Raw genomic sequence first — 57,671 nt, 5'->3', positions numbered from 1 at the left:
GTGGTATAACTTGGATTATAAACATAATTTCTTTTTTCACAATCTTCTACAAGTTTTTTTACATCTTCCGAAGTTCTTTCCAGCCACTTACGAGGAGTTACTCCAAATTTATTTTGGTAATCAAGATCTGCTCCAAGCATCATTATTTTTTCAATAACCTTCAAATGAATTTGACGTTCTTCACCTTCTGTACGCCATGGAAATCCTTGAATAGCCCAATAAGTTGGAGTTGCACCTTTACTATCAGGTAAATTTACATCGCCTCCAGAATCAAGAAGCGACTCTAATGATTCTATGAGTTTATTTTGTTGTACAGCAATATGCAAAGCGTTATATCCGCTTTTACAATATGTATTTGGATTTGCTCCTTTTTCAACTAAAAAACGAAGCATTTCTACTCTTTGAGTTTCATCTTTGCAACCAAATGTTGTAAGAACTTCAATTAGTAATGTATCATAAGATGTAGAATTGGTGTAATAATTAACGTCAACCTTATTACTATTTATGATTTGTTTTACAGCATCAAATTCACCTTTAGCAATTGAGGTAGAAAGGATTGATGATATTTTTTCTGGAATTAAATTAAAATTATGCATTTAGTTTATTTTACTACGCGTAAATATAAGTTTTTTACTATAAAAAAAAAGCATGATTTTAAATTCAGTTATTATAAAAATCTCACTCAATAATCCACTTTCCCTTTTCTTTCGCAATATCAATTAATTTTTGGCCGTGTTCCGTCATTAAATTTTGCTGTATCATGCGTTCGGCTCTTTCAATATTCGGTTTGCTCCATTTACTGGTTTTTGGATTTCGATGGGAGAAAGTAAGATAGTAACTTTCGGCGTCGCGTTTCTTGCAAAGACTGTCGATCCAGCCTAAGCAAAGTGCTTCTTCTGTGGCTTCGACTAAATTTATGCTTTGAGTTTGACTCTTTTTATGGTACAAAATAAGCCAAACCGATTTTTCGATCTGACTGTTTTTCTCGAGCCAATTTCGCCAATCTTGTCTTGTTGGAGCATAAAAGGCTAATTTTCCATCTTTAGTTTCCATGACTTAAATTTTTATATTATAAAGGTAAAATGACCTTGTGACAACAGTATGTCAGTATTGAAAATAATATTAAAAATCTGAAAATTAAAATGTTGAGGTTTTTATATGCAATAAAGTTTAATGTCTTAGCTGTTTTCTTAAATCTAAATTTAAGCTGTATTGCTCTTCAATAGGAATAGGTTTTCTTTGCACTTTGTTGATATCGCTTCCTTCCTCTGACCATAAGAACGGGTAAAAGTTAAAAACCTGGTCGCCTGATAATACAGCAACTTCTTTTTTCCAGCTTTCCCATCTGCTTCCCGCGTAAAATTTGTCCAAATCATTATTAAAACAGAATTCTAAAAATTGAGAATACGTAATTTCCAAAGGTTCATAGTCTAAGCTGTCTGGTGCAAAATAATAAACGTTTCCAAGATCTGTTCCTAAAGCGCCTCCATTTAATAAATAAAAACCGCCCAAAGCATCGTCTGCAATAAGCAGATAAGCAGGTGCCTCGCCAAATTCTTTAAAAGATTTTCCTTTATTCCAATCTGGCAGGCTTCGGTTGAGTTTGGTGCTTCCCGAGCCTAAGATTCTAATCCAGCCGTTATCAATTAATATACCGCCGGTTTTATAAACAATCGCGCCCATTGGCGAACTCGTTGTAACTTGCGTATTGTATAAGGCATCTTTTGCTTTTTGCGGATCTGCAGGAAGGATTTCTACTTTGTTTTTGGCAGTATTAATCCATTCTTTTACTAATTTCCATCCAGAATCTTTTGGATCTATAAGTTCGTTTACTGGTCGCATTTTTGTTTGTGAAAAGGTTATTGTGGTAAAAAAAATTAAGGCGGATAATTGAAAAAATTTCATTTGGTTTTTGGTTAACAGGGTTTGGTAAGTAATCGAATAAGAACTCCTTTGCGTTTTACAATATTTTTATAATCCCACTGAATTTCTTTTCCTTTTTGCAACCAGCGTTTTAAATCGTCTTTGTTTATTTCGTCTGAGTTTGTGTAGCGCATTTCAGCGACTTTAAAAGAACCTTCGTTTTGCAGTTTTTCTTCCTCAAAAGATTGTCCGCTCCAAAAAAGCAATCGAACAGAGCCTTTTAATTTGCTGTAACCCACAATCGGATTTCCATCTAAAAACCAAACCGGATGCGCATGCCAGATTTTACCTTCGGCTTCGGGCAGGAAATGGTTAATTTCGGTACATAAAATAGTGCATATTTTTTGATCTTCATCGCTTTGAGAATCGTTATATGCCTGAATTTCTGTATTCATATTTTTAAGTTTAATGTGTTAAACTATTTTTTCAGACGATTGAAATAAAATATAACTGCCATGTTCAGATTGTCCTTTTTCTTTTTCTATAAATCCTTTTCTTTTATAAAATGCAATAGCTTTTGTATTGTTTTCCAGACATTTTAAAGTTACGGCAGATTTCGTTACGGCAATCATCGCTTTTAATAATTCTGTACCAATTTTTTTGCCTTGGTATTTTTCGTCCACATACAAATGATGTACAAAGTTTGTAGGCATCCAGATCGAAATAAAACCAACCGGAATATCATTTATGAATGCTTGCCAGCATATATTCTCCTTGTGTATATTTTTCGAAATCGTCTAATTGGTATTCGGACGTGTCAAGCCAGGAAAAAGTTTTTTTCTTTCTTTTAAGAATAATTCTTTTAAAACAGGATAATCTTTATTTTGGACTGCTGTTATCTTCATTAACGATTTTAAGTTTTATTTATTTTGATACTCTCTGAAATCAAAGAACCATCTTTTGAAAAGCCTTGAATTAAAAATAAGTAACCTTGAGGATTTGCTTTAACTTTAAAAAACAGCTCACCATTACTATTGGTTTGTAAGTCTGGTTTCCAGTCGATTTCTGTCCAATTGCTGTATTTGTCTGCATCGAAAGCATAAATGGGCGAATAATATTTTTTTCTTTATCAAATCCGTCCGTGATTACGTATTCATTAAAAAGTTCAACAATATTATTTTTATAGTTTTGGGTTGTAAAAACCTGAAAAATTTTGTTTCCTCTAATAGGTCGTGACGATAATATTTTCGATGTCTTTTATTTGTAAGGAAACGCTAGACAATTCACCAGCTGTAATGCGTTCTCCATCAATATACAAAGCGGCTTCTTTATCAATTCCAGTTTCCAGATAGGTTTCCTGACCTTTCCAGTTTACCAATTTGACATCCTGATCAAAACTTAAAAAATACATTAAATCCTTATTTTTAAAATGTGGTGCAATTTCTAAATCAAAATATTTCCCAATATCAAATACCAAAGGTTTGTATTTTTTTATGAGTTTTTTTCGGTCTGTATATCTTTTATTTTTGGCATTAACAGTTATTTCATCCAGTTTTATAGAGCCGGCTGTATACATATCATTCCATAAATCTTCGTTTAAAACAGCCGTTTGTTTTGTTCTGCTTTCAATGTTTAAATTACGCGACGATACTTTTTGAGGTATATCAAACTGAATTTTTTCTGGTTTTAGGGCTTCGCTGTTATTGTTTACAAAAGAAATTTTAACGGCTTCTCCTTTATAAATAAGCAGGTTATTGAAGCTGAAATCTTTTTTTCCATTTAAAAATATTTTATCGATAATTACATTGTCTGTTGTCAGCAGTGCCAGATGATTGGCAGGAAGAGATGATACATTTCCTTTTAGTTTAAATCCTGCTTCAAAATCATATTTATAAACGGGATTTAAATCGGCAATCATTTCTCTTAAGGTAAATTGAGTCCAGCCTTGCGTCAGCGACAGTAAATCTAAATGTTGGTTTCGTTGCTCATTTTTTGTATTGAAATAATAAGCTGGATTTTCGATATATCCTTTTACATAAGGAGACAGGAGGAAAGCACTTTTGATACTATTCGTTTCCGTATAATTGGATGTGTTTAGAGGCAGTATTGACGTACTCAAATTTGCATTTATACTTTGGCCAAGCTGAGAAATTTTTAGTTTATAATTGATGGAATCATTTTCAACGCTTGTTTTTTCTAATGCAATTGTGGGTTCTGTTTCTTTTTCGATGTAAAATTTTCTTTCTGCAATTGGCTGATTATCTTTAAAAAGCGTAACTGTATTAATGCCGTTGTAAAAGTTTTTTTTGTCGAGTTCCAGATTTAAAGATGCTAAGTTTTGAATTTCGACGTAATCTAGAATATTGTTTTTTTGATGAAATAAGAGTTTATACCGGTTTGTTTTTATTTCTGAAGCAGGATTTGTTTGAATACTTAATTTTAGATTTTCCGACTGATTATTGTCCACATTTAAAAGAATGCCTGTCTTTTGAGCCAGAGGCAGTTGAATTTTTATTAGAGTATCATTAATATTGACAGATGCTGTATAAGTCTGATTTGGCTCATAGACAAAACTACACTTTGTCATTCCTAAAAACTCACTTTTAAAACTGGCAACTTCCTGATTTTTTGTATTTGTAATTTTCCCCGAATAATTAATTCCTTTTCCATTTAATAAGCATTTAATACCAATTGTATTGGATGCATTTTCCAGTAAATAACCTGCTTCAGGAAAAAGCTGGACGTCATATTTATTCGTTAATGCGGTTTGTTTTTCAGAAACATTATTAAGAATATTTATTTCTTGAATGAAGGTATTATCGTCTCCAAAGTTTCGCATATAATTTGTTCTCTGCCTCAAGATAATAAACTCCCGTTTTTAGGGAATCGTTTAGTACAAATTGTCCTTTTCCGGTTCCTTTGTAAATAAAAACGTTTTGGCTCTGAATTAGTTTGCCATTTATATCCAAAAGATTCACATTGACACGTGTTGTTTTTAGCGAAGGCTTATTGGAAATATCACCAACATACGCTTTAAACCAAAGAATATCATCAATAAAATAAGAGGTTTTATTGGTATGCAGAAATACTTTTTCAAAGTACAGCTGATTTTTTTTAAGCGGTTCAATTACACTGTCCAGAAATGATTCTTTTGGTGAAGAACTTATCTGGAAATTTTTTACTGCATTTTCCTGCGAAAAACAAACGCCGTAGACACAGATTGTAATAATAAAAGAGATCAACTTCAACTTCATTTGGAAATGTCTTTTGGAATATTCGATTAATGTTTTAAGGCTTACAATTTATTTCTTAAACAAATTAAAAGTAGTGCTTAAATGATGTACAAAATCTCTTGTATAGTGTCCGCTTTCATCTAAATCTGGATCTAAAATAGTTATTTCGAGTCCGCTTAATTTTTTACTTTGAAATAAATAGGAGGTGAGTTCATTAAATTCAGCATAAGTTAAACCGTCTGGAGTTCTGCTGTCTACACATGGCATTATGAAGTCGTTTAAAACATCGACATCGATATGAAGCCAGAAGCCATCGAGTTTTTTATTTTCAACATCTGAAAGAAATGATTGAATACAGTTTTTTATGCTTTGTTTTCGGAGTTCCTGAAGGCTTATGTAAACGGCAGATGAATTTCGAATTTCATTTTCGTATTCATCGTCATATTCCCGATTGCCCACGCACCAAAGGTTTTCTTCTTTTATGTATGGAGAAAGGTTTAGAATATTGGTTAGTTTTTGATGACCGTTTCCAGTAACGATTGAGGTCGCCATACCGCCGGCACCGCCCGTTTCAGACAAGGAAATATCCATAAAATCAGTATGGCCGTCTAGATAAAATAAACCGTAATTTCCTTTTTGTTTTAAAGCGATCGCCGATCCTAAAAGAATACTGCAGTCGCCGCCAAGTATAAATGGAAATTTATCGGCACTAATTAAATTGTTTATCAAATAAGCCTGTTCTCTCGCGTATGTAACTAATGAATCTGCATTTAAAACTTTAGTTTCGGGATCTTTTACATTCGAATATTTCGGCGGATCCAGTCGTATAATATTGTTCGTTTTTAAAGCCTTATGCAGATTGTTTTTCCAAAACCAGTCTGGTAAACGATTTACGCCTGGTTCTTTGCCTGGTTTGGGTTCTTTTAAACCTAAATTTGATGGAAACTCAACAATGCAGATTTCTTTCATAGCCTTTACTATTTAGTCATAAAGTTATTAAAATAATTACCTTTTGAATGTTTTTTAACAGACCAAAGCAAAAAAATCCGACGTGTTTTCACAATCGGATTTTTTTTCTGAAAACTATTTATAGATTACTTTTTTAGAAAATAATCGGGTTTTTATTGTTCTTCAATTATGGAATTTCCTTTTGAATGATCGCCAGATGTCCACTGCCAGATTTCATGGAGTCGTATTTTTCCGTTCTCTAAAATTTCAGGTTGAGAAGTGCAGGTTCCAGTCATTAATTCACCTTTTTCATTTACTTGATGATAGCGCATTTCGATAATGCCTTCATCATCAACCAAGCCAATTAAATGTCCAGTAACAATTTTTCCTCCTGAATACTGAGAGGTTAAGATGTTTCCCTGCTGTTTGTAATGAAATACGGTTTCGCCAGAAGTTTCTCCATTTTCACTATTGCTGACAGGCTTAAAAAATTTGTTATTGTAATTTATCATTTTTAATACTGTTCGACCTTAATTTTTTCGATTTAAATCGGTAATTAATAAAGGATTGTTTTCTTTTAATTTATTTGCCAATTCTTCGACTGTTCCTGGATTTGCTTTTATGTGTTCAAATTCTGCAGAAGTAATTCCTACGATTTGTAAAAATGAAACTTCACCGTGCGGCGTCTGTTTTTTTGGAACTTCAGGATCATTTACGATAATCAATGCCGTAATGGCTGTATCTGTATTAAGACGAATTGGACCATTTGCAGGCATGTAATGATATTCTTCAAACCAATTCCCGCTGTCGAAAACATACTTGGCAATATTTTGAAGTAATGCCACAGCCCAGCTTGGATTTTCGTTATCTGCTTCAAATGGTTTTAATCTAAAAGTAAGTTCAAAACCCCATTTACTAAATTCACCGTCGACTTTTTCTTCATCGTAATACAATTCAGAAAAACCGTAAGTGACAAAATGATAATGATCTTCCTGATTTTTACTTTCGTAATAACTCACGCCGTCCAGCGGACTATCACCGCCAAGCATGTAACTAAGTGCAGGTGCAAAATGTTTAGGTTCCTGACCGGGATAAAGGCTGTCAAATTCTTTGTCGATTTCTAACCAGCCTACTGCATCATCTTCTGAGAATTGTTTTTTGTATTCCTCTAAATTCATCTCTATCGTTTTGTAGTTAAAGAGTATACAAGATATTATTTTTTATTGCAAAAAATGAATTTATGACATAAAAAACTCCGACTTGTTTTGCAGATCGGACTTTGTTTTTATTCTATTTTTTTCGCCAGCTGGAGCGCGCCTTGTCGCAATCCTTTATAATAATCGCCTTTTTTTAGTTCAGGAACTACATAAAGAGAAACAATATCTTTCATTTCCTGATCGCTCATTTTGGCACGTATTTTATCAACGCCATGAATTTGAATCTGTCGCAATTGCTTGCTGATTACAATTAAAATTGAAGTGTCGATTTTTAACTGCGAAAGCAAATATTTGTCTAGATCTAAAGAATAAGTGGTTAAATCTGTATATGGAATTATGGAAGGAGTTGTTACGATAAGTATTTTACTGTTCGTTTTGGCTTCGCTTGATTTTAAAAAACTACTTAAATCCTTGATCTGATTTGGGGTAAGAATTTTTTCAAAGTCATTTACGTAATCATAAGATTTGGCAAAAATGGCCGACGTTTCTGTTTTTGTTTGTGCAAAAAAAGAATTGGGTAACAAAAGAACAAGGGTAAAAATAAATACTAATTTTTTCATGGCAGATATAAGGTTGAGGCGCCGCAAAACTAGTTCTTTATTATTAAAATTTACTGCTGAAAATGTTATGAAAAATTAATATTTATTGTTCATAGTAAGACAAAAAAAAATCCGATTTAGTACTAAATCGGATTTTAAAGATTCTTATTGTAGAAGAGGCAGTAAATGCTCCCAATTTAGTTCTTTCGCAAAATCGAGTGCAGTTTTTCCGCTCTCGGTTTTACTATTTTTATCTGCTCCCGATTCTAATAAAACTTCTACAGAAGTCTGATTTCCAGCGATTGCTTCACGATGTAAAAAAGTATAACCTAATTCGTCTTGCGCAGTAATTTCTTCTGGATTATTTTTCACGAATTCGATAAGACTTTCTTTCATGTTTATACTCATCGGATGTTCTATGATATTTTCTGGTTTTTCTTTTTGTTCGTTAACAACTAAAATATCATTAAAATCACCAAAGTCTAATGCCCAAGCTTCATCGTGCGAATTTCTTTCTTCTTCACTCATTTCAGAACGCATTGCCTGAATGGTAAAGGCTCCGTATGTTTTACCGCCAATGGCGAATAACCAATCGCTTATTTGATTAACAGGAATTTGAACTTCGTCTCCATTATTTACATTCGTCAATTCATCGGGATCATTTACGAGAACGCCGTATATGTTTTCGCCGTCAAAATTTACATCGTTGATCCACATGTGTTCTACTACGGTTTCATCGTCAATTTCCTGAGTAAAAGCCAGTTTTACACACGCAACATCAAGTCCCGGGACTATTCGGCGGTATTCCCAGGACAATTCTCTCCAGAAATATTTAAAGGTATCTTGTGCTTTTTTATAAGCTTCAATCATTTTTGGATTTTCTCCGTCGGCGTAGAATATTTTTGTTTCTTCCATAAGAATGCATATTTATAATGAATTATAAAAGTAATCTTTTTAGTACTTTCAGTAAAATGATATTAATCATTTTTGGTTTTTTAATTTAAAAATAAAGCTTTTTTAAGACAAAGTATTGTCATTTCGACCGAAGGGAGAAATCTTCGCAAGAAACTCCGCAAAGGAAAGTTATTAGCAAAGATTTTTGCCAATCTTTTTGGAGCAACTTATGAGGATTTCTCCCTTCGGTCGAAATGACAAAATAATAGGGATAAAAAAATCCGACTTGCATTCACAAATCGGATTATATAAAATTTACAAGTTAATTTCTTAAAAGGTATAACCTATTCTTAAATGAAAATAAAGTAAGAATTGTTCTTTTGTGTAATCAAAATTATCGACACTTTGTGCGTTTCCAAAATTAGAATTTGCTTTAATAAATACCATTCTATATCCAATTCCTGCACCAGCTTCGTAAGTAAAATGATCTCCTATCGCTCTTTTCATTCCCCATGTTGGCGTTATGGATAAATCTGCATTTTTAGTGATATTATCATCTAAATTAATTACAAACCAATCTGGATGATAACTTGTTTTTAGCGAAATATAATTACCGCTGTTATTTGAAATATTTCTTCCCCTGGCATTTCTTTTTTCAAATTGAAATAAAATTTAGGTTCTGCAGTTAATACAGGCTGTAAAATAAAACCAGCGTCGTCATAATGGTCTCCAACTGCAAAGTCGTGTTCGATACCAATTTCGCTTCGTAAAGCAATTGCATTAGCAAGTTTTAATTCGTTGTTTAGCCAAAGTCCTGCAAATCCTGTTTGCACTGAAAAGATTGATTTTTCTACACTAGCTTCTTGAGCTGTTGCATTCATAGTTACTCCTAAGATTATAAATAGGATTAATTTTTTCATACTTGTTTTTTGTAATTGGTTAGATTAATTTTCAGCACGAAAATAGTATTAAAATATAAAATTCCTAATTTATAAAACAATTAAATTTTTATTAAAAATAGGAATAAAAAAATCCGACTTGTTTTCACAAATCGGATTAATTTAAAGATTAAAACCTCTTAATCACCTTGATCTTTATACGATTTTAATTTAAAATCTACTTTTTTATTTTTATTTAGTTTGTAACTATAAATTGCTTCCCCATAAATATGTCCATCTGTATAAAAACCAATTATCCATCCAAAACCAATAGTTTTAACGGCCTCAAAATACATCGTTCCACCCAGTATTGCTTTTTCAGGAATAAGATCTTTTCTTTCTGTTAAAGATTCTTCAATAAATTTTCTTGGGTTTTCAATTTTATCAAAGTGGTTATCCAAAGAATAAAATTCTGTATCATAATGTTCAATTCCTCGCTTATAAGCTGCAAGTGTATCTCTATATTTTCCTATGCTATCATTATATTTTTCAGACAATAAACTTTGTTGAATTTTATTATCATGTTTTAATCTTTCAATTTGCAATTCTAATTCTTTCTCTCTTTTATTACAACTTATTAATAAGATTGTCAATAAAATTAAAAATACTTTTTTCATTATTTCATTTAATTATAAAGTACAAAATTATAGTAATTTTATTACAAAATAAAGGTTGGAGTAAAAAAATCCGACTTGCTTTCACAAATCGGATTAATTAAATTGAAGTTATATATAACCGTAAAACGGTTTATTTTTACAAGTGAATTACTTCGCCGTAAGCATCAGCTACAGCTTCCATAACAGCCTCGCTCATTGTTGGGTGAGGGTGGATAGATTTAAGGATTTCGTGACCTGTAGTTTCAAGTTTACGAGCTACAACTGCCTCAGCAATCATATCTGTAACACCAGCACCAATCATGTGGCATCCTAACCATTCTCCGTATTTAGCGTCGAAAATTACTTTTACAAATCCGTCTGGAGTTCCAGCCGCTTTTGCTTTTCCAGAAGCTGAGAATGGGAATTTACCAATTTTTAATTCGTATCCTTTTTCTTTAGCTTGTTTTTCTGTTAAACCTACAGAAGCGATTTCTGGAGTTGCATAAGTACAACCAGGAACGTTTCCGTAATCGATTGGATCAACGTGTAAACCTTTGATTTTTTCAACACAGTTGATTCCTTCTGCAGAAGCTACGTGAGCCAAAGCCTGCCCTGGCGTAACGTCTCCAATTGCGTAGTATCCTGGAATGTTAGTTGCGTTGTAAGCGTTTACTAAGATTTTATCTCTGTCTACAGCAATTCCAACTTCTTCTAAACCAATATTTTCGATATTTGTTTTGATTCCAACTGCCGAAAGTACGATGTCAGCTTCAAGAACTTCTTCTCCTTTTGCCGTTTTAACGAATGCTTTTACACCTGCACCAGTTGTATCGATACGCTCAACAGATGAATTTGTCATTACTTTAATTCCAGCTTTTTTCAAAGAACGCTCAAATTGTTTTGAGATGTCTTCGTCTTCTACAGGAACTACGTTTGGCATAAATTCTACAATAGTAACATCTGTACCCATTGAATTGTAAAAGTGAGCGAACTCAACTCCAATTGCTCCAGAACCAACAATAATCATAGATTTTGGTTGTGTAGGCAATGTCATTGCTTGACGGTATCCAATTACTTTTACACCATCTTGAGGTAAATTTGGTAACTCGCGAGAACGAGCACCAGTAGCGATGATAATGTGGTCAGCGCTGTATTCTGTAACTTTATTGTCTTTATCAGTAACGTCAAGTTTTTTTCCTGGTTTTAGTTTTCCAAAACCTTCGATAACGTCAATTTTGTTTTTTTTCATTAAGAATTGAACTCCTTTGCTCATTCCTTCAGCAACACCACGGTCGCGTTGAATTACTGCTGGGAAATCTTTATCGAATTCAGAAACTTTTAATCCGTAGTCAGAAGCGTGTTTTAAATAGTCAAAAACCTGAGCTGATTTTAATAATGCTTTTGTTGGGATACATCCCCAGTTTAAACATACACCACCAAGGTTTTCTTTTTCAACTACAGCTACTTTGAAGCCTAATTGTGAAGCTCTAATTGCTGTAACATATCCGCCAGGACCACTTCCTAAAACAATAACGTCGTATTTCATTTTTTTGGTTTTTAATATTAACTACCGAAAATGAAGTTTATATTTCCGAAACTCATTTCTCGATTTTTTCTTTTGTTATTTGTGCTTGCGAATTTAAGGATTTATTTTAAATCAACACCTGAAAATTTGTTTTTAGCGCCGCAGATTTTGGTCTTTTCACAGAAACTGAAGGAATTGTGAATTGTAAATTGTGAATTCTGAATTGATTTTTGTGATTTAGTGATTTGTCTTTAGTCCTTAGTGATTAGTTCTTAGTGATTAGTCCTTAGTGATTAGTTCTTAGTGATTAGTTCTTAGTGATTAGTTCTTAGTGATTAGTTCTTAGTAATTAGTTCTTAGTAATTAGTTCTTAGTAATTAGTTCTTAGTAATTAGTCCTTAGTTCTTAGTGATTAGTTTTTAGTGATTAGTTTTTAGTTCTTAGTAATTAGTTCTTGGTAATTAGTTCTTAGTCTTTAGTACATAATGTGAAGTTGTTTTGAGAATAAAAAAATAGGCCACAGATTAAAAGGATTAAAAAGATTTTAAAAATCAGTGTTAATCATTTTAATCTGTGGCTAATATAATTTTAAATTTTACCGGAATTCCTTACGTTGACTTCGACTTCGCTCAGCCTGACAAATTGTTAATTATCAATTGATAATTAAATCTTCACATGGCCCCAGTTTTCACCGCTGGCAATTCTTCTGATCTGCATTTCGCTTACGCCAAATTGTTTGGCGATCATTTTAAGACGTGTTTTTTGTTCTGGACGGGCAAGTATTTTTTTGATTAACATTACTTTCGTTGTTGTTAATTTTCTTCCGTCGGCTTTAAGATTGTGTTCGATTAGATTTTTTTTCGCCTGAATCACTCTCGGACTTTTACGGCTGTGCGCCATCATTTCTTGTTTTGTCGCCCAGCGTAAATTGCGGATATCGTCATTACTTCTGTTGTAGTCCAAATGAAGTACGTAAGTTTGTTCTTCAGAATCTTTTGGGATAAAATATTGGGCAACTAATTTGTATAAGAACAAATATTTGTTGACTATTTTATCGTCTTTTTTTACCTTAAAACGGAAAGTTGGATATCCGTCGCTTAATCCGCCTTTTAAAATTCGACCGTTTTCAATTTCGTCGGTAAAACTAATTAAACGGCCTCTGTTTGAAATGGCATATCTTAATTGTAATGAGGCATTTATTTCTATTTCTTTAAACTGTTCGTCTGGATAAAATCTATTTTGTGGCATATTCTTTTACATTTGATTTCTGTATTCTCTATTCTCAAAGATAAATAATAAACCAAAAATTACTGCTATACAATTGATTGCGAAATGTCAATTTTATGATTTCTATAACGCTTATTTAACGTTTTAAAACGATTATAATAGTTTTTAATCGGATTTTGAAGCACAAATTAGGAATTGTGCAGTTTTTTATTTTACAGTAAGTGTAAATTTTAAGATAACGAATTGTTAATTGCAGGTTGAACCAGTTTTTAAATTGTTTGATTTCCTTTTTAGCTAATAGATTTTTTGCCGAATTTTAAAAAAAAGAGTAAAAATTAGAATTAATTTCTGATTAGTTCTTAACTATATTTGAAAAAGGGTTTGGCTTAATTAAAAGCCAAACCCCATTATTTTAAACTTAGATTATGTTTGAAACGAAGTAATACATGTATCCAAATACGGTCTTAAAATGTATTCAAACATATTATCATCTTCTTTTAAGAAACAATTAATTCATACAAGGATTGCTAAGAACCATATGCATTGTAATTTCTTTTTGAATGTTATAATCACATAATGTTCTTCCATCTTCAAGTTGTTTTCCTGCAAATATTAATCTTATACAACTAGGATTAATTCCTTCTTTATCTTGTATTTTAGATTTAATATTATCGATAGTATCTGAACATTCAACTTCAAGCGTTATAGTTTTTCCAGTCAAAGTTTTTATAAAAATTTGCATAGAGAACGCATTAAGCGAAAAGGCTAAAAATAAAACGGTAATTAGTAATTTTTTTTCATGGTATTTTTTAAAAATGATATTTATTTTTCAAACATACTTATTTATTTGTAAGAATACAACTAAAATTAATGAGTTATGTTAAATTCATTTTACCCTAAGACAATCAATGATTGTATTTTTACCATTTAAGTATTTGTAAGGTTTTAAGGATTAATTAAGTAGGTGATTTTGCAAGTTAATTAGCTACTGAAAATTGCGAATCGTACAGGTTTTTGTAGTAGCCATCAATTTTATGTAATAATTCCTGATGTGTACCTTGTTCAACAATTAGTCCTTTATCCATCACCACAATTTTATCTGCATTTACAATTGTCGCCAAACGATGTGCGATTATAATAGAAGTTCTTCCTTTTGTAATCGTTTCTGTTGCACGCTGAATCAATTCTTCAGAGTATGTATCAATAGAAGAAGTTGCTTCATCCAAAATCAAAATACTCGGATTACTTACATAGGAACGTAAAAATGCAATCAATTGTCTTTGTCCCGAGGATAACATTACACCACGCTCTTTTACATCAAAGTCATAATTATCTGGGAGATTCATAATGAAATCGTGTACTCCAATTTTCTTTGCGGCATCAATTACCTTATCGCGGGTAATTTCTGGATTATGCGACGTAATGTTATTGTAAATTGTATCGGCAAACAAAAATACATCTTGTAAAACCACCGCAATTTGTTTTCGAAGTGAAGCCAAAGTGTAGTTTTCGATATTTTCGCCGTCAATACAAATCGTTCCGCTATTAATTTCGTAAAAGCGATTCAGCAGATTAATAATAGTTGATTTTCCTGCGCCTGTAGAACCTACAATAGCAACAGTTTGTCCTGCCGAAACAGATAAATCAATACCTTTTATCACTTCCTCTTCTGGAATATAACTAAAACGAACTGCTTCAAATTCGATACTTCCGTTAAAAACAGGTGCTTCAATTTTTCCAGTATCCTGAATATGATCCTGCGTATCAATAATATCAAAAACACGATTGGCGACAATCATTCCCAGTCGCATCTCATTAAATTTATCTGCAATTTGTCTTAACGGGTTAAAAAGCATTCCAATAAACATCGTATACGAAAACAAATCTCCAAAAGTGGTAAAATGATCTCCGTTCAAAATTCTAAAACCGCCGTAAACCACAACCAGTCCTAAAGTAATAGACGAAATAATATCGGCAATAGGGAAGAAGATCGAGTTGTATAAAATGGTTTTAATCCACGCCACTCGATGTTTGTTATTAATTTCCTTGAAATTATCAGCTTCGATTTTTTCACGATTAAAAAGCTGTACGATTTTCATTCCCGTTACACGCTCCTGTACAAAAGAGTTCATATTGGCAATCTGTGTTCTTACTTCTTCAAAAGCGACCTGCATTTTGCGTTGGAAAATTCTAGTAATGAAAACCAAAATAGGCATAGCAAGAACCACAATCCAAGTCAGTTTCCAGTTCATGTAAAACATAAAAATAAGCACGACGAACATTTTCATCAAGTCACTTATAATCATAAATAAACCTTGGCTGAAAATACGTGCAATTGATTCAATGTCTGAAACCGCTCGAGTTACTAATTGCCCAACCGGAACCAAATCAAAATACTTCATTCTGAAGCTCAAAATGTGTTTAAATAGTTTCGTTCTGATATCTTTTACAATATCCTGCCCAAGCCAGTTTGCCCAATATACAAAGTAAAACTGCGAGAATACTTCCATTAACAAAACCACCCCCATCAAGATGATGTAAGATAGTAATCCCATTTTATCGTGAGTTTTGATGTATCCGTCGACCGTTTCTTTAAGTAAATAAGGTCGCGACGGCAAGAAAAATAGACAGCGAAACGGCAAATATGATTACGCCGTAATAACGCCATTTATAAGGCTTAGTATATTTTAAAATTCGTTTGAATAATCCAGTATCAAATGCTTTTGCTTTCATTTTTTTTGGTGCTTTAAGCTATAAGCTTTAGGCAGTAGGCTTTTTAATAAAGTGCTAAAAGCTTACTGCTTAAAGCCTAAAGCCTACAGCTTATAAATAATCGTAATAAATATTGGTTAAATATAAACCATGCGCCGGAACTGAAAACCCAGCTTTTTTCCCTGCTTTTGCTGGCAATAATATTTTCAAAATCTGCCAGTGTAATTTTGTGTAAACCAATATTAATTAAAGTTCCCACAATTGCCCGAACCATATTTCTCAAAAACCGATTTGCCGAAATGGTAAAAATTAGTTTTGAATTTTCTTGCTTCCAAAATGCCTCAAAAATCGTGCAGTCAAAAGTATTCACATCTGTATTTACTTTTGAAAAACATTGAAAATCGGTATGTTTCAATAATAACTGCGTCGCTTCATTCATTAAATCGACATCCAATTTCTGATTTACATACCAGCTCAATTCCTGTAAAAACGGATTTTTAATGGTATTGATGTGATATTCGTACGTTCTTTTTTTTGCATCGAATCGGCAGTGCGCATCATCATGAACAGGAATGATATCAAAAATGGCAATATCTTTTGGTAAATAAGAATTCAGTTTATGAACTAAAATAGGAACATCAAAACTCTTTTCTGTATCAAAATGACCAAACATTTCAGTTGCATGAACACCAGTATCTGTTCTTCCAGCGCCCATAATGCTGATGGTATCATTTAGTAAAACCGAAAAAGCTTTATTTAAAGTTTCCTGAACAGAAGAGGCGTTGGGCTGTATCTGCCAGCCATGATAAGGTGTTCCGTTATAAGCAAATTGAATAAAATATCTCACTGTAGAGGTTCAAAGGTTCAGAGGTTCAAAGGTACGAAAAAAGGTTCAGAGAGACAAAGGTTCAAAGGTTCAGAGAGGCAAAGGTTCAAAGGTTTTCCGTGACGTGTATCTGTAGAGACGCACAGCAGTGCGTCTAACGCCAGATTGAAAATTTACAGGTTCTAAGTTTTTCTTTTTAGGTTCAAAGGTTCATAGTGGCAAAGGTACAAAGGTTTTTTCCGTCATGTGTATCTGTAGAGACGCACAGCAGTGCGTCTAACGCCAGATTGGAAATTTAAAGGTTTCTTTTTTTAGGTACAAAGGTTCAAAGAGGCAAAGGTACAAAGGTTTTTTCCGTCACGTGTATCTGTAGAGACACACTGCAGTGCGTCTAACACCAGATTGGAAATTTAAAGGTTCTAAGTTTTTCTTTTTAGTTACAAAGGCTCAAAGAGGCAAAGGGACAAAGGTTTTTCCCGTGATGTGTATCTGTAGAGACGCACTGCACTGCGTCTAACACCAGATTGGAAATTGAAGGTTCTAAGTTTTTCTTTTTAGTTACAAAGGTTCAGAGAGGCAAAGGTTCAAAGGTTTTTTCCGTCAAGTGTATCTGTAGAGACGCACAGCAGTGCGTCTAACCCTAGATTGGAAAGAGTTAATAGAAAACAGCACTAAAGACGTGCTGTCTTGCGTTTCTAAAGAAAAAAACCTTTGTACCTTTGTCTCTCTCAACCTTTGAACCTTTCAAAAAAATGACAAAAATCCTTCTTCTTTCTGATACGCACAGTCATATTGATGATACTATTTTAAAATATGTTAATCAGGCCGATGAGGTTTGGCATGCTGGAGATATTGGAGATTTGACTGTTACGGATACCATAAAAAAACTAAAACCGCTTAGAGCAGTTTACGGGAATATAGATGATGCAAAAGCGAGAATGGAATTTCCGTTGAACAATCGTTTTTCATGCGAAAATGTTTCGGTTTGGATTACGCATATCGGTGGTTATCCTGGAAAATACAATCCGAATATTAAGGAAGAAATGGTCGCGAATCCGCCAAAACTTTTTATCTGCGGACATTCGCATATTTTAAAAGTAATGTTTGATAAGAAAAACAATTTACTTCATATGAATCCAGGTGCGGCAGGCAAAAGCGGTTTTCATAAAGTACGAACAATGCTTCGATTTGTAATTGATGATGATAAAATCAAAGATTTAGAAATTATTGAAATTGGAGCAAAATAACGTTAGTGCGGCAATGGAATCTGGATTTTAATTTTAGTGCCTTCATTTTCTCGTGATACGATGGTTAAAGTTCCTTTGTATTTCTTAATTCGAGCTCTAATTCGGTTTAAGCCAAAACCTTCTGCTTCTTTTAGTTTTTGAGTTCGAAAACCAATTCCGTCATCGTGAATCGTTAAGAGGAGTTGATTGTTTTTTTCAACCAAAGAAAGTCGTGCTTTTTTAGCTTCACTGTGTTTTATAATGTTATTGAAGAGTTCGCTGACAATGAAATAGATTTTCATTTCAAACTTTTCTACATATCTTCTGCTGGTCGAAATAGAACTTGAAAATTCAAATTGAATGGCAGAATTAGAGTTTTTTTCGCATAAATCTTCCAACGCGTAAATCAATCCAAAACGAACTAAAAGAGAAGGAACAAGATCGTGAGACATATCTCTTAAAAGTTCGTGTACTTCTGATAATATGGTTTTGGCTTTTTGTATTTCATCAGATTTTAGTTCATCTTTGCGCTGTAAAAGTATTTAAATGCAGTCCAGCAGATGAAAGAAGCGAATTAATATTATCGTGCAGAAAAGAAGCAATTTTTTTTCTTTCTATTTCCTGTGTGTCAATACTAGAATTAATGATGTCAAGAAGGATTTTTTGTTTGGTGTCTTTTCGTTTTATTTTTTGTTTTAGTTTATTGTTCTGATACAGAAAATAAAATAGAAAGAAGATAATAACAACGAGTAATATTGCTAAGCTTACTATCTTTTTATTTCTTAACTGATCAGTTGTATTAGTTTGATTTGCAATTGATTTTCTTTCAGTTTGAACTGTAGAAGATATATTTTGAGCGTTTGCAAAACGGTATTGATGTGAAACGAAAGTCCCTTTGGCGACCAAAGAGAAAAGAAGCGATATAAAAAAGTTAAGACCAAACATAAAAAGCTGTTTTTTTATGGATTAATCAAATTGTTTTTGAGAGCATATTTTACCAAACCAATTGAACTTTTAATGTTTAGCTTTTTCATGATATTCTTGCGGTGCGTTTCTACAGTATGTGAGCTTATAAAAAGTTTTTCGCTAATTTCTTTACCGCTGTATTCCAAAGCGATTAATATAATTATTTCGAGTTCACGCGGACTTAAAATGGGATTTTCGATAACAGCATTGTGATTCAGTTTTGGATTATCTTTAAACGTGTTGAAAATTTTTTCTCTAACGGCGTCACTAAAATATTCTTGTCCCTGATAAACTGCATTTACAGCTTCAATAATGTTTTCGCCTGCGCAATTTTTGGTGAGATAACCTTTTGCTCCCAGCTTCATTACTTCTTTAATGATTTTTAAATCGTCATAACTGGATAAAATAATGACTTTGCAGGCTGATTGTTTTTCGTTAAATTCTTTTAAAGTTTCAATGCCGTCTTTTTTCGGCATGCTGATGTCTAGAATTAAAATGTCAGCTTCATCCAAAACGACATCATTAAAAACGGTAGTGCCGTCAAGCGAACTTCCGGCGACTTCAAAATTTGGAACTGTCTGTAATAAGTTAGACAGCCCATCAATTAAAACCTGATGATCATCTGCAAGATGGATTTTTATTTTTGGCGCCATTATTTTTAGAAACTAATTTAACTGCAAAAATATGAAAATTATCTTACAATTATTTCGTTTTAAGGCGAAAAAAAACCCGAATCAAATTCGGGTTCTTCTTCGCACATAAATTAAGTTTATAGGTTTACCTCAAACGGTCAACAGATTTTACAAGATCCTCATCCTTCTTGATGGCCTTATTAGCTAAAACTAATAACACGATAGCAACAATTGGTAAAAACATCCCAATACCTTTCTCAGAGACTTCAGTCTCTCCAGATAAATTTAGTGATCGATATACAAATAATCCTAATAAAATTAAATTTAATATTATGTTCAGTCTGTTTAGCACAAACTGATTTTGTCTTTTTTTGAATGAAATAATGCTGATAATACACAACATTGTTGTTAAGCCTAACAAAACGGCGTAAACCGGATCCTGCATAAAAAAGAACGGTTTTCCTGCACTTGTTGTCCATAGCGGAACAAAAAGCATTAAAATGCCAGTTGCAGACAAAAGCCAGAAATAAATATACAGTTTGAATTCTTTGTATCATGATCTAAAAATGTTTTACAAAAATATATTTTCTTTTTTTAAAATACTATTGTATGATAAAATTTTATTCGTATTATTGCATCATAATACCGTAAGCACTTCATACTGCGGTCAATTCAAATTAATTATCTACCTATTCTTTTTACAGTATTTCCTTTAAAATAATTAAATTCATAGAACATTCATGTTTGATATTTCTGCATTAAAAGAAATGAAGCTTGCCGAGCTTCAAGAAATAGCTAAGTCAGCTAAAACAATAAAGATTAATGGTGTCAAAAAAGAGACTTTAATTAGTCAGATTTTAGCACATCAAGAAAGCACTGTTGCGCCTGCGGTAACTCCTCAAACAGAAACAGTTTCTGATTCTAAAGACGAAAAACCAAAGCGAGCGAGAATTGCTCCGGTGAAAACTAAAGCGACAAATACCAAAAATACTCCCGTTTTAGAATTTGAAAAAGTAGAGGAAACTGTTCAAAAAAACGATACTGATGCAACAGCTCAGCCAATTGAAGAAGCTGCGCCGGCGGTACAAGAAGATAAAGCACCAGCAGGAAAAAAAGAGCCTAAAATTGTAAAATTCAGTAAATCGGCATACGAGAAAAAAGTTGCTCTTAAGAAAGATAAAGAAGTGGTATCAGAAACGGAAACTTCAACTGAAGAACCTTCTGAATCAGTTACTTCTGAAGTGACAGCTGAAGCGGCTGAGAAAGCTCCACAAGCGGCTCCAGTTAAAAAGATCAATCCGAATCAAAATAAAAACCAGAATCCGAACCAAAATCCAAATCCTAACCCGAATCAGAATCCAAATCAAAACGGGAATGGCAATGGAAACGGAAATGGCAATCACAACAACCAAAATCCTAATCATAAAAATAAAAAAAGCAATAATTTCAGAGATTCAGACTTTGAGTTTGACGGAATTATTGAAAGTGAAGGTGTTCTTGAAATGATGCCTGATGGTTACGGATTTTTACGTTCTTCTGATTATAATTATTTAGCTTCTCCAGATGATATTTATTTATCAACTTCGCAAATTAGATTGTTCGGTCTTAAAACCGGAGATACAGTAAAAGGAGTGGTTCGCCCTCCAAAAGAAGGAGAGAAGTTTTTTCCTTTAGTTCGTGTATTAAAAATTAATGGACACGATCCGCAAGTGGTTCGCGATAGAGTTTCTTTCGAACACTTAACACCAGTTTTCCCTTCAGAAAAATTCAAACTGGCTGAAAAAGGCAGTTCTGTTTCGACCCGAATTATTGATTTGTTTTCACCAATTGGTAAAGGACAGCGTGGTATGATCGTTGCACAGCCTAAAACGGGTAAAACAATGCTTCTTAAAGATATTGCAAACGCAATTGCCGCAAACCATCCTGAAGTTTATTTGATTGTTCTTCTTATCGACGAGCGTCCTGAGGAGGTTACCGATATGCAGAGAAGTGTTCGTGGTGAAGTTATTGCTTCTACTTTTGACAGAGAACCACAAGAACACGTAAAAATCGCAAATATAGTGCTTGAAAAAGCAAAACGTTTAGTAGAATGCGGTCACGATGTGGTGATTTTATTAGATTCTATTACTCGTTTAGCAAGAGCTTACAATACTGTACAGCCAGCATCTGGAAAAGTATTGAGCGGTGGTGTTGATGCAAATGCATTACAAAAACCAAAACGTTTCTTTGGAGTCTGCTAGAAATGTAGAAAATGGTGGTTCATTAAGTATCATCGCAACTGCGTTAACAGAAACAGGTTCGAAAATGGACGAAGTGATCTTTGAAGAATTTAAAGGAACGGGTAACATGGAATTACAATTAGATCGTAAGATAGCTAATAAACGTATTTTCCCAGCAATCGATCTTACATCGTCAAGTACACGTCGTGATGATTTATTGTTAGACGAAAAAACACTGCAAAGAATGTGGATCATGCGTAAATATCTATCAGATATGAACCCAGTAGAATCTATGGATTTTGTAAATGACCGTTTCAAGAAAACAAGAAATAACGAAGAGTTTTTGATTTCGATGAATGACTAGAGGAAGGTTCTAAGATGCTAAGGTTCTAAGTTGCTAAGGTTTTCTTTTGATATCTTGATATTATATAAAAAAGGGATGAGTTTGAACTCATCCTTTTTTTGTTTTTATCTTACGAAATCAAAAGCTTAAAAATGTCTTATAATCTCGCAATCTTTGTATTTCAAATATAGCCCGCGGTTTTAACCGTGGGATGCTAAGGTTTTCTTTTGAGATCTTTATATTATATAAAAAAGGGATGAGTTTCTAAAACTCATCCCTTTTTTTGTTTTTTATCTTACTAAATCAAAAGCTTTAAAATGTCCTATGATCTCGCAATCTTCGTATTCCAAATATAGCCCACGGTTTTAACCGTGGGATGCTAAGGTTTTTTTGTTTTTATCTTACGAAACCAAAAGCTTTAAAATGTCCTATGATCTCGCAATCTTCGTATTCCAAATTCCAAATATAGTCCGCGGTTTTTAACCGTGGGATGCTAAGGTTTTCTTTTGTTTTTATCTAACGAAATCAAAAGCTTTAAAATGTCTTATGATCTTGCAATCTTCGTATTCCAAATATAGCCCGCGGTTTTAACCGTGGGACGCAATAATTATTATGGTGCATTATCTCAGATTCGTGTCCCGCGGTTGAAACCGCGGGCTATGTTTGTAAAAAGAATCTAATATTCGATTTTTTAAAATAATTTTCAGCATCTAAAAACTTAGTATCTTAGAACCTCAGAACCTTAACATCTTAAAAAATTACTTCTTATCAACTACTGGTCTATTTTCTCTATTAGCCAAATCCCAAGCAATTACAAAAGCTAGTTTTGTTCTTTGCGTTAAAGCATCATATTCGATTTTTTCTGCAGTATCGTCTTTTCCGTGGTAGTCTTCGTGAACTCCGTTAAATAAGAAAACAGATGGAATTCCGTGTTTTGCGAAGTTATAATGGTCAGAACGCTCATAAAAATGATTTGGATCTTTAGGATCATTAAACTTATAATCCAAGTCCATTTTAATGTATTTTTCATTTTGAGCCACAACAGCATTATGTAAATCCGAAGATAATCTGTCAGCACCAATTACATAAACGTAGTTGTTTGATTTTGCATGTTCTACATCACGACGTCCGATCATATCAATATTGATGTCAGTAATAGTATTTGCAATTGGAAATAAAGGATTTTCAGAATAAAAACGAGATCCGTGTAAACCATGCTCTTCTCCAGTTACGTGAAGAAAAAGAATAGAACGTTTTGGTCCATGTCCTTGTTTTTTAGCTTTAGTAAATGCTTTTGCCATTTCTATAACAGCAACAGTACCAGAACCGTCATCGTCGGCACCATTGTAAATCTCACCGTTTTTAATTCCGATGTGGTCGTAATGAGCAGAAATTACCAGGACTTCATCTGGTTTTTCAGTACCTTCAATAAATGCCCAGATGTTTTCAGAATCAGGTAAATTTTTGTTACGTTTTGAATTTAAATAAGAAGCTGGAATATGCTGGTAATAGTCAGAAGCCCCTTTTGGAAAAGATACTCCATTTTTTTGTATTGCTCAATCATATATTGACCCGCTTTTTTTTGTCCTTTCGAACCCGTGTCACGGCCTTCCATTTCATCAGAAGCTATAACGTAAAGCATTTTTTTAAGATCTTTTTCCTTAATAACCTTTACATATTTGGTAGGATCGGAATTGTCATTGGAAGCGGTTGACTGCGCAGTTTTACAAGAATACGCAGATGCAACCAATAATAAAATGAGTAACTTTTTCATTTTTATAGTTAGTGTAAATTAATAAATGTGTAAAGAACGTATAAGGTCAGCAAAAATATAATAAATAGTGAATTTATAATGAAAAGGAAAAAACTTTTAATAAATGACACTACTCTAGATTCGCCGTAAAAACGATGATGTGCCGGATAAAAATAATAACACATCCATATTGTTCCCACAAAATTAGTTATTCCTGATATAAATGATAATGGACTGTCTTCGCCAAACAAACCGATTAATCGGTTAATTATAAACATAATGAGGAATATCAACAACAGGAAAGAAAAAATAATGGAGCGTAAAAATCCCGTGGTCAAAATAATACCATCTTTTTTTACTGTGTAATAGCCACAAGAAAAAAGCAAAAAACGGCATTATGATAAATAGAATTTTAGGAAGATTGTGAAAGAAAGATTCGATAAATTTTTCAATTATCTCTCTTTTAGTATTTTTTTCAGTCACATGAACGGCTTTTTCATAGAACCAGTACGATGTTGTATTTAACTTCTCGCTTTCTTTTCCATATTTCTGAATGGAATCAATTTCTTTCATTGTTTTCAAATGAAAATATGATTTATCTATTGTGTGTTCTTTTAAGTATGATTTTTCCTTCCAGCTTTTCTTTTCTTTTTTTCTGCTTTTTCAAAATTGGACGTGATTTCTTTGTCATTTTTAGTTAGGTCCTCAGTTAAGTTACTTGGAAATAATGCAATTAAAAGAAAAGTAATAAAACTAATAAAGATATAAAGACGAACTGGAGCCAGATAAGACAATCGTTTTCCCGAAAGATATTCTTTGGTTAGAGTTGAAGGTTTAAAAAGCAGGTTACGAATCGTTTTCCAGAATGCATTTTCGTAATGCGTTAAATCTTCAAAGAAATGAATAAATAAATGATGAAAAGTTTTTTCGGCTGTCGCTGTTTTCCTGTCCGCAGTTTGGACAGAATTTTTGTTCGACAACGTGCCTGCAGTTCAAACAGGTTTTGTCTTCTCTAATTTTGCTATGTGACATTGGTTTATTTAATTGATTTGTTTTTGGCTAGGGTATTATAATAGGTATTATTTTTTTAGAACTTCATTTAAGAACAGCTGTAAATGGTCAAAAGATCTTTTTCTTTGCAACAGGGTTATATGCGACACCTTTTGAATTATCGCTTCCAGCTTCTGGATTTGTAAACGAGTGAACAGAATCTGCATAATAAATCATCTGCCAGTCTGCTTTTGCATCACGCATTTCTTGTTGGAATGCTGTAATTTCATCTTTTGGAACAAACGGATCATCTGCACCATGACAGATTAAAACTTTTGTGGATATACTTTCTGTTTTTCTGCTGGCATCTTTACCTAAACCACCATGAAAAGAGGCAACTCCTTTTAAATTCAAATGACCTCTCGCGACTTCCAAAACGCCTGTTCCTCCAAAGCAGTAACCAATAGCAACGATATTATCGGCATTTGCTCCTGATTTTACAAGTTCTTTCAAAGCGACATCGATACGTTTTTGATACGCTTCAAAATTTGTTTTGTAAAAACCAGCTTGTTTCCCAGCTTCACCTGTGTTTTTTGGATAATTTCCTTCGCCATAGATGTCGGCGATAAAAACATGATAGCCAAGTTTAGATAACTCCAGCCGCAATTCCTTTAGAAGCATTGTCAATTCCGAGCCAGGCAGGCAAGAGTAGTATTCCTGGATTTTGGTCGCTTTTTTTAGTCGCTTTTATAAATAAGCCATTCAGCTGTTGTGTACCTTCGGTATATTTTACGGGCTGTAATTGTGCGTTCATAACGTTGGAAAATAAGATTGCACTGAATAAAATTAGCACTGTATTTTTCATAATTCTACAATTTTTAACAAATATCAGAAATATTATGTTACAAAAAAACCTCACAAGTAAATTCCTGTGAGGTTTGTAACTATTATTTTGAAAAAAGATTAAAAGTTCTTCTTACAATGATATATTTCTTTTGAATGCACAGCCCAGTTCAACAATCGAATCGGTTTTAGCAATGCCTGGAATTCCGTCTATTTTCTCGTAAAGAATACGGCGCATATGTTCGTGATTTTTTGCAATTATTTTTATATATAAGGTAAAAGAACCCGTAACATAATAGCATTCTGTAATTTCCGGAATTTCTTTAAGCGCTTCGATAATTCTATCAGAATCAGAATCCTTGTTTAGGGTAATTCCAGTAAATGAAGCCCAGTCGTAACCAATTTTCTTTTCTTGAATAATGGGTTTGATACCGCCAATTACGCCTTGTTCGATCATTCGGTTAATACGCTGATGCACCATAGTATTTGATATTTTCAAATTAGCCGCGATCGCAGAAAAAGCCATTCTGCCATCTTTTTCTAATTCCTTAATAATACTAATATCAAATTCGTCTAATATTTCCATTCAATAAAATCGTTTAAATTTTCCGTCTTTTGGTATTCATAAAAGTAACTCTTTTTTTAATAAAAAGATTAAAATTATAATTCTGTTTAAAATAAATATAGCTTTTTAAAGTCTTTAAAATGTAATTTTTGACTTATTTTTTGTTATTTTTAAGTCAAAATATAATTTTAAACTGGATAATTAATTAATTTTTAATATTTTTGTTGAAATAAAAAGCAGATTATGATAAGTACAGAAAAAGCGCTTTCGTCAAAATCAGAAATTTTGATTGAAAAAGAGAATAAATATGGAGCTCACAATTACCATCCGCTTCCAGTAGTTTTAGAACGTGGAGAAGGAGTATATGTTTGGGATGTTGATGGAAAAAAATATTATGACTTTTTGTCGGCTTACTCTGCAGTAAATCAAGGTCATTGCCATCCTAAAATTGTAAATGCAATGGTAGAACAAGCACAAAGACTGACTTTGACTTCTCGTGCTTTTTACAATGATAAATTAGGAAATTACGAAGAATATGTAACCAAATATTTTGGTTTTGATAAAGTTCTTCCAATGAATACAGGTGCTGAAGCAGTTGAAACGGCTCTTAAAGTTTGTAGAAAATGGGCGTATGAAGTAAAAGGAATTCCTGAAAATCAAGCGCAGGTTATCGTGTGCGAAAATAATTTTCACGGAAGAACAACTACTATTATCTCTTTCTCTAATGATGAAACAGCTCGTAAAAACTTCGGACCTTTTACAGATGGTTTTATAAAAATTGAATACGATAATCTTGAAGCTCTTCAAAATGCTTTAAATTCATCTAAAAATATTGCTGGATTTTTGGTAGAACCTATTCAGGGTGAAGCAGGAGTTTATGTTCCTTCTGAAGGATATTTAGCAAAAGCAAAAGCACTTTGCGAACAACATAATGTACTTTTTATTGCAGATGAGGTTCAAACCGGAATTGCGCGTACAGGAAAATTATTGGCGGTTCATCACGAAAATGTACAGCCTGATATTTTAATTTTAGGAAAAGCAATTTCAGGTGGAGTTTATCCAGTTTCGGCTGTTTTGTGTAATGATGAAATTATGAATGTCATTAAACCAGGACAACACGGATCTACTTTTGGAGGAAATCCTGTTGCTATTGCAGTTGCGATTGCGGCGCTGGACGTAGTTAAAGATGAAAAACTAGCTGAAAATGCAGAACGTCTTGGAATTATTTTAAGAGATGGATTGAATAAAATCGCTGAAAGAAATAATTTAATTACACTGGTTCGCGGAAAAGGGCTTTTGAATGCAATTGTAATCAATACCGATGAAGATTCTGATCTGGCTTGGGAAATCTGCCTAAAATTTAGAGACAACGGATTATTAGCAAAACCAACGCACGGAAATAAAATTAGATTAGCACCGCCTTTGGTAATGACAGAAGATCAAATTAATGAATGTCTTGAAATTATTGAGAAATCATTAAACGAGTTTAGAAACTAATTTTGATTTTAGGATAAAAAAATAATTCGAGTTATACGTTTAGAGTATGTCAGTCCCATAGCGACGTCATATTTATAGAGCTAATTTATTTGCGATCAAAGAGCCTCAGAGAGGCGAAATATAAAAAGAATATCGCTCCGCTCGAGCTTTACAAATTGTAGATGTTTTTTGAGCTATAAATATTTTGCTCCGCTGGAGCTTTAAACATTATTAATATTTTGAGCTATAAATATTTTGCTCCGCTGGAGCTTTAAACATTATTAATATTTTTGGCTTTAAATTTTATGCTCCGCTGGAGTTTAGATATTAATTGCAAACAAATAAAATAGGCTGTCCCAATTTGAGACAGCCTATTTTTTTGTACACCATTTTTTTATTTAAAAAGCGAATGCTGTAACAGCAATCGCTTTTCGTTATAATTACTAAAAATATCAAAAAAAGTAATTATTTCTTTGCGTAACACCGGGAATCAATTCATTTTTTTGTTTGAATTTGCTGTATTCTACAACTCCCGTTTTATCTGCCCAGTCAAAATATTTTGCAGAAAGATCATTTACAATTCCTGGATTTTGAGTCGCAACGTTTGTAGTTTCACCACGGTCTGCTTCCAGATTGTAAAGTTCCCATTGATATGACGGATAAATAGAAACCAATTTCCATTTTCCTTCTCTAACGGCTCTGTTTCCAGCTCTTTCCCAGAATAATGGCGCACCTCTGTTTACTTCAGAAGCATTCTCAAACAATACTGGAAGTAAACTTTTCCCTGGAAGCGGATTAGAATTTACACCGTTTAGGTTTTTCGGATATTCAATTCCTGCCAAATCGTAAAAAGTAGGAGCAAGGTCAATAATATGTCCAGTTCCTTTATCAATACGTCCAGCTTTAATTTTTGATGGATACCAAGCAATAAACGGAGAACTAAAACCGCCTTCGTGCATATTATTTTTATAATCCTGCAACGGTGTATTCGATAAATAAGCCCAGTTTTGTTCTTGGTAATCAAAAGATCCAGAAGTTCCAATTGGTCCTTCGTTACGAACTAAACCTCTTTTTAACGGATTATAAGTATTGAAACCGCCTTGAGCACCATTATCTGCAATAAAAATGATCAATGTGTTTTTGTCTTTTTTCAAAGCTTTTAATTTGTCTAAAACTTTTCCTACGTTTTGATCCATGTTATCTACCATTGCGGCATAAACTTCCATTTTAGCTTTCCAGAATTGCTTTTCATCATAAGTTAATTTATCCCATTCTGGAACTTCTGGATCGCGAGGCGCAATAGTTTGGTTAGGAAGTATAATTCCGTTTTCTCTTAATTTTTTAATTCTTTTTTCTCTTAAAGCATCCCAGCCTTCATCAAATTTACCTCTGTATTTTGCAATATCAACAGGTTTTGCCTGCAATGGCCAGTGTGGCGCAGTAAAAGCCAGATATAAAAAGAAAGGTTTGTTTTCTTTATTTTGTTCGTCTAAGAAAGTAACGGCATTATTTCCAATTTCATCTGTAAAGTAATACGAATCATCCTTCGGATGTAACTCTTCATTATTACGGATCATTTTTACAGGATAAGCCGTTTTTCCAAAAGGAAGCGGTTTCGTGTCAAAATAATTGGCGGCACCTTTTAAAATTCCGTAAAACTTGTCAAACCCTCTTTGGTTCGGCCATTGTGCTTGATCTTCAGAACCTACGTGCCATTTTCCAGACATTAAGGTGCTGTAACCTCCAGAACGGAAAACTTCACCTAATGTCAAAGATTCTTTGTTTAAATATCCTTGATAGGCAGGTAAACCCAGATTCACATCAAAATAACCAACTCCCGCTTTGTGCTGATATTGACCAGTTAATAAAGAAGCTCTCGTAGGCGCGCAAATCGAGTTGTTGTAAAATTCGCGAAGACGTGTTCCTTCTTTCGCTAAACGATCTAGATTTGGCGTTTTAATTTCAGACCCATAATTTCCTAAATCCGAATAGCCCATATCATCCACCATAATCAAAATTACGTTGGGTTTAGAAGAGTCGGTTTGGGCTTCGGTTTCATAAGAACCAATTATTCCCGTCAATAAGACAGAAAATAAAATGTTTATTCTTTTATTCATTTTATAATAATTTACTGTTAGTATATTTTTAAATTTTTTAAATTTTCCTAACACAGAGAAACATAGATTTTTTTCTTTTGAAGAGACTACAGAAGAGAAATACATTTCTCAATACGTAGTTTTTATCAATCAAAAACTATGTTTATTCCAACAAGTGAAACGCCTTTTTATGCGACATTAAAAACTATGTTTCTATGTGTTTAGATAAAAAATTATCTCCAAGCCGGAACTTGTTTCAAATTCGGATTCAAATCCAATTCTCGTCGCGGAATAGGAAAGTGAACGTGTTTTGGCTGTGCATTTGTTTTTCCTGCGGCTTTTAGTTTTGCTACAAAATAATCAGGGCCTCTTCTTGCCAAATCAAACCAACGCTGATATTCGTAAACCAATTCTTTTCGTCTTTCTTCAAAAACGGCTTCTCTAAAAGCGTCTTGACTTAAAGCCGGAGCAGTATCTGCTAATAATGCAATTCCAGCTCTCGTTCTCACGCGGTCAACTGTCGCATAAGCTTCTGGAGTTGGTCCGCCTTGTTCGTTTACAGCTTCAGCATAAATCAGTAATACTTCAGCAAATCTTATAATTGGTGTATTTTTAGAAGACTGACCTGGCGAAGTAGGAGTTGCAGGATCAAAATATTTATTAAAATGCGGTGTTACTTTATAGGTTTTTCCATCGGTTGGACTCACAAATTCTACTGCAAAAGTGATGTACTTTCTTTTATCCGTTTCCGCGAAAGCTTCAAAAAGGCCGCCTTCTTTGTGTAATGCATCTGCCTGATCGCCAGCAATTCCAGGAACAGATGTTGGCGCGACTGTAGAAGCCAGCATATTTCCGTTCCAATTAGTTAAACCTTTAAACTGCGCTGAAAAAATATGTTCTTTTCCGTTTTTTGTACTAACATTAAAGACATCAGCATAATTTTCGAATAAATCATAAACCTTACTGTCAATTATTTCTTTACTCTTTTCTGTCGCTTTCTGCCATTTCTTTTCGGTTAAATATACTTTCGCTAAAATACTTTTTGTCGCGCCCGCCGTTACACGACCTTTATTTTGCTGTACAACAGGAAGTGCTTCTGCATCAATTAGATCATTTTCAATTTGAGTGTAAACGTCCACTTCTGGAGTATTGCTTACGTTTATGGCATCTGGATTTAAAACGGTCGTTTCGTGTAAAACCAACGGAACATCTCCGAACCATCGTACTAAATTAAAGTACAAAAGCGCTCTTAAAAATTTTGCTTCATTAATTAAATCTTTGTCTTTCTGAGTAGTAAGATTCGGGTTTTTAGTGATGTTATCAATCGCCACATTGGCTCTGTTGATCCCATCATAACTTTGTCTCCATAGTTCGATCATACGATCGTTTGAAGCGTCATGCGTTAAATTGGATAATGCTCTAACATGAGCATTTCTAGCTCTTGGACCCGCTTCATAATCGTCGGTTGCCATTTCGGTTGCAATCTGAATCAATCGATTGTATAATGTATGTGTAGAACTGTTGATAGCATTGTGAATGGCGATTACCGCGACATCTGCATCTTCGGTAGTTTTATAAAAATTATTGGACGAAATAAAGGCTTTCGGATCTTCGTCCAACGGATTGCAGGCACTTATTAAAAAAGTGCGGCTAAACTGAATATAATGGTCTTTTTCATGATAAATCTTTTAGAATGTTACGCTTAATCCGCCTGAAATTGTTTTAGAAGCGGGATAGATTCCAGTATCTGTTCCTGGAGAAATAGTAGTTCCGTTAGTAACTTCGGGATCGTAACCTGTGTATTTTGTCCAAGTCAATAAGTTTTCTCCAATTACACGGAATTTTACTGACGTTAAGTTTAGTTTTTCGGATAATTTCTTAGGAAGATTGTAGCTTAAAGTGATATTTTTTAATCTCAAAAATGAACCATCTTCTACAAAACGATTAGAGAAAACAGGCGCAGGATCTAGTTTTGCTCTCGGCGTTGTATTACTCTGATTTTCTGGTGTCCAGGCATCCAATGCCGAAGTTGAAGCATTTTGTTGTCCGTTATATAATTCCAAAGCCTGTAAATTTCCATTCAGGATTTTATTTCCAACAGAACCATTTACTAAAACGGCCAATTCAAAACCTCTGTAAGTAAAATTATTAGAGAATCCGAAAACGAAATCTGGCTGTGCATCGCCAATGCTTGTTCTGTCCGTCGCGGTTGTAAATGCGCCGTCGCCGTTAATATCTTTGTATAAACGATCACCTGCTTTTGGTGCGAGCATTTCCAGTGTAAACTCCTTTTGTTGCAACATCTGCAGTTTGTAAAATTCCGTCTGTAACTGCTCCGTAGAAAGTACCAAGAGACTCACCAACTTTTAAAATATAATTTCCAAAAGTGTAGAATTCGGCACCATTTCCTAATGCAATAATTTTGTTTTGGTTAAAGGCAATATTGAAGTTTGATGTCCAAGAAAAAGCCGTATTTCCAAGAGAAGCATTCAAGCCAATTTCAAGACCTTGATTTTGAACAGATCCGAAATTTTGTAAAGAAGAAGTAAATCCTGTTGTGTAAGGAAGCTGTACGTCTAACAATAAATTTTTGGTCGTTTTACGGTATACATCGACAGTTAAATTCAATTTATCATCAAAAAATCCAACGTCAACACCTGCATCAAACTGATTGGTTAACTCCCATCCTAAATTGTCGTTTGCAATTCGCGTAGGCGTAAAACCAGTATAAATTTGATCTCCAAAAAGATATTTTACACTTGTTAAAGTAGATAAAGACTGGTATTCTCCAATTTCCTGATTTCCGGTTGCACCCCAGTTGCTTCTAATTTTTAAGCTGTTAATTACATTTTTAACTGGCGAGAAGAACTCTTCATTGCTAATTTGCCAAGCGATGCTACAGAAGGGAAGTAACCCCATTTATTATCTTTTCCAAATCGGGAAGAACCATCAGCTCTAATACTTCCAGTTAAGAAATATTTCGAATCGTAATTGTAATTGACTCTTGATAAATACGAATTTAAAGCCCAAGTACTTTCGCCAGAAGACGGCATTAAAGCAATATTACCACTTTGTAAACTATAATAAGAAGTAATATCATTTACATATTGCTGTGATCCTCCATTATTGTATTCTCTCGTAGAACTTTGCTGGGTGTAACCTGCCAAAGCATTCAAATGATGCTTTTCGCCAATTACAGTAGTGTACGTTAAAGTATTTTCGTTTAACCAGCTTCTTGATTCTGCATTTCCAATTTTTCCTTCTCCATTGGTAATCAAACCTTCGTAAATAGTTGATGGCAGATAACTTTTTTCTTTGTTGAAAATCATATCAGTTCCAAAAGAAACTTTGAAAACTAAATTTTTCAAAATATCATATTCACCATAAATAGTTCCCAAAATACGATCGGTAATCGATTGGTTTTTACGTTCGTTTAAAGTTGCAATTGGGTTGGCGAAGATATTCTCAAACGGATTTCTTAAAGTATAACTTCCGTCTGGTTCATAAATAGTTGCTGTTGGTGGCATGCTCAATAAAGCGGTTACCAAACCAGTTGGAGCTACTTTTGCTTTCGTTTCTGCAATGGTTAAGTTTAAACCAAATCGTGCTTTACTGCTTATTTTTGAATTTAAATTAACTCGTCCGCTGAAACGCTCAAAACCAGTATTTTTAATAATTCCTTCCTGATTGTAATAATTTCCAGAAACAGCATATTTAGTCTGATTGTTTCCGCCAGAAATACTCAATTGATGATTCTGCGTTAATCCTTTTTGAAACGCAAGCATCCTGCCAGTCCGTTCCTTTGCCAAGTGCGGCAATCTGCGCATCACTCAGATATTGGTTTGTCCCTCCCGTTGGATTCGAATCGTACAATGCCGCATTTCTTAATCTTGAAAAACCTTGAGCATCTAATAAATCAATCTTTTTGCGGACTTCCTGCTGGCCAATTGTAAAATCATAATTTACAGTGGTCGCAGTGTTGGAACCTTTTTTTGTCGTAATAATGACAACTCCATTTGCTCCTCTTGAACCATAAATTGCTGTAGATGAAGCATCTTTTAAAACAGTAATCGATTCAATGTCTGCTGGATTTATAGTCGAAAGCGGATTTGTAGGCGTACCGCTCAAAACACCCGAAGTCACTTCTGAATTGTATAAAGGAAAGCCATCGATTACATACAAAGGTTCATTTCCTCCTTGAATCGAACTCCCGCCTCGAATACGAATGCTCATTCCTGCGCCTGGTGCGCCCGAAGTCTGCGTTACGTTTACACCCGCTACAGAACCTTGAAGCGAACTTTCTAATGTTTTCTGAGTTGCTTTTAATGACATTTGAGCTACAGTTTCTGCGGCTCCCGTATAGTCTTTTTTAGAAGTACTTCCGTATCCGATAATTACGATTTCATTTAATTCCTTAACATCTTCTTTTAAAGAGATTTGAACGAAATCTTTTGTTGCAATATGTTCGGTTGTAACATATCCTAAATAACTTACGATTAAAGTATAAGGGAATTTTTGACCTGTTTGAAAATAGAATTTTCCGTCTAAATCTGTTACTGCACCGTGAGTAGTTCCTTTGATTTGAACTGAAACTCCCGGAAGAGGCTGATTCGTTACCTGATCGATAACGGTACCGTTTAAGGTAGAATTAATTAAAGGTTGTGTATTTTGCGCTTTAATTCCGTTTGAAATTAAGAATACGAAAATCCACAAAAAGGCTTGTAATTGCTTGTTCATTACTTTTTGGATTTAAATAATAAGCGATGCGAAAAATTGATTTTTCAATTTCCGAAGGCTTTTTTTAGTGATAAATGTTCTTTGAGTCTTGCCATTTCCGTTGCCGCAGAAATGGTTTTTACTATAAAAGAGTAGGGCAGTGCATTATTTTCATTTTAGTTTTGTTTTAGTTATTGCTTTTTTTTTATTTATTCTGATTTTGACATACTTGTGCTCTTAATGCAATAAAGCATTAATCGTTAATTTGTCAATACGAAATATAGTTTGTGGTTTTATTTTCGACTTAAAAGCGAAAATTGAAAAAAGGATTTTTAACAACACATACACATATAACTAAAATTGTTATAGGTGAATTTTTTAGGAAGAATGTAATGCGATGTGTAAGCTGTTGTTTTCAAAATTTAGTTTTTTATAGTTAAAACTCTACTAATCCTATAGACAAAGTTAATTTTATTATAATTAAAACCAAAAGTTTATTTAATTTTTTTGAAAAGAATGAGTAGAAAGATGATTTAAGTAAAAAGTAAAGAGATTTAAAATATTGATTATCAGTTGTTTGTTTTGAGTTTTAAAAATAAAAAAGTAAATGAAAAATGTGTTGTTTAGGCAGTTTTTACTTTCTTTTTTTAGGTTTAATAGTTGAATAACAGATACAAACCCGACAGTCCCGAAGCCTCGGGATAAAACCTGTTGGGTTTAGATGTAGATTATTTTCGCAATAAAAAAGAATGAATTGCCTCCAGCTTTAACTGGAGGTAAAAGATTTAGAAATAATCTAGGCTTTAGCCAAATAATAAGTTTGACTAAAGTCTTTTTTTCTTTTAAATTATAAACCTCCAGCTAAAGCTTTAGGCAATTGAAAATTGAAATTCATTCCTTTAGGAATGTTTCGTCGGTAGAATTAAATTTAAATAGCGGTTATACGTTCTGTAGGAACGTTTGATTAATTGCAAAATGTGCTATTTCTATACAACAGGTGTCCCTACAGGACACAATACGTAACAATACAATTTTTTTCTACCGATGAGATATTCCTAGCGGAATAATTTTTAAGGTTTAAAAAGAAAAAAAGCAATAATCAATGTGATAATGATATTAAATACTTGAGCCGTTAAAAATGCTATTAAAGGTTTCCTGCTATTGTGATGCAGTAAATCTTTAAAATTAGTTTCCAAACCAATACTCGTAAATGCTAAAGCAAACCAAAGACCCTGCAGATTTTTTAAACTTTCTTTTACTTCATCGCGAGTTTCGGGAGCAATCAAAAACGAAAAAACAATTGAAGCCGCAATAAAACCTATGACGAACTTTGGAAAACGTTCCCAAATTACACCAAGCGTTGGTTTTGAATTCTTTACTTCAGAAGATTCATTGTGCGTATAAGTCCAATAAATGGAAATGGCAAAGGCCGCTAAACCCAATAAAACGTTTTGAGAAAATTTGACAATTGTACTTATTTTTAAAGCCGTTTCGCCAACCAAAGTTCCAGATGCGACAACAGCTCCAGAAGTATCAATCTTTGCCGCCAAGCCAGGCTCCTGTAACTTCTTCTGGAAAATTAAAATGACTCGCAATTAGTGGCATAAAAATCATCATTGGAATAGCGGTAACCAAAACCATCGAAATTACATAAGATAATTTTTTAGAATCTCCTTTTATCGCACCAGAAGTTGCAATGGCGAGCAGAAACACCGCAAATAGAAACCGCACTCGAAATCATCATGGTCAATTCATCATCGACTTTTAGTTTTTTACAGAGCCAGAAAGCAAAATACCAAACCGATAAAACCACAACCAAAGCTTGAATTAATCCTAAAGATCCTGCCTTTAAAATATCCGAAAAAATTACACTTGTTCCCAGTAAAACCAATCCGATTTTAACAAAGAGTTCTGTTGATAAAGCGTCGCGAAACCATTCTGGAAGTTTGAGGAAATTCCCAATAAGTAATCCAATTACTAAACTGAAAATAACGGCTTCCAGATTTAGTGCTTTTATTGCTGTATTTCCTGCAATTATCAATGCAAGAATTGTGAGAAAGTAAATTACAGGAAATCCGAAAAGGAAATTCTTAACCGATTTTCCAACTAAAAAAGTTCCAATACTTCCAATAAAAGTGAAATAAATAAATTGTAAACCAATGATTTGAAGATTTTTTATTTCGAAAACATTGTTGGTTAAATCAGTTGTATTCGTCCATTTGAAAACGGGAATTTGAGGAAGAAAAATAAAAAGAGAAATTCCGATTATAAGAAAGCCTAGAATAACGACAGTCCAATCTTCGTGTAAAGTAAATTGTTTTGTTGAGGTTGACATTTTATGTTTTTCTTTACTACAAGGTTTAGTAAACCTTATAGGTATTTTTAATTAGTTATTTAAAATCAGATCGACAAGGTTATTGGATATCTTATAACAAAAATTAATAGTAAAATCATCATTTTGAATTGCCTTCAGTTAAAGTTGGAGGCAATTTATAATTATTGATTTCCTGCAAGGTTTCTAAAACCTTGTAGGTATTTGATTCGTTATTTAAAGTAAACCTACGAGATTTTGGAAAGTTTATAATAGAACAAAAGCAGTAATAAAATCATAATTTCTGAATTGCCTTCAGCTTTAGCTGGAGGTTACAGGTCTAGTTGTAAAAAGGCTTTAGCCGAATAAAAAGTTTGGCTAAAGCCCTTTTGCTTGTTAAATTTTAACCTCCAGCTAAAGCTGGAGGCAATTTATAATGATTGATTTGTCGCAAGATTTCCAAAATCTATCGGGTTTTGTATTCACAATTATAAATCAACAAAGTATTTCTGTTTGCCAAAATCGAATTCATAGTATGTTAAATTAGGCCAAAGCGGTTTAATTAAACCTTTCTCCCAATTTTGTAAAGCAGTTTGTAATTCTTTTACTTTTGCTGGATCTTTTTGCGCGAGATCTGTTGTTTCAGATTTATCAGAGGCAAGATTGTAGAGCCATTTTTCATGCGTTTTACCGCTTATTACTAATTTCCAATCACCGCTTCTAATTGCTTTTGCATCGCCGGAACGCCAGTATAAATCTTTATGGGCTTCTTTATTTCCGTTTACCGTTGCAATCAAATCTACACCATCATAAATTCGGTCTTTTGGAAGATCAGAACCAATCGCAGAAGCAATTGTGGTAAAAATATCTAAAGTACTGACAGGGTTTTTGTAAACTGTATTAGGCTTGATTTTTCCCTTCCACGAAAGTGCAAAAGGAACATTTATACCGCCTTCAAAATGAGAAAATTTACCTCCTTTTAATGGTGCATTTGTGGTGGCAAATGTATAATCGGCGCCGCCATTGTCGCTGGCAAAAATGATTAAAGTATTTTCTTCTAGACCTTCTTTTTTTATTTTCGCCCGAATTCTCCCAATTGCATCATCTAAAGCACTGATCATGGCAAAATAAACGCGTTTGTTTTCGTCTTTTACATTTGGAAAACGATCGTAATACTTTTTGCGAACCTGAAATGGCGTATGTGGCGCATTAAAAGGAATGTACAATAAGAAAGGCTTGCTTTTATTTTTATCAATAAAGGTTTCGGCTTCTTCGGCAAATTTTTCTGTTAGATATGCTTTTTCATCAATTATGGTGCTGTCTCTGCGGATTTGACCAATTCCAACACGTCCTTTTCCCCAAATCATCTTATCAGTAAAATCTTTATGATGATGATTAATAATATCTGGATTATCGTCTTCTGGAGCAAATAGAGAGAAAGCCTGATAAAACCCGTAATGATAATCGAAACCACGTTCTAAAGGAAAAAATCCTTTATTATGTCCTAAGTGCCATTTTCCAATAATACCAGTATTGTAACCTTCTCTTTTAGCTAAATCAGCAAAAGTGATTTCAGATTTTGGTAAACCTTGTGTTGCAATTGACGCCTCATTTGGATATTCGATTTTATCATTTAATCTCCAATTGTTGGTATTGAGCAAATACTTAAAAGCATAATATTCTAAGTTGTTTTTTGGATAGCGATCTCCAGGCTGATATTCATGTCCAAAACGTTCTTGATATCTTCCTGTAATTAGTCCAGCTCTAGAAGGCGAACAAATAGAGGCAGAAGCATATCCATCAGTAAAAGTAACTCCAGAAGCGACCAAATAATCTATTTGCGGTGTTGGTGTTGATTTTCCGCCGTAGAGCGAAATATCATATTTTCCTAAATCATCGGCAAGAAGAATAATGATGTTGGTCTTTTTTCCTGAAACAGAATCTGTGGGAACTTTGGAGGATAAAAATTCTTTTTTTCCTTCAGCAAGTTTTTGATCTTCCTTAATTAAAGTTCCATTTGTATTAATAGGCCAAAAGAGGAAAGCGACAAGAATGAGGAGAATTAATAAAATGGGTATAACAATTTTGGTTATTTTTTTCTTGGTTGACATATTTTTGGGTTAGTTAATTTTTAGATTATGGAAACTTTGTCAAAGTTTAGGTTTTGTGCTTAATACGTATTTTTGTCATTTCGACGGAGGAGAAATCTCCGCAAGAAGCTCCGCAAAAATTGGCGATTTTGATTGCGGAGCTTCGACTCCGCTCAGCTGACAAACTGTGCGATTTGAGTACTTAAAGCTTACGTTCAATAAGTTTTAAATGCTACTTCGAAGCCAATGCAACATCGACTTCATTTTTCAAATCGTTGATACCTTCTTTTTTAAAGACAATTTTTCCATCTTGATATAAAATTAAAGTTGGAAAAACTTTGATTGTTTTTAAATCGGCAATAACTTGTGGACTGTCTTCCAACTCTATTTCGACCACTTTTAAAGCGACTCCGTATTCTGTCCTGATGGTTTCTAAAACAGGTTTTACTTTTTTGCACGGCCCGCAGTATTTGGAACCGATATCTACCAAAACGGTTTTATTATCGGCAATGATTTTATTGAATTCTTTTAAGGATAATTTACTTTTGAGATTGGAATAAAAAGGTTTTCCGTCGCCGATCCAATTAGCAATTCCGCCTTCGAGACTATACGCTTCTTTAAAGCCATTTTTTAATAATTCTTTTTCTAAAGCCACACTTCTTCCGGCTCCGATTGAGTAAATAAAAACGGGTTTAGATTTATCCAATTTTGAGGCATATTGCTCATAATTTTCAGATTGAAGATTAAAGTTTACAGCGCCTTCAATATGATTCAAGGCAAATTCTTCTGGAGTTCGAGCATCAACAATTTGTGGATTTTGTTGACTTTTTATTTTGGAATAAAAAGAATCTAAAGACAATGAACTGTGATTTTCATTTTGCGAAAAAGCGACAACTGCCCAAAAAAAGGCAATTGCTGTTATACTGGTTTTTAAGATTTGATTTTTCATAGAAATACTAAGCTTGTTCTAATACTGGTGAAGGAGTTTCCTCTGCAGTAACTGGTTTTGATTTTAATGGAAGTGACAAAACGCCTTCAGCCAAAGCACTTCCTTCTTTTTTAGATTTGAATATTGGCCATAAAAATTGGGCGTACCATTCTTCTTGTTTGTATGATTTTGTTCCGTAAGATTCTGGAAATTTACGAGTGATCAATCCTGTTCCGAAGATTACATCCCAGATAAAAAACATATTTCCGAAGTTTCCTTTAAAGTGTCCAACACCATCTCCGCTGGTATCTGCGTGATGCGCGTGATGTGTAGCCGGAGTAGAAATTAAACGCTCTAAAACCCATGCAATTGGATGTAAAACTTTGTATTTGTAAAATGGTTTATCCCAAGCAATACTAGAGTGCGCACCCAAAGTGATGAAACTTTTGATTACCAAAACAAATAGAGCTGGTAATCCTAAACCTAAATACGTTAAAGTTGCTGTCAAATAAATTTGAGAAAAGAAAACCGTATAAATAAAGTTCTGTCTAGACGCCATAGCCATTCCCATGTATGGAGCAGAGTGGTGTGTTCTGTGAAAGCGCCATAAAAACGGAACTTGATGATGTAATCTATGGTACCAATACTGCGTTAAATCGTCGGCAATTGCGATCAGGAAAAATCCTCCCCAAAATGGAACCCATGATAAAGAATTAGCCGCATTTGGTAATAAATAAGGTAAAGCGGTTAAGCTGAAAAAAGCAATTACTGGTGGTAAAAGTACTTTTGGGGCTAAGAAACTTACGATATCTATCTTACGTTCTTCGCCTGTCCATTCGTCATCGTATAAACCTGCTCGCAAATTCTATAACTCCCAAAACAAGCATAAAAACAATTAACCCCCAGGATCTGATGTTTGCAAAAACAGGTTGCGCGAATTCTAAAAATGCTGGAAGTGTAATATGTGATTCACTAACAGCACCGCCTGTTAATTTAAAATATAGGTAAATTGCCACTACGGGCAGAGAATAAATAAAAAAGCTTATTATTAAATCTCTCGTTAATTTTTCTTTCTGAACTATTGCCATGATTTCTTATTTTAAAAATTGATTAATTAATGCTAATCCTCCAGCCAGAATTGCCAGTGGAACTAAAAATAGAATTGTCCCAACGACAATTTTTTTTCCTATTATTTCATAATCTACTCGTTTCATATCTTTCTGAATTTAAATGCTTTAATATAAAATTAAATAAAAATAGTTACTAATTCTATGGAGTTAGTAGAATTTTGTTATTTGTTTTTATCCTGCAAAGTTTCCAAAACCTTGGAGGTATGACTTTCAAACTTTAAAATCACTTAAAGATTTTGCAATTTGACTTTAAACCTACAAGGTTTCCAAAACCTTGCAGGTTGTGATAATCTAGTTAATTGGTACTTCCTGGTTTAGTGGCTTGTTTAATTAGATCTGAAACTGTTTTTCCTTTATCAGCTCCAGTATTATGGATTCTTCTGTTGTAAACGTCCTGCCAGTCGATGAATGGGTAAACATTATTTTCCTTAGCCTGTTCATCAAATAATTTTTGAAGTTCGGCTAGTTTTTCAGGATATTTTTTAGCCAGATTATTACGTTCGTTAAAATCTTCGTTTAGATTATATAATTCCCAAACATCAGCATCAAAATTGCTTTCGGCAGGTTTTTCGTTTTTACCAAAAGCTTTTTTTACTGCAAATGAATCTGGAAGGTGCGCTGCTCCAGCTTTCCATCCATCTTTGTAAATAGCCCTGTTTCCGAAGATATAATAATATTGAACCGTGTGTAAAGATGTCGCTTTCGGATTGTCTATAGAAGCCTTGAATGTAGAACCCTGAATGATATCTTGTTTAATTCCTTTGATATATTCCGGCGCTTTGATTCCGACAATATCCAAAGTCGTTGGAAGTAAATCTGTAACGTGGCTGTATTGGTTTCTAATACCTCCTTTATCTTTAATTCCGTTTGGATAAAATACAATCAGCGGATTATGCGTGCCGCCTTCAGATTGTGCATCTTGTTTCCAGTTTTTAAAAGGAACATTAGTTGCCTGAGCCCAACCTAATGGGAAATTTGTATTCAAGCCTTTTGGTGTACCAATTTCGTCAATATTGGCTAAGTTTTTCTTCAGGTTTTCTTCGTCAGAAACACCTTGAGAAAACAGGTTTTGATTAATTGTGCCTTCCGTAGTTCCTTCTTTACTTGCTCCGTTATCTCCAATGGCAACAAAAATTAAGGTGTTGTCCAGCTGTCCGCTTTCTTTTAAATAATTTACAACTCTTCCCACTTCATAATCGGTATAAGTTAAAAATCCAGCGTAAACTTCCATAAAGCGGGCATATACTTTCTTTTGGTCTGGAGTTAGTTTTTTCCAATCTGTAAGCGACGGATTGCGTTCTGGCAGAACAGCATTTGCGGGAATAACACCCAATTTCTTTTGGTTTGCAATAACTTCTTCGCGATAAGCGTCCCATCCTTTGTCAAACTTTCCTTTGTAAGGATCACTCCATTTTGTGGCTACCTGATGAGGTGCATGCGGCGCTCCTGGTGCATAGTATAAAAAGAATGGTTTTCCAGGCGCCGCTTTTTGCTGCTTTTGAATATAGCTGATCGCTTTGTCAGTAATTAATTCATTTAAATGACGTCCGTCTGGTTTAATATGAACTTGATCTTCTACTAAATCAGGATTGTACTGATCGGTTTGTGAACCTAAGAAACCGTAAAAATGATCGAAACCTTTTCCTGTCGGCCATCTGTCAAACGGACCAGCATCTGATGCTTCTTCGTCTGGTGTTACGCCATATTTCCCCACAGCAAAAGTGTTGTAGCCATTTTCACGTAAAATCTCTGCAATTGTTCCTTTATCCGAAGGAATTCTTCCGTCCCAGCCTGGAAAACCAGCTGATAAAATAGTATGAGAAAATCCGCTGACGTGAACTCTTCCTGAATTTCTTCCCGTTAACAATGCCGCACGTGTTGGGGCACAAATGGCAGTAGTGTGAAAATTGGTATAGCGTAAACCATTGTTTGCTAAATTATCAAAAGTAGGAGTACTGATTAAACCGCCAAAAGTACTTGCGACTCCAAATCCGACATCATCCAATAAAATCCAGACAATATTTGGCGCGCCTTTCGGAGCTTTTATCGGCTCAGGCCAATATTCTTTAGAATCGGCCAAAGTTTTACCAATCGTTCCCTTAAATTCTGTTTTTTCTTGCGCAAATCCGATCTGGACTGCCAGAAAAGCGGTAAACAAAAGCCCTTTTTTCGAGCTTTTAATTACCAGGTTATTTTTTAAATTTCTCATTTTATAGTTTTTTTAGTTATAAGCTTTTTTCATAATCATATTTTTTAAACACATAGAATCATACGTTTAGAATTTGTAAAATGCGTTTCACTTGTTTAAACGCACATAGTAATTCTATGAGTGAGAAATAGGTTTCTTTTTAAATTCTTTTTATTTAAAAAAAATCTATGTTTCTATGTTTTAAAAATTAATATCCAGGGTTCTGCGGTAAGCCGTCAGGATTGATATTGCGCTCGCTTTGAGGAATCGGATACAGATTATTTCTTTCTGAAACAGAGTTTTTAGCCGTTACTTTTTTCACTTCAGTAACCAATGTTCCCCAACGAACCAAGTCAAACCATCTTTGTCCTTCCTGAACAAATTCTTTTTTACGTTCTTCCTGAATCGCGACTCTAAAAGTCGTCTGATTTAATCCGGATAAATCTATCGCCGCATCGGGCGTTGTAATTGGTTTCCCAAAAGCTCTTCTTCGTATTTGGTTGATTAATTCGTAGGATTCAGCAGTTGGTCCGCCTTGTTCATTTATCGCTTCCGCTAAAGACAATAAAATATCGGCATAACGAATAACTGGAAAGTTGATTGCGACATTTGCAGGTGTTGCCAGATTGGTTAAATCCAAGTATTTTTTGAAAATTGGTTTCGGAAATGTATAAAGTGCTCCCGTTGTTGGATTCAATAATTGTTTGGCATAACTCACATCCCTTCTTTTATCTCCAACGGCGTAAATGTCATAAAACAACGCTACGTCTGAGATAATATCTGCGGGCTCTGTTGCCGTAAATCCAGTAAAAGTTGTTGCTTGAAAAGTACTTCCGCTAGAACCATTTCCTGCTTGATTTGGTTCAAACTGTACAGAAAATATATGTTCTTTTCCATTCTTTTTCGTTTTAGTAAAAATGTCCTGAAACTCTTCAAATAAAGCATATCCGTAGCCGCCGTTAATTACTTCTCTGGCTTTTAGAATAGCATTCGGCCAGTCTTTTCTAGTCAAATACACTTTTGCCAAAATTGATTTTGCGGCTCAGAAGTTGCACGGCCAGCATCTGCAAGCAGAGTAAGTTGGAGGCAAAGCTTCAGCGACAGTCAAATCGGTAATAATTTGAGTGTAAACTTCTTCTACAGTTGCTCTGTTTGTTTTAAGATCTCCTAAATTTATAGAAGTTGCTTCGTGCAAAACAATTGGAACGCCACCCCATAGACGAACTGCCTGAAAGTACAGCAAACCCCTTATGAATTTGGCTTCGTTAATCAATCTTGTTTTGATGACTTCATTACCAGACACTTTCGGAATATTATCAATAGAAACATTCGCTCTGTTTATTCCGGCATAAATTTGTCTCCACGCTACTTGAACACGATCACTAGTTGCATCATGTGTCAAACTGCTCAGCGCTCTAACCTGCGGATTTGTTGCAGAAACTCCGGTCGCAAGCATAATCTGAGCCCATATCTGTTAAGAAATATAGGTTTCTTCCAAATAAACTCTGTTCTCCTGGATCAAGGTTTAGCGATGCATAAACTGCTGTTACGCTTGCCACGGCATCATCTTGTGTGATAAAGTAATTATCTTCGGTTACAAAAGAGGTTGGTGTTACCTCCAATTCTGTGCACGATACAAATAGTCCGGCACTTAATAGAAATGTTATAATGATCTTTTTCATTTTTATATTTTTTTACTTAGAAAGTTACGTTCAAGCCCGAGATGAATGTTTTGGAGTTTGGATAAGAACCAAAGTCAATTCCCGGATATAAGTTGTTTTGTTCGTATGAACTTACTTCTGGATCATATCCAGTATATTTGGTCCATGTAATTAAGTTTTCTGCAGAGATGTAGAATTTTACACTTTTTGTTCCCAGTTTTTTAGAAACACTTTTTGGTAAAGTATATCCCAGTGTTATTAATTTCAATCGTAAGAAAGAGGCATCTTCTACATAACGCTCAGAAACAATTCCTAAAGGAGAACTAGATGCTCTCGGAATTTCATTACTTGGATTTGTTGGTGTCCAGCGGTCATTTAAAGTCGCGTACGCGTTTGTTCCCAGTGTAGAAATTTCTAACTGCTGATTTAAAGCATTGAAGATTTTTCCGCCGTAAGATCCTTGGAAAGAGAAATTCAAATCGAAATCATTATATGAAATTGTATTACTGAAACTTCCAACAAATTTCGGCTGAGAAGTTCCTAGATTTCCTTTGTCAAGAGCATTTATTACACCGTCTCCGTTAGCATCTACATATTTTCGGTCGCCCACTCTTGTGTTGGCCAAACTGTTTATTTTTGGCTGTGTATTAACTTCCTCCTGAGTTTGAAAAATTCCGTTTGTTTTATATCCCCAAAAACTTCCCAAAGGCAGACCCACTTTTACAATAACGGGTTGTTGCTGTAATAACGAACCGTTTGGAACTACAGGAAAAAACTCGTTTACACCATTTCCTATTGAGACAACTTTATTTTTATTAGCAGAAAATACAATGTTGGTATTCCATGCAAATTTTTCTGTTTTGATGTTTTCCGTTGTCAGACCAATTTCAATACCTTTATTTTCAACACCACCAATATTTTGAAGAACCGTTGCATAACCTGAACTCAACGGAACAGGAACGTTGATTAACAAATCGTTTGTTTTTTTGTAATACACATCAAAAACAAAATTGATTTTTCGGTCTAATAATGATAAATCCAATCCAATATTATATTGATTTGTTTTCTCCCATTTCAAATCAGGATTTGCCAATCGGGTAGGAGCCAATCCTGTGTATAAGGTACCTCCAAAAGAATAATTTACAGAGCCCATTGAAGCAAGAGAAAGGTAATTTCCAATTTCTTGATTTCCTGTTGTTCCCGCAGTAATTCTAAGTTTTGCTTCGGTTACACCTTTTATGTTATTTGCAAATTCTTCGTCAGTAATATTCCAAGAGAATCCAGCAGATGGAAAATAACCCCAAAGTGATTCCGACCCAAATCGTGAAGAACCATCGGCACGTCCTGATAAAGTGAAGTTGTATTTTCCTTTATAAGAATAATTGACTCTTGCCAGCCATGATTTTAAAACACTTTCATAAGCATCGCTGTATGGTTTTACGGCTATTCCATCTTGCGCCGCATTGTACGTATTAGCATCATTTACAAAAGTCTGCGCTCCAGCATTTACCACTTCACCTTTTGTGTACTGAAGTGTGTAACCTCCTAATGCTGAAAACTTATGGCTTTCGCCGAAATTAGTATTATAATTTAATGTGTTTTCGTTTAAAACAGAACTTACAACTCTTTCGCCAATCGAAGCCAAACCTTTAGTTCCTGCACCATTTGATATATTTGAAGGCGCATAATAATTTTGTTTGGTATTTAATACATCTCCGCTCACGGCAACCTTAGCGGTTAATTTTTTAGTGATTTTGTATTCACCAAATAAACTAGTCAGGATTCTGTTTAGTTTGGTTTCATTAATGGTGTTTTCCAAATCATTAATCGGGTTAGAAACGTAACCGTTTACAGAAGTAGCGTAAGGGTTATTCGTTACATTGTAACTTCCGTCAGGATTTTTTATAGGAACAACCGGCGCTGTCAATAAAACACCCACTAATGGATTTGGATTTCTTCCGCCACTCTCGCTTGCGCCGACACCGTTTGTAATTGAATTGGTGTAATTAGCATTTACTCCAAACTTGAAGTTCTGAGAATAATTTCGTTCATAGTTAACACGAAGAGAAATACGTTTAAAATCGCTTCCCAATACAATTCCATCTTGGTCAAAATATCCTGCAGAAATTGCGTATCGAGATCTTTCATCGCCTCCAGAAAAAGATAGCTGATGATTTTGAATTGGAGCGACTGTTACAAATGCAACGAGACTGCCAGTCGTAATTGCCAGAAGTTTTTAAGGCTTCAATTTGGACATCAGAAAAAGAAGGAGACTGACCAATACTTGCCTGAACATCATTTCTTAAACCTGCCCATTCGCTGGCATTCATCAGCCTAAGTTTTTTGGAGATATTTTGAAATCCGAAATAACCTTGATACGAAATATTGTCTTGGCCTTTTGTTCCTTTTTTAGTGGTAATAATTACAACACCATTAGCACCGCGAGATCCGTAAATTGCAGTTGCAGAAGCATCTTTAAGCACTTCCATAGATTCAATATCCGCAGGATTAATTGTAGACAGCACATTTACACTTGCACCAGCATATGCTACTCCCGTAGAACTGTTGCTGTTATCATTGTAAATCAAAATTCCGTCTACCACATAAAGTGGCTCATTACCTGCAGTGATAGAGTTGCCTCCTCGAATACGAACGCTGGAAGAAGCGCCCGGGCGGCCTGAACTTTGTGTAACTACAACCCCGGCAACAGCACCTCTTAAAAGATTGTCTGCAGAAGAAGTTACCTGAGATAAATTGGCTTTTGGAACAGATGCTACAGAACCTGTTATGTCTTTTCTTTTTTGGGTTCCGTAACCTACAACTACCAATTCGTCTAATTCTTGTCTTTCTTCTTTTAAATGAATAATAACTGGATTTTTTTCAACTATAATTTCCAGCTTTTTATATCCAATGTAACTTACTATTAAGGTGTATGGAAATTTCTGACCTGTCTGAAAATAAAATTTTCCTTCAGCATCCGTAACAACTCCGTGAGTGGTACCCTTAATGTTGATAGAAGCACCTATAATTGGTTGATTTGTAATGTCATCCACAACAGTTCCGTCAAGTTTAGACTGGATTAAAGGGATAGTATTTTGGGCTTTTATTCCCGCCGTTATTAAGAGGAGAAACAGCGGTATGTATATATTTAACTTTTTTTTCATTTCTTTGTATTGGTTTTAAGTAATTAACAAGACGCCCTGAGCCCTGTTTTTACAGCACTCTAAAAGTGTTCTTGATTTAGTGATAAATGTTCTTTAAGCCTTGCCATTTCTGTTGCCGCAGAAATGGCTTTTTTTATTTACAGCAATAGTTTTGCATCGTTTTCATTTTAGTTTTTTTTAGTTGTTAGTTATTTAATTTATTGAATAAAAGGTATGGTTTCAAGAATCCTTCCCATACAAAAAATGTATCAGATAGATTTTTGGGTAAATTCAGTAAAATAGTTTTGAAGGTATTTTTTAAGAAACCTGCTCTTTTGTAAAGATCAAACGGCAGATAAAATAAAAGTAGATTTTAACAACAGAAACACATATAACAGCAAGTGTTATAAGTGTACTTTTTAGGAAGAATGTAATGCGATATGCTTTCTGTTGTTTTCACAATAATAGTTTTTATGGTTTGAAATACTATTTAAAACTCTACTAATCCTATAGACAAAGTTAAATTTTATATAATAAAAACCAAAAGTTTGTTGGTTTTTTTTTGAAAAAGCTTCATTTCTATGTACTTATAGATTACTGGTTTTCTTCTTAACCCCTTATTTTAAGAGGGTTCTTTAAGCAAATGAAATTCTTAAAAATGTTTTAAAAAAAAGCAAAAAACAATTAAAATTGTAGTATTTTTTACTTTGTTTTTTATCTTTTCTAATTCTTAAAAAACTAAAAAAAAGAGGAAAAAACGTCACGCACAGAAAAAAATGTACTCAAGTTTCATTTTAAATGAAGAATCATTAAACTTTTACTGTCTTAATTTTTAAAATTTAGGCTTTTGAAATTAAATTAGGCAGGAGTTATTCATGCAACAATTAAAATTCTTACAAAGAACGTTTATAAATTAAAGAGCTTGTTTAAAAAAACACAGACTGTTTTAAGTGTAATTAATTAATATATTGTAATTTAGGTTAGTTTTATATTAAAGACGTAATTGTCTTTAATATGATATATGTCATATTTTGTAAGTATTTAAGGTTTTAATTTTGGTGCATTATTGAAGTGCATCTTAGTTCGATAATATTTAAAATTTTGATATGGATAACCTTTCTCAATCACACCGAATTTTATTTTTAAATACGCTGGCTTTTACGATTTGTTTTGCCTGTTGGACATTAAATGGTGTATTAGTTACTTTTTTGGCCGATAAAGGAATTTTTAATTTTACTGTAATTGAAACCGGCTGGCTTTTAGGAATTCCTATTCTTTCTGGTTCTATTTTTAGACTCCCAATCGGAATTTTGACAGATAAATATGGTGGTAAAATTGTCTTTTCAACTTTACTTTTACTGTGTTCAGTTCCACTTTTTTTACTTCCTTTTGCCAATTCATTCTGGAGTTTTGCTGTTTTAAGTTTTTTCTTCGGATTGGTAGGAACCAGTTTTGCTGTTGGAATAGGCTATACATCTGTTTGGTATCCAAAAGAATGGCAGGGCAGGGCATTGGGAATTTTCGGAATGGGAAATGCGGGCGCGGCAATTACCACTTTTATTGCTCCAACTTTATTAAATAATTTCACTGAAAAAGATCCAATAAATGGATGGAAAATGCTTCCTGTTATTTATGCAGTGGTTCTTGTAATTATTGGAATACTTTTTATTGTTTTTGCTAAAAATAAAACTAATCAAGGTGTTTCAAAAACAATGACCGAATTACTTTCTCCGCTTAAAAAGACCAGAGTCTGGCGTTTTGGAACTTATTATTTCTTGGTTTTCGGTTTTTTCGTAGCCTATTCGCAATGGCTTCTTCCCAATTTTATGAATGTTTACGGTACCACTTTAGTCATGGGCGGTATGTTTGCTACAATGTTTAGTTTACCGTCTGGTGTAATTAGAGCTTTTGGAGGTTATTTATCAGATAAATTCGGAGCAAGAAAAGTTATGTACTGGGTTTTAGGTTCTTCAATCGTCATCAGCTTTTTATTAATGTTTCCGAAAATGGAAATCTTTACGGCAGGTCCCGGCGTTATGGCAATGAACAATGGAGTTGTAACAGAAATTGCTCGCAGATAAAATAATTGTAAACGGAAAAACGCATCAAATCAATGCTAAGAAAGATTTAGAAAAAGACAGTCAATCTGTTTTTCCAGTAAAAACTTCTTGGCAGGAAATTATTGTAAAACAAAATCAGGAAGTCAAAAAGAAAGAATTACTGGCGCAGGGAATTACACAAATAAATTTTAGCGCGAATCTTTGGGTGTATTTGGTTTTGGTAATCCTTATTGGTATTTCTTGGGGAATAGGAAAAGCGACTGGTTTACAAACACATTCCAGAATATTTTCCAAACGAAGTAGGAGTTGTTGGCGGAATGGTTGGTTTAATTGGTGGACTTGGCGGATTTTTAGGTCCGATAATATTTGGTTATCTGCTCAATTACACTGGCTTATGGACCAGTTCCTGGATATTTATTTTCGTGGTTTCTGTTCTCTGTCTGCTATGGATGCACAGAACAATTATCAATGCGACCAGAAGTAAGTTACCAAACTTTACTAGAGATATAGAAAATAATCATTAAAAAATTAAATAAAGTAGACATATGAAAACTTGGTTAGACAAATGGGATCCAGAAGATGAAGCGTTTTGGAATAACGGCGGCAGTAAAATTGCATGGAGGACACTAACGATTACAACGATAACTTTAATCTTGTCATTTGCTTCTTGGTTTATGATGAGTGTTATTGCAGTAAAATTGCCTGGACTCGGATTTAATTTTTCAAAAGATCAGCTTTTTTGGTTAACCGCTATTCCTGGATTAGCGACTGGGTTTTTGAGAATTGTTCATACTTTTCTATTACCAATTTATGGAACACGTCATATTGTATCATTTGCTACAGCAATTAAACTTATTCCCGTAATCGGAATTGGTTTTGCCATTATGGATGTCAATACACCATTTTGGGTATTTGCAGTTTTGGCTTTTACAACTGGTTTTGGTGGTGGAGATTTCTCATCCTACATGCCAAGTACAAGTTTGTTTTTTCCTCAAAGGCTGAAAGGAACTGCGTTAGGATTACAGGCTGGAATTGGAAATTTTGGCGTTTCCATTGCGCAATTTGTAACACCGCTTATAATCAGCGTTGGGATTTATGGTGCTCGCAACTAGTTTTACAAGTGTAGATCCTAAAGAAACTTTAGCACTTATTAAAAACTCAAGCATAGAAAAACAAAAGGAAGTTTTTGCTACACTTGATGCTGAAGTTCAAACTAGAATACTTTCCTCTGTAAAACAAAATGTAATTGATTCTGTAACAACGGCGGTAAACTCGAATGATAATGTAGTTGTATTTTCTGCATTACCAGTAAAGGCAAAAGCAAAAGCCATTGCAAATGCAAATCCAAAGTTGGCCGAAAAAATCTTAGATAGTATTAATCCCGAAAATACAGCGGTAAAAAAGACAGAAATATACTTGCAGTCAGCAGACTTTTTGGTACGTCCCTTTTTTAATAATCATGACAATTTTAAGTTGGTTTTATTTAAGAAGTATACCAATGATGGCATCTGTAAAAGAACAAATGGATATTTTTTCTAATAAACACACTTGGTACTGCACGATTACTTACGTAATGACTTTTGGAACTTTTGCAGGTTTATCTGCCGCTTTTCCTTTAATGATTAAGTTTCTTTATGGAGATTTTCCTAATCCGCCAGATCCTTTAGTATATGCATTTTACGGTCCGTTATTAGGTTCTGCCAGCCGTGTCGCTTTTGGATTTGTCGCTGATAAAGTGGGAGGGGCAATTTTAACAACCATTACAGGTTTAGGAATTTTAGCGGGAGCAATTTTATTAGTGACACAAGGATTGGTGGCGCCAACAAGTATGGATCAATTTCCGCTTTTTGTTACGGTAATTTTAGCAATGTTCTTTTTTACCGGAATTGGAAATGCAGGTACTTTTAGACAATATCCAATAATCTTTAAAGAAAATCCACGTCAGGTCTGCTGGAGTGATAGGCTGGACAGCTGCAATTGTCGCTTTTGGACCTTTTATCTTTTCTAAGTTAATAGGGAATAATATTTCTGCTAATGGTACTGTAAATCAATTTTTTATAGGCGTTTGTTTTTTCACTATTTTAGCTACAGGTATCAATTGGTGGTTCTACAATCGTAAAAATTGTGAAAAACCAAGTTAAATAAGTAATCATTTAATTTTATTAAAGATGAAAAATAAAACGTTTAATACCAAAGCCCTGCTTGTTGCAACTCTTGTTTCTATATTGACTATTGTTTTAGTTTTTTATGGTTCCAGAAAGTCGCAAAATTTTGATGCGGCACTCGTTACTTATTTATTCGGAACCGTATTCGCTTTTTTTGGAATCGTATACCGCTATACCGTTTGGCTCCAAAGACCTCCAACATGGATGTATTTTAAAAGAAGTTTACAATTTCTTTTTACAGGAAAAATACTGTCCCATTTATGGTTTTTAGGAAAAGAATCGGCTCAAAATATTGTTGTTCAGAAATTTATTTATCCAAGAAGCAAATGGCGCTGGTTTGCCCATTTTTGTATTGCTTTGGGGTGTATTTCTGCTTTCGCAATAACAATTCCACTTACATTTGGATGGATTCATTTTACATTGGCGCCAAATTCAATTTCCATTTACGAGGCACATTTCTTCGGATTTAAAATGATGGATTTTAAGATAAATTCATTTTTAGCATTTTTAATTTTTCATGCTTTAAACTGGTCTTCATGGCTTGTCATAATTGGATCTGTTTATTATTTAAGACGAAGACTCACAAATCCAGGGTTAATTGCAACCCAGACTTTTGAAGGGGATTTATTGCCATTAATTTTATTAATCGCAATATCGGTAACGGGATTGTGTCTTACGTATTCCTATCAATTCATGAAAGGTTTTGCGTACGATTTCCTTGCCGTAATTCATGCTGTAACGGTAATTATGTTTTTAATATGGATTCCATTTGGAAAATTCTTTCATATCATTCAGCGTCCCGCACAAATTGGCGCACATATTTACAAAAAAGAAGGAATCAAGAAAGGAATGGCAGTTTGTCCGCATACGGGAGAAGAATTTGCAACCCAGCTTCATATCAATGATTTAAAAATCGTAACCAAAGAATTAGGCTTCGATTTTACCCACGAAGACGGAACTTCTCACCTCGATTTAAGTCCAGAAGGAAAAAGATCACGCTTAGCACAAGCACACCTAAAAGCCAGACTAGAAGGCGGCAATTTATTTGGATAATTATAAAAAAGTATTTAGTCGCAGTTTTTAGTTTACAGTTACTAATCTGTAAACCAAGACTGAAAACTGCGACCGAAAACTGAAAACTAAAAAATATGGCAAAACTACCCGTATCAACTGAAAAAATAATTGAAGCATTTGGTCCGCATTTAAATTATGCGCCTGTAGATGGTTATGATGGAAGAGATGAACCAGATGACGTCGTAAAAACGCATTGTTGTTTTTGCGGTATGCAGTGTGGAATTCAGTTATTAGTAAAAGAAAATAAAGTAGTAGGTTTTGAACCTTGGATGGAATTTCCTTTCAACGAAGGGCGTTTGTGTCCAAAAGGTGTTCAAAGATATCTTCAAAATAATCATCCAGACCGACTTTTACATCCCATACAAAGAGTAGAAGGCAAAGGGTTTGAGAAGGTTTCTTGGGATGATGCCATGGATAAAACTATTTCTGAAATAAAACGAATTCAGGAAAAGTACGGGAAACACGCCTTTTCTATGTTATCTGGAGTTTCATTAACCAATGAAAAAAGTTATCTAGTTGGAAAATTTGCCCGAGTCGCGTTAAAAACTAGGAACCTCGATTACAATGGAAGACTTTGTATGGTAAGTGCCGGAGCAGGAAATAAAAAAGCATTTGGATTAGACCGCGCTTCAAACAATTATTCTGATTTAGAATATGCAGAAGTGATTATTGTAACCGGAGCCAATATCAGCGAAACTTTTCCAACCCTAACACATTGGATCTGGAAAGCAAGAGACCGCGGTGCAAAATTAATTGTGATTGATCCACGGATGATTCCTTTAGCAAGAACTGCAGATATTCATCTAGATGTAAAACCGGGAACAGATTCGGCATTATACGGTGCAATGCTGAAGTATTTAGTAGATCACGATATGCTGGATCATGATTTTATTGATAATTATACTTCCGGATTTCAGGAAACAATTGACGCTGTAAAAGAGTACACTTTAGAATGGGCAGAAGAAGTTACTGGAATTGATAAAGAAAAAATAAAAGCGTACTGCAGAATTATGGGGAAAAGCAAAGACAAGTTTTTTACTGCATGCTAGAGGAATCGAACATCACTCAAAAGGTGTTGATAATGTATTAGGCTGTATTAATCTCGTTTTGGCAACAGGAAGAATTGGAAAACCTTATTGCGGTTATGGTACGATTACTGGACAAGGAAACGGTCAGGGCGGAAGAGAACACGGTCATAAATGTGATCAATTGCCTGGAAACCGCGACATTGAAAACCCAGAACACAGAAAATATATTTCTGAAGTTTGGGGTATCGACGAAAAAGATATGCCTGGAAAAGGACTTACTGCTTATGAAATTATAGAAGCGATTCACAGAGACGAAATTAAAGGGTTGATTTCGATTTGTTTCAATCCGCTGGTTTCACTTCCAAACAATAATTATGTAAGAACAGCACTAGAAAAACTCGAATTTTACGTTTGTATTGATTTCTTCCTAAATGAAACAGCCCGCCATGCAGATATTGTTTTAGCAGGCTCTTTACAGGAAGAAGAAGAAGGAACTACAACTTCTGCCGAAGGAAGAGTAATTAGAATCAGGCAAGCTGTTACGCCTCCGGGAGAAGCCAGAACCGATACTTCTATATTACTAGAAATAGCCAAAAGACTGGGCGAAGAAGATAAATTTACGTATGATAACAGCGAAGAAATTTTCAACGAACTAAGAGTAGCTTCCAAAGGCGGAACGGCTGATTATTTTGGAATTACTTATAAAAAAGTTGAAGATAATATGGGCGTTTTCTGGCCTTGTCCTACAGAAGATCATCCAGGAACACCAAGATTATGGGAAGATAAAAAGTTTAAAACGCCAGACGGAAAAGCACATTTTAATCCTGCACCTTATAAATTGCCTGGCGAAGTTACAGATGAAGAATATCCAATAACATTGACTACAGGCCGTGTCGTTTCGCAATATTTAAGCGGAACCCAAACACGCCGAATTGGAAAACTGGTAGATCAATTTCCTGAACCAATGTTGGAAATTCATCCCGAATTGGTACGCAAAATACGGAATCAAGCAAAGAGAATTAGTACGAGTTGCAACCCGAAGAGGAGAAGGAGTTTTTCCGGCAAATATTGTAGAAACAATTAGAAAAGATACTGTTTTTATCCCTTATCACTGGCCGGGAAGTAAGTCTGCCAATCAATTAACGCCTGGAACTTTAGATCCTATTTCTAAAATTCCAGAGTTTAAAGTCTGCGCTTGTTTATTAGATCCACAAGGAAAAATAGCACCGCCAGCCAAAGAATCTGAAGCGTATGCAAGTGTTTAATCTATAAAAAAGAGAACTTATGAATTTGACAAATTTTAATACAAGTGAAGAATTTTTTGTAGACATGCGGCGCTGTATTGGCTGTAAAGCCTGCGAAATGGCTTGCGCCGAATGTGAAACAAATGGGCAAGCAAACATTAATCAGTGTAAATTACGTAGATCGCTCATCGACAATTCAAACAACAGTACAAGTTTGTATGCATTGCGAAGATCCAGTTTGCGCCAATGTTTGTCCCGCCGATGCTATTTCGCAGGACGAATTTGGAGTAGTTCATACTGCAAGTACAGAAAGATGTATTGGCTGTTCAAACTGCGTTATGGCCTGCCCTTTTGGAGTGCCTAAAAAAGTTGAAGAATACGATTTGATGATGAAATGTACTATGTGCTACGACAGAACAAGCGTGGGCAAAAAGCCAATGTGCGCAACAGTTTGCCCAAGTGGAGCACTGTTTTACGGAACAAGAGAACAAATTGAAGAAATGAGACCGAATAGTACGCCCGTCAACAACTTTATTTTTGGACAGGAAAAAGTCAAAACAAAAGTCAATATTATGATGCCAAAAGGCAGTACAGAATTAAGAATTTATTAAATCAGAATCATGTCAAAAGAAGATAATTTAAATCAAAACTGGAAAAAAGATTTCCCCATAAAAAAACAGGAATCAACTCAGGTCAGCCGACGCGATTTTGCTAAATTCCTGACTCTTGTTTCTGGCGGCTTAATGGTAGGAAGCGGATTTGTAACTGCAAAAGCTTTTTTATTACCAAAAGAAGAAGTGCAAGGAGAGCATTTTATCTGTAATAAAGAAGATGTTCCTGTTGGCGGAACAAGAGGATTTGTGTTAGAAGGAAGTACAATTCCGTATATATTAATTCACTTGGAAAGCGGCGAATTTAGGGCTTATGAGCAAAAATGCACCCATCTTTCCTGCTCCGTATTTTATAAACCGGGAACAGGAATAATACATTGTCCTTGCCACGAAGGTTCTTTTGATGCCATGACCGGCGATGTAATTGCAGGACCGCCTCCAAGAGCTTTACCGCAATTAGAGGTTGTATTTAAAGAAAATGCCGTTTTCGTAAAAGCTTTAATCGAGAAAAAAGACAGCTTAAATGTGTAATTTAAATTTGTAGACATGAGTACTTTTAGACGAAGCCAGAATCGGGCAAATCCTAACAAACTGAATAATATACTTTCGACACTTATTTTTATTTTAATCTTAAATGTCAGTATTCAAATATGGCTTCTATATGCTTCTTTAAATAATGCATTAGAAGACAATAAAGAAATTTTAATTCCTGCTTTTATAGCCTCAGCAATTCTATTTTTTATTGGATTTGCATGGCTTTATTACCTTCCAAAAGGTAACTTTAGAAAAAAGTAAAGGCAATCATTTCAAAATCAAAAGCTATTTGAGTTTTTCTGAAAGTATTTAAAAGAATTAGCCTAAATTTATATTTTTTAAAATATTTAGATAACTTATAATTTTAACTAAGTAAAAATACTTATATTTGTAATAAGTATTTTTTTGCTTATAACAAAATAGCCATAATGATTCAAGTAGAAGAAGCCATATCAATTATTGAAGCGAATAGTGCTAAAATGCCGACAAAGTTTATAGCGGTCAGCAAAGCGCTGGGTTACGTTTTGGCAGAAAAAGTGATTTCGCCAATTCATATGCCGCCGTTTCGTCAATCGGCAATGGACGGTTATGCTTTTATGCACGGTGTCAAACATCAATACGATATTGTTGGAACTTCGCAGGCTGGAGATCATTCAAATATAAAACTGGAACCAAACGAAGCAATTCGAATATTTACAGGCGCTTTTGTTCCAGATGATGCCGATACAGTCGTGATGCAGGAACATGTAATGGCACATAAAGATTCGATTTTGATTGCAACAATGCCTGAAAAGCTTTCAAACGTTCGTCCGAAAGGAGAACAAATTGCTAAAGATGACGTGGTTTTTGAAGCCAATACTTTAATTACACCCGCTGCAATCGGATTTTTAGCTTGTTTGGGAATTACTGAAGTTAAGGTTTATAAAAAGCCAAAAGTTGCCATTTTAGTTACTGGAAACGAATTAGTACAGCCAGGGAAAAAACTAAAGAAAGGAAAAATATTTGAAAGTAATTCAATTATGCTCCAAGCGACTTTGCAAACAATCGGAATTAAGAAAACGGAAGTTTACCGAGTAAAAGATAATTTGAAAGCAACAAAAAGTGCGCTTAAAAATATTCTGAAAAAATATGATATCGTTTTAATTTCGGGCGGCATTTCAG

The 57,671-nt window shown here is 34.2% G+C and carries 49 protein-coding genes and 10 pseudogenes (2 of these 59 cut by a window edge); 13 read left to right on the top strand and 46 right to left on the bottom strand.

What is annotated here, in order from left to right:
* The 20 genes and pseudogenes from ACZZ95_RS26005 to truA form a co-directional block, all read right to left on the bottom strand.
* Nucleotides 1-596, bottom strand: the 5' portion of a protein-coding gene (locus tag ACZZ95_RS26005; protein WP_463471304.1) for an ankyrin repeat domain-containing protein. 121 nt of this gene lie to the left of the window's left edge; the window shows 596 of its 717 coding nt (coding positions 1-596); its start codon is at nt 594-596; its stop codon lies off the left edge, out of view.
* A gap of 82 nt (nt 597-678) precedes the next feature.
* Entirely contained in the window at nt 679-1,053 is a 375-nt protein-coding gene (locus tag ACZZ95_RS26000) for a YdeI/OmpD-associated family protein (RefSeq protein WP_463471303.1), read from the bottom strand.
* A 117-nt stretch (nt 1,054-1,170) separates the two neighbouring features.
* Entirely contained in the window at nt 1,171-1,842 is a 672-nt protein-coding gene (locus tag ACZZ95_RS25995; protein ID WP_463471302.1) for a DUF2625 domain-containing protein, read from the bottom strand.
* Nucleotides 1,843-1,916: 74 nt separating this feature from the next.
* Entirely contained in the window at nt 1,917-2,318 is a 402-nt protein-coding gene (locus tag ACZZ95_RS25990; RefSeq protein WP_463471301.1) for a DUF1801 domain-containing protein, read from the bottom strand.
* Between the two features lie 18 nt (nt 2,319-2,336).
* Nucleotides 2,337-2,645, bottom strand: coding sequence for a GNAT family N-acetyltransferase (locus ACZZ95_RS25985; protein ID WP_463471778.1), 309 nt, complete (start codon nt 2,643-2,645; stop codon nt 2,337-2,339).
* Between the two features lie 440 nt (nt 2,646-3,085).
* Nucleotides 3,086-4,702 carry a hypothetical protein gene (locus ACZZ95_RS25980; protein ID WP_463471300.1) on the bottom strand — a complete coding sequence of 539 codons (1,617 nt, stop codon included), beginning with the start codon at nt 4,700-4,702 and terminating at the stop codon, nt 3,086-3,088.
* Nucleotides 4,680-5,117 carry a hypothetical protein gene (locus ACZZ95_RS25975; RefSeq protein WP_463471299.1) on the bottom strand — a complete coding sequence of 146 codons (438 nt, stop codon included), beginning with the start codon at nt 5,115-5,117 and terminating at the stop codon, nt 4,680-4,682. Before ACZZ95_RS25975 ends, ACZZ95_RS25980 begins: the two co-directional genes overlap by 23 nt.
* Before the next feature lie 48 nt (nt 5,118-5,165).
* Nucleotides 5,166-6,065: an arginase family protein gene (locus ACZZ95_RS25970; protein WP_463471298.1), complete on the bottom strand. Its 900-nt coding sequence runs from the start codon at nt 6,063-6,065 to the stop codon at nt 5,166-5,168.
* Between the two features lie 152 nt (nt 6,066-6,217).
* A complete protein-coding gene (locus tag ACZZ95_RS25965) occupies nt 6,218-6,556 on the bottom strand; it encodes a n-acetylglutamate synthase (RefSeq protein WP_463471297.1) in 339 nt (112 codons plus the stop codon).
* Nucleotides 6,557-6,574: 18 nt separating this feature from the next.
* Complete coding sequence (locus ACZZ95_RS25960) at nt 6,575-7,222, bottom strand: suppressor of fused domain protein (protein WP_463471296.1); 648 nt, start codon at nt 7,220-7,222, stop codon at nt 6,575-6,577.
* A 107-nt stretch (nt 7,223-7,329) separates the two neighbouring features.
* The gene (locus tag ACZZ95_RS25955) at nt 7,330-7,821 is read right to left on the bottom strand and encodes a TPM domain-containing protein (protein ID WP_463471295.1); all 492 of its coding nucleotides are present in this window, start codon (nt 7,819-7,821) and stop codon (nt 7,330-7,332) included.
* Between the two features lie 144 nt (nt 7,822-7,965).
* Nucleotides 7,966-8,715, bottom strand: a complete 750-nt coding sequence (locus ACZZ95_RS25950; RefSeq protein ID WP_463471294.1) for a YegJ family protein — start codon at nt 8,713-8,715, stop codon at nt 7,966-7,968.
* A 309-nt stretch (nt 8,716-9,024) separates the two neighbouring features.
* Entirely contained in the window at nt 9,025-9,201 is a 177-nt protein-coding gene (locus ACZZ95_RS25945) for a hypothetical protein (protein WP_463471293.1), read from the bottom strand.
* A gap of 89 nt (nt 9,202-9,290) precedes the next feature.
* Complete coding sequence (locus ACZZ95_RS25940; protein WP_463471292.1) at nt 9,291-9,614, bottom strand: hypothetical protein; 324 nt, start codon at nt 9,612-9,614, stop codon at nt 9,291-9,293.
* Nucleotides 9,615-9,772: 158 nt separating this feature from the next.
* Complete coding sequence (locus ACZZ95_RS25935) at nt 9,773-10,249, bottom strand: hypothetical protein (protein WP_463471291.1); 477 nt, start codon at nt 10,247-10,249, stop codon at nt 9,773-9,775.
* Between the two features lie 136 nt (nt 10,250-10,385).
* Nucleotides 10,386-11,774: a dihydrolipoyl dehydrogenase gene (gene lpdA, locus ACZZ95_RS25930; RefSeq protein ID WP_463471290.1), complete on the bottom strand. Its 1,389-nt coding sequence runs from the start codon at nt 11,772-11,774 to the stop codon at nt 10,386-10,388.
* A gap of 642 nt (nt 11,775-12,416) precedes the next feature.
* Nucleotides 12,417-13,001: an NUMOD4 domain-containing protein gene (locus ACZZ95_RS25925; RefSeq protein WP_095951711.1), complete on the bottom strand. Its 585-nt coding sequence runs from the start codon at nt 12,999-13,001 to the stop codon at nt 12,417-12,419.
* Nucleotides 13,002-13,488: 487 nt separating this feature from the next.
* Nucleotides 13,489-13,722 carry a ubiquitin-like protein gene (locus ACZZ95_RS25920; protein ID WP_095951710.1) on the bottom strand — a complete coding sequence of 78 codons (234 nt, stop codon included), beginning with the start codon at nt 13,720-13,722 and terminating at the stop codon, nt 13,489-13,491.
* Nucleotides 13,723-13,957: 235 nt separating this feature from the next.
* Nucleotides 13,958-15,713, bottom strand: a pseudogene (locus tag ACZZ95_RS25915) (ABC transporter ATP-binding protein).
* Nucleotides 15,714-15,803: 90 nt separating this feature from the next.
* Nucleotides 15,804-16,539, bottom strand: a pseudogene (gene truA / locus ACZZ95_RS25910) (tRNA pseudouridine(38-40) synthase TruA).
* Nucleotides 16,540-17,270: 731 nt separating this feature from the next.
* Here truA and ACZZ95_RS25905 point away from each other — a divergent pair.
* Complete coding sequence (locus tag ACZZ95_RS25905) at nt 17,271-17,765, top strand: metallophosphoesterase family protein (protein ID WP_463471289.1); 495 nt, start codon at nt 17,271-17,273, stop codon at nt 17,763-17,765.
* A 2-nt stretch (nt 17,766-17,767) separates the two neighbouring features.
* Here the strand turns inward: ACZZ95_RS25905 and ACZZ95_RS25900 are convergent, their stop codons facing one another.
* The 4 genes and pseudogenes from ACZZ95_RS25900 to ACZZ95_RS25885 all read right to left on the bottom strand — a co-directional run bounded on the left by ACZZ95_RS25900 (nt 17,768) and on the right by ACZZ95_RS25885 (nt 19,899).
* Nucleotides 17,768-18,196 (bottom strand): sensor histidine kinase, encoded by a 429-nt coding sequence (locus tag ACZZ95_RS25900; protein WP_463471288.1) that lies wholly within the window; start codon nt 18,194-18,196, stop codon nt 17,768-17,770.
* A gap of 67 nt (nt 18,197-18,263) precedes the next feature.
* The gene (locus ACZZ95_RS25895) at nt 18,264-18,689 is read right to left on the bottom strand and encodes a hypothetical protein (RefSeq protein WP_463471287.1); all 426 of its coding nucleotides are present in this window, start codon (nt 18,687-18,689) and stop codon (nt 18,264-18,266) included.
* Between the two features lie 14 nt (nt 18,690-18,703).
* The gene (locus ACZZ95_RS25890) at nt 18,704-19,363 is read right to left on the bottom strand and encodes a response regulator (protein WP_463471286.1); all 660 of its coding nucleotides are present in this window, start codon (nt 19,361-19,363) and stop codon (nt 18,704-18,706) included.
* A 124-nt stretch (nt 19,364-19,487) separates the two neighbouring features.
* Nucleotides 19,488-19,899 (bottom strand): annotated as a pseudogene (locus tag ACZZ95_RS25885) (DUF4293 domain-containing protein).
* Nucleotides 19,900-20,082: 183 nt separating this feature from the next.
* On the opposite strand from ACZZ95_RS25885, the pseudogene rho reads away from it, so the two are divergent.
* Nucleotides 20,083-21,925, top strand: a pseudogene (rho, locus tag ACZZ95_RS25880) (transcription termination factor Rho).
* Between the two features lie 737 nt (nt 21,926-22,662).
* On the opposite strand, the pseudogene ACZZ95_RS25875 reads toward rho, so the two are convergent.
* The 4 genes and pseudogenes from ACZZ95_RS25875 to ACZZ95_RS25860 form a co-directional block, all read right to left on the bottom strand.
* A pseudogene (locus ACZZ95_RS25875) lies at nt 22,663-23,678 on the bottom strand (M28 family peptidase).
* 8 nt (nt 23,679-23,686) lie between these two features.
* Nucleotides 23,687-24,689 (bottom strand): annotated as a pseudogene (locus ACZZ95_RS25870) (DUF3667 domain-containing protein).
* Nucleotides 24,690-24,736: 47 nt separating this feature from the next.
* Nucleotides 24,737-25,512 (bottom strand): annotated as a pseudogene (locus ACZZ95_RS25865) (dienelactone hydrolase family protein).
* A 111-nt stretch (nt 25,513-25,623) separates the two neighbouring features.
* Nucleotides 25,624-26,076, bottom strand: coding sequence for an Lrp/AsnC family transcriptional regulator (locus ACZZ95_RS25860; protein WP_095951699.1), 453 nt, complete (start codon nt 26,074-26,076; stop codon nt 25,624-25,626).
* A gap of 222 nt (nt 26,077-26,298) precedes the next feature.
* On the opposite strand from ACZZ95_RS25860, the gene rocD reads away from it, so the two are divergent.
* Nucleotides 26,299-27,552, top strand: a complete 1,254-nt coding sequence (gene rocD, locus ACZZ95_RS25855) for an ornithine--oxo-acid transaminase (RefSeq protein ID WP_463471285.1) — start codon at nt 26,299-26,301, stop codon at nt 27,550-27,552.
* Between the two features lie 431 nt (nt 27,553-27,983).
* Here the strand turns inward: rocD and ACZZ95_RS25850 are convergent, their stop codons facing one another.
* The 18 genes from ACZZ95_RS25850 to ACZZ95_RS25765 form a co-directional block, all read right to left on the bottom strand.
* Nucleotides 27,984-29,648: an arylsulfatase gene (locus tag ACZZ95_RS25850; protein WP_463471284.1), complete on the bottom strand. Its 1,665-nt coding sequence runs from the start codon at nt 29,646-29,648 to the stop codon at nt 27,984-27,986.
* 212 nt (nt 29,649-29,860) lie between these two features.
* A complete protein-coding gene (locus ACZZ95_RS25845) occupies nt 29,861-31,246 on the bottom strand; it encodes a RagB/SusD family nutrient uptake outer membrane protein (protein ID WP_463471283.1) in 1,386 nt (461 codons plus the stop codon).
* 69 nt (nt 31,247-31,315) lie between these two features.
* Nucleotides 31,316-31,900, bottom strand: a complete 585-nt coding sequence (locus tag ACZZ95_RS25840) for a hypothetical protein (RefSeq protein WP_463471282.1) — start codon at nt 31,898-31,900, stop codon at nt 31,316-31,318.
* Complete coding sequence (locus ACZZ95_RS25835; protein ID WP_463471281.1) at nt 31,878-32,546, bottom strand: TonB-dependent receptor domain-containing protein; 669 nt, start codon at nt 32,544-32,546, stop codon at nt 31,878-31,880. Before ACZZ95_RS25835 ends, ACZZ95_RS25840 begins: the two co-directional genes overlap by 23 nt.
* The gene (locus ACZZ95_RS25830; protein ID WP_463471280.1) at nt 32,471-33,412 is read right to left on the bottom strand and encodes a hypothetical protein; all 942 of its coding nucleotides are present in this window, start codon (nt 33,410-33,412) and stop codon (nt 32,471-32,473) included. Before ACZZ95_RS25830 ends, ACZZ95_RS25835 begins: the two co-directional genes overlap by 76 nt.
* Nucleotides 33,342-34,364 carry a carboxypeptidase-like regulatory domain-containing protein gene (locus ACZZ95_RS25825; protein WP_463471279.1) on the bottom strand — a complete coding sequence of 341 codons (1,023 nt, stop codon included), beginning with the start codon at nt 34,362-34,364 and terminating at the stop codon, nt 33,342-33,344. Before ACZZ95_RS25825 ends, ACZZ95_RS25830 begins: the two co-directional genes overlap by 71 nt.
* Before the next feature lie 1,049 nt (nt 34,365-35,413).
* The gene (locus tag ACZZ95_RS25820) at nt 35,414-35,893 is read right to left on the bottom strand and encodes a putative sulfate exporter family transporter (RefSeq protein WP_463471278.1); all 480 of its coding nucleotides are present in this window, start codon (nt 35,891-35,893) and stop codon (nt 35,414-35,416) included.
* A 113-nt stretch (nt 35,894-36,006) separates the two neighbouring features.
* On the bottom strand, nt 36,007-36,678 hold the full coding sequence (locus tag ACZZ95_RS25815) for a putative sulfate exporter family transporter (RefSeq protein WP_463471277.1): 672 nt from the start codon (nt 36,676-36,678) through the stop codon (nt 36,007-36,009).
* Nucleotides 36,679-37,142: 464 nt separating this feature from the next.
* Nucleotides 37,143-38,765 (bottom strand): sulfatase-like hydrolase/transferase, encoded by a 1,623-nt coding sequence (locus tag ACZZ95_RS25810; RefSeq protein WP_463471276.1) that lies wholly within the window; start codon nt 38,763-38,765, stop codon nt 37,143-37,145.
* A 211-nt stretch (nt 38,766-38,976) separates the two neighbouring features.
* Nucleotides 38,977-39,693 (bottom strand): thioredoxin domain-containing protein, encoded by a 717-nt coding sequence (locus ACZZ95_RS25805; RefSeq protein ID WP_463471275.1) that lies wholly within the window; start codon nt 39,691-39,693, stop codon nt 38,977-38,979.
* A 7-nt stretch (nt 39,694-39,700) separates the two neighbouring features.
* The gene (locus ACZZ95_RS25800) at nt 39,701-40,534 is read right to left on the bottom strand and encodes a sterol desaturase family protein (RefSeq protein WP_463471274.1); all 834 of its coding nucleotides are present in this window, start codon (nt 40,532-40,534) and stop codon (nt 39,701-39,703) included.
* Nucleotides 40,512-40,760, bottom strand: coding sequence for a hypothetical protein (locus ACZZ95_RS25795; RefSeq protein ID WP_463471273.1), 249 nt, complete (start codon nt 40,758-40,760; stop codon nt 40,512-40,514). Before ACZZ95_RS25795 ends, ACZZ95_RS25800 begins: the two co-directional genes overlap by 23 nt.
* Before the next feature lie 337 nt (nt 40,761-41,097).
* The gene (locus ACZZ95_RS25790; RefSeq protein ID WP_463471272.1) at nt 41,098-43,011 is read right to left on the bottom strand and encodes an arylsulfatase; all 1,914 of its coding nucleotides are present in this window, start codon (nt 43,009-43,011) and stop codon (nt 41,098-41,100) included.
* 187 nt (nt 43,012-43,198) lie between these two features.
* The gene (locus ACZZ95_RS25785) at nt 43,199-44,008 is read right to left on the bottom strand and encodes a RagB/SusD family nutrient uptake outer membrane protein (RefSeq protein ID WP_463471271.1); all 810 of its coding nucleotides are present in this window, start codon (nt 44,006-44,008) and stop codon (nt 43,199-43,201) included.
* 24 nt (nt 44,009-44,032) lie between these two features.
* Entirely contained in the window at nt 44,033-44,446 is a 414-nt protein-coding gene (locus ACZZ95_RS25780) for a RagB/SusD family nutrient uptake outer membrane protein (protein WP_463471270.1), read from the bottom strand.
* Nucleotides 44,406-44,672 carry a hypothetical protein gene (locus ACZZ95_RS25775; protein WP_463471269.1) on the bottom strand — a complete coding sequence of 89 codons (267 nt, stop codon included), beginning with the start codon at nt 44,670-44,672 and terminating at the stop codon, nt 44,406-44,408. Before ACZZ95_RS25775 ends, ACZZ95_RS25780 begins: the two co-directional genes overlap by 41 nt.
* A 16-nt stretch (nt 44,673-44,688) precedes the next feature.
* The gene (locus tag ACZZ95_RS25770; RefSeq protein ID WP_463471777.1) at nt 44,689-46,833 is read right to left on the bottom strand and encodes a SusC/RagA family TonB-linked outer membrane protein; all 2,145 of its coding nucleotides are present in this window, start codon (nt 46,831-46,833) and stop codon (nt 44,689-44,691) included.
* Nucleotides 46,796-47,815 carry a carboxypeptidase-like regulatory domain-containing protein gene (locus ACZZ95_RS25765; protein ID WP_463471268.1) on the bottom strand — a complete coding sequence of 340 codons (1,020 nt, stop codon included), beginning with the start codon at nt 47,813-47,815 and terminating at the stop codon, nt 46,796-46,798. Before ACZZ95_RS25765 ends, ACZZ95_RS25770 begins: the two co-directional genes overlap by 38 nt.
* A 1,085-nt stretch (nt 47,816-48,900) precedes the next feature.
* Between ACZZ95_RS25765 and ACZZ95_RS25760 the strand changes: the two are divergent.
* From ACZZ95_RS25760 to ACZZ95_RS25715, 10 genes and pseudogenes are all read left to right on the top strand, one after another.
* Nucleotides 48,901-50,378 (top strand): annotated as a pseudogene (locus ACZZ95_RS25760) (MFS transporter).
* A gap of 21 nt (nt 50,379-50,399) precedes the next feature.
* Nucleotides 50,400-50,966: an MFS transporter gene (locus ACZZ95_RS25755; RefSeq protein ID WP_463471267.1), complete on the top strand. Its 567-nt coding sequence runs from the start codon at nt 50,400-50,402 to the stop codon at nt 50,964-50,966.
* The gene (locus ACZZ95_RS25750; RefSeq protein ID WP_463471266.1) at nt 50,950-51,393 is read left to right on the top strand and encodes a magnesium transporter MgtE N-terminal domain-containing protein; all 444 of its coding nucleotides are present in this window, start codon (nt 50,950-50,952) and stop codon (nt 51,391-51,393) included. Before ACZZ95_RS25755 ends, ACZZ95_RS25750 begins: the two co-directional genes overlap by 17 nt.
* Entirely contained in the window at nt 51,353-51,862 is a 510-nt protein-coding gene (locus ACZZ95_RS25745) for an MFS transporter (protein ID WP_463471265.1), read from the top strand. Before ACZZ95_RS25750 ends, ACZZ95_RS25745 begins: the two co-directional genes overlap by 41 nt.
* 160 nt (nt 51,863-52,022) lie before the next feature.
* Nucleotides 52,023-53,072: an MFS transporter gene (locus ACZZ95_RS25740; RefSeq protein ID WP_463471264.1), complete on the top strand. Its 1,050-nt coding sequence runs from the start codon at nt 52,023-52,025 to the stop codon at nt 53,070-53,072.
* A 95-nt stretch (nt 53,073-53,167) separates the two neighbouring features.
* A pseudogene (locus tag ACZZ95_RS25735) lies at nt 53,168-55,386 on the top strand (molybdopterin oxidoreductase family protein).
* A 19-nt stretch (nt 55,387-55,405) separates the two neighbouring features.
* A pseudogene (locus tag ACZZ95_RS25730) lies at nt 55,406-55,976 on the top strand (4Fe-4S dicluster domain-containing protein).
* Nucleotides 55,977-55,985: 9 nt separating this feature from the next.
* Nucleotides 55,986-56,507, top strand: a complete 522-nt coding sequence (locus ACZZ95_RS25725; RefSeq protein WP_095951685.1) for a Rieske (2Fe-2S) protein — start codon at nt 55,986-55,988, stop codon at nt 56,505-56,507.
* Between the two features lie 15 nt (nt 56,508-56,522).
* Nucleotides 56,523-56,771 carry a DUF6755 family protein gene (locus tag ACZZ95_RS25720; RefSeq protein WP_463471263.1) on the top strand — a complete coding sequence of 83 codons (249 nt, stop codon included), beginning with the start codon at nt 56,523-56,525 and terminating at the stop codon, nt 56,769-56,771.
* Nucleotides 56,772-56,938: 167 nt separating this feature from the next.
* Nucleotides 56,939-57,671, top strand: the 5' portion of a protein-coding gene (locus ACZZ95_RS25715; protein WP_463471262.1) for a molybdopterin molybdotransferase MoeA. It continues 455 nt past the right edge of the window; the window shows 733 of its 1,188 coding nt (coding positions 1-733); the start codon lies at nt 56,939-56,941; the stop codon falls past the right edge of the window.

This window comes from Flavobacterium sp. AC267 (genome assembly GCF_979258715.1).
This window is presented reverse-complemented; position numbering and strand designations above follow the sequence as displayed.

Excerpts from the sequence above, each read along its gene's own strand:
- ACZZ95_RS26000 (WP_463471303.1), bottom strand. The coding sequence starts at position 1,053 with ATGGAAACTAAAGATGGAAAATTAGCCTTTTATGCTCCAACAAGACAA.
- ACZZ95_RS25995 (WP_463471302.1), bottom strand. The coding sequence starts at position 1,842 with ATGCGACCAGTAAACGAACTTATAGATCCAAAAGATTCTGGATGGAAA.
- ACZZ95_RS25990 (WP_463471301.1), bottom strand. The coding sequence starts at position 2,318 with ATGAATACAGAAATTCAGGCATATAACGATTCTCAAAGCGATGAAGAT.
- ACZZ95_RS25980 (WP_463471300.1), bottom strand. The coding sequence starts at position 4,702 with ATGCGAAACTTTGGAGACGATAATACCTTCATTCAAGAAATAAATATT.
- ACZZ95_RS25975 (WP_463471299.1), bottom strand. The coding sequence starts at position 5,117 with ATGAAGTTGAAGTTGATCTCTTTTATTATTACAATCTGTGTCTACGGC.
- ACZZ95_RS25970 (WP_463471298.1), bottom strand. The coding sequence starts at position 6,065 with ATGAAAGAAATCTGCATTGTTGAGTTTCCATCAAATTTAGGTTTAAAA.
- ACZZ95_RS25965 (WP_463471297.1), bottom strand. The coding sequence starts at position 6,556 with ATGATAAATTACAATAACAAATTTTTTAAGCCTGTCAGCAATAGTGAA.
- ACZZ95_RS25960 (WP_463471296.1), bottom strand. The coding sequence starts at position 7,222 with ATGAATTTAGAGGAATACAAAAAACAATTCTCAGAAGATGATGCAGTA.
- ACZZ95_RS25955 (WP_463471295.1), bottom strand. The coding sequence starts at position 7,821 with ATGAAAAAATTAGTATTTATTTTTACCCTTGTTCTTTTGTTACCCAAT.
- ACZZ95_RS25950 (WP_463471294.1), bottom strand. The coding sequence starts at position 8,715 with ATGGAAGAAACAAAAATATTCTACGCCGACGGAGAAAATCCAAAAATG.
- ACZZ95_RS25945 (WP_463471293.1), bottom strand. The coding sequence starts at position 9,201 with ATGAAAAGAGCGATAGGAGATCATTTTACTTACGAAGCTGGTGCAGGA.
- ACZZ95_RS25940 (WP_463471292.1), bottom strand. The coding sequence starts at position 9,614 with ATGAAAAAATTAATCCTATTTATAATCTTAGGAGTAACTATGAATGCA.
- ACZZ95_RS25935 (WP_463471291.1), bottom strand. The coding sequence starts at position 10,249 with ATGAAAAAAGTATTTTTAATTTTATTGACAATCTTATTAATAAGTTGT.
- lpdA (WP_463471290.1), bottom strand. The coding sequence starts at position 11,774 with ATGAAATACGACGTTATTGTTTTAGGAAGTGGTCCTGGCGGATATGTT.
- ACZZ95_RS25925 (WP_095951711.1), bottom strand. The coding sequence starts at position 13,001 with ATGCCACAAAATAGATTTTATCCAGACGAACAGTTTAAAGAAATAGAA.
- ACZZ95_RS25920 (WP_095951710.1), bottom strand. The coding sequence starts at position 13,722 with ATGCAAATTTTTATAAAAACTTTGACTGGAAAAACTATAACGCTTGAA.
- ACZZ95_RS25905 (WP_463471289.1), top strand. The coding sequence starts at position 17,271 with ATGACAAAAATCCTTCTTCTTTCTGATACGCACAGTCATATTGATGAT.
- ACZZ95_RS25900 (WP_463471288.1), bottom strand. The coding sequence starts at position 18,196 with ATGTCTCACGATCTTGTTCCTTCTCTTTTAGTTCGTTTTGGATTGATT.
- ACZZ95_RS25895 (WP_463471287.1), bottom strand. The coding sequence starts at position 18,689 with ATGTTTGGTCTTAACTTTTTTATATCGCTTCTTTTCTCTTTGGTCGCC.
- ACZZ95_RS25890 (WP_463471286.1), bottom strand. The coding sequence starts at position 19,363 with ATGGCGCCAAAAATAAAAATCCATCTTGCAGATGATCATCAGGTTTTA.
- ACZZ95_RS25860 (WP_095951699.1), bottom strand. The coding sequence starts at position 26,076 with ATGGAAATATTAGACGAATTTGATATTAGTATTATTAAGGAATTAGAA.
- rocD (WP_463471285.1), top strand. The coding sequence starts at position 26,299 with ATGATAAGTACAGAAAAAGCGCTTTCGTCAAAATCAGAAATTTTGATT.
- ACZZ95_RS25850 (WP_463471284.1), bottom strand. The coding sequence starts at position 29,648 with ATGAATAAAAGAATAAACATTTTATTTTCTGTCTTATTGACGGGAATA.
- ACZZ95_RS25840 (WP_463471282.1), bottom strand. The coding sequence starts at position 31,900 with ATGCTCGCACCAAAAGCAGGTGATCGTTTATACAAAGATATTAACGGC.
- ACZZ95_RS25835 (WP_463471281.1), bottom strand. The coding sequence starts at position 32,546 with ATGGGGTTACTTCCCTTCTGTAGCATCGCTTGGCAAATTAGCAATGAA.
- ACZZ95_RS25830 (WP_463471280.1), bottom strand. The coding sequence starts at position 33,412 with ATGCTTGCGTTTCAAAAAGGATTAACGCAGAATCATCAATTGAGTATT.
- ACZZ95_RS25825 (WP_463471279.1), bottom strand. The coding sequence starts at position 34,364 with ATGAACAAGCAATTACAAGCCTTTTTGTGGATTTTCGTATTCTTAATT.
- ACZZ95_RS25815 (WP_463471277.1), bottom strand. The coding sequence starts at position 36,678 with ATGTCAACCTCAACAAAACAATTTACTTTACACGAAGATTGGACTGTC.
- ACZZ95_RS25810 (WP_463471276.1), bottom strand. The coding sequence starts at position 38,765 with ATGTCAACCAAGAAAAAAATAACCAAAATTGTTATACCCATTTTATTA.
- ACZZ95_RS25805 (WP_463471275.1), bottom strand. The coding sequence starts at position 39,693 with ATGAAAAATCAAATCTTAAAAACCAGTATAACAGCAATTGCCTTTTTT.
- ACZZ95_RS25795 (WP_463471273.1), bottom strand. The coding sequence starts at position 40,760 with ATGGCAATAGTTCAGAAAGAAAAATTAACGAGAGATTTAATAATAAGC.
- ACZZ95_RS25790 (WP_463471272.1), bottom strand. The coding sequence starts at position 43,011 with ATGAGAAATTTAAAAAATAACCTGGTAATTAAAAGCTCGAAAAAAGGG.
- ACZZ95_RS25780 (WP_463471270.1), bottom strand. The coding sequence starts at position 44,446 with ATGCTTGCGACCGGAGTTTCTGCAACAAATCCGCAGGTTAGAGCGCTG.
- ACZZ95_RS25775 (WP_463471269.1), bottom strand. The coding sequence starts at position 44,672 with ATGAAAAAGATCATTATAACATTTCTATTAAGTGCCGGACTATTTGTA.
- ACZZ95_RS25765 (WP_463471268.1), bottom strand. The coding sequence starts at position 47,815 with ATGAAAAAAAAGTTAAATATATACATACCGCTGTTTCTCCTCTTAATA.
- ACZZ95_RS25755 (WP_463471267.1), top strand. The coding sequence starts at position 50,400 with ATGAAAACTTGGTTAGACAAATGGGATCCAGAAGATGAAGCGTTTTGG.
- ACZZ95_RS25750 (WP_463471266.1), top strand. The coding sequence starts at position 50,950 with ATGGTGCTCGCAACTAGTTTTACAAGTGTAGATCCTAAAGAAACTTTA.
- ACZZ95_RS25745 (WP_463471265.1), top strand. The coding sequence starts at position 51,353 with ATGATGGCATCTGTAAAAGAACAAATGGATATTTTTTCTAATAAACAC.
- ACZZ95_RS25740 (WP_463471264.1), top strand. The coding sequence starts at position 52,023 with ATGAAAAATAAAACGTTTAATACCAAAGCCCTGCTTGTTGCAACTCTT.
- ACZZ95_RS25725 (WP_095951685.1), top strand. The coding sequence starts at position 55,986 with ATGTCAAAAGAAGATAATTTAAATCAAAACTGGAAAAAAGATTTCCCC.
- ACZZ95_RS25720 (WP_463471263.1), top strand. The coding sequence starts at position 56,523 with ATGAGTACTTTTAGACGAAGCCAGAATCGGGCAAATCCTAACAAACTG.